Source organism: Jeotgalibacillus terrae (assembly GCF_016908195.1).
GTDB classification, from domain to species: domain Bacteria; phylum Bacillota; class Bacilli; order Bacillales; family Jeotgalibacillaceae; genus Jeotgalibacillus; species Jeotgalibacillus terrae.
The window spans coordinates 56,534-112,477 of sequence record NZ_JAFBDK010000009.1 but is presented as its reverse complement, the minus strand read 5'-3'; the positions used below and the strand labels follow the sequence as shown (position 1 = coordinate 112,477).

Here is a 55,944-nt window from a genome sequence, read left to right as displayed (position 1 = left end):
TGACCTGAACGAATCAGGAGACCGGGGGAAACTGCATGATCAGGCAACGGAGCATGCTGGACCAGTTACCGGACTCGTTAATTCAGCTGGTATATCAGGAGGCGGACCGGTTGAGGAACTTTCAGAAGAAGATATGAAAAAAGTGATGGAGCTGAACTACTTTTCAACAGTTGCACTCACACAGCTGATCTATCCTGACATGAAAAAAGCGAATAGTGGTGCAGTGGTCAATGTCTCATCATTATCAGGACTGAGGGCTACTCACGGAAACACAGCATATGCAGCGTCGAAATTTGCTGTCATTGCATTCACACAGGCATTTGCCCATGAAGCAGCAGCGCATGGTGTCAGAGTCAATGCAGTCTGCCCGGGATTTGTGGATACAGAAATGGGTCGTAATGCAATTCAGAAAAAAGCTGACCGCGCAGACCGTTCATTTGAAGAACAGATGAAAATCGTGGAAGAAGGATTACCTTCAGGAAGAATCACGCAGCCTGAAGAAGTCGCAAGAACGATCATCTTTTTACTTTCTGATGCAGCTGAAAACATCATTGGTGAATCTGTTAAAATATCAGGCGGCGCCGTCATGAGATAAGGAGGTGATCATATGGAACCGGCTCAGGTTGTTATACTTCTGCTGATCGGCTACATCATCTTTACGATCGATAAACTGACGCAAGTATTTCCCCGGCCGCCCGTTCTTGTGGGTGTAGGGATGATTCTATACTTTATTCCATTCTTTAAAGGCATTGAACTGTCTGAGGTGACGCTGTATGAAGTGATTTTGCCCGCGCTGTTATTTATTTCAGCATATAAATTTTCTGTCGGTGCTCTGAAGGCAAACAGCTGGTCAATTGTATTATTGAGTACAGCAGGTCTGATGCTCACTGTACTTGGTCTTGGCGGCGTTATTTATCTGACAGCTTCATTGTTCGTCACGCTGAGCTTTACAGAGGCACTGCTGATTGCAGCTATTCTTACACCGACTGATCCGGTTTCTGTCACATCCATTTTACATAAATCACTGGATAACGAAATGGTTGGTGATGTGGTGGAAGGAGAATCGCTGATCAATGACGGAACGAGTTATGTCATTTTTGCGACCCTGTTATCCATTCATCAGGGAAGTGAATCGTTTTCGTTCTTTTCATTCATGGGAGAATTTCTGTACGTAGCAATCGGTGGAGCGCTAATCGGTATTGTATTCGGCTGGGTTGTCAGCCGCGCAGTGCATTTTACGCATCATCAGGAATACCAGGTCATGCTGAGTATCGTCATGGCTTACGGGTTATTCCTGCTAGCAGAATCATTCGGTATTTCAGGGGTGCTCGCCACAGTGGCAGCCGGACTCATGCTGTCATGGGAATTTAACAGAATTAATAAAGAAGACCACTACAGAGAGTCTCTGGACCATTTTTGGGATGTGGTGGAGCCGACACTCTTATCGCTGGTCTTTTTGCTGATCGGTTATACGGCTGTCGAACATCTGAAATGGGAGTGGTTTGGTTTTGCAGTAGTTGTGTTTGTTCTTTCACTAGTGATCAGAACAGTAATTGTGCTGCTTACATCTCAGAGTGTGCCGCCTATCCGTAAAAGCATCTCATGGAAGGAATCACTGCTGATTTCATTCGGCGGTGTGAAAGGAACAATGTCTGTTGTGTTGCTGCTGATCCTTGAAGCTTCAGACACCGGCGGAACAGAAACCGTCATGACAGTAGCCTTTATCGCTGTATTGCTCTCATTATTTATTCAGAGTGTGGGGGTACATCCACTGGCAAAGCTGTTGAAATCGTGAATATGATTTGTCGGAAAAACTGCACATTTGTGCGGTTTTTTTGTTTTGGGAAGGGATGAGTGGTATAGGTCTTTTTACATGAAGTGTCGAACATACGGGGATGAGTGTCGAACCAACGATGTTATCTGTCGAACATCAGGTCAGATACGCCGAACACAAAAGGTTATATCGCGAACAACCTAAGTTATACCCCGAACCCGTCCCCTCCCTCACACCCTCATCAGCCCAACAATTTCCACAAACAACTATTGCCAATCATTACAAATTAGTATATAGTACATTACAACAGTAATGCACTATATCAGAACAAGGAGGTGACTGCGCACATGCTGAACCATGACAGCTCAAAACCGATCTACATACAAATCGCTGAATGGCTTGAGACAGAAATTTTACACGAAAGATTCAAACCGCATGAAAAAATGTTTTCTCAATATCAGCTTGCCGATCAATTCAATATTAATCCGGCCACAGCAGCAAAAGGACTGACCATACTCGCAGATGCCGGGATTTTATATAAGAAAAGGGGACTTGGAATGTTTGTAACTGAAGAGGCGGCTGAACAGATCCGTCACCGAAGAATCAATGAAACATTATCCGCACTCATATCAGATGTAGTAGCTGAAGCGGAACACCTCAATGTGAAAGAACAGGACCTGATCCACATGATTCAGCTTGAGCAGAGTCGCCGGAAAGGAGAATCATCATGACGGTTATTGAATGCAGTCACCTTGAAAAAAGGTACAGTGGCGGAGCGGGTGTAAAAGATGCTGATTTTACCATTCAGGAAAATACCATCACCGGCATTGTCGGGCGGAATGGTTCCGGAAAGACAACCCTGATGAAAACGATCGCAGGTTATCTGAAAGTGACTGGCGGGGAGATCAGCGTATTCGGTGAAAATCCTTTTAATAGCCTGAAGGTATCAGCGAACAGTATGTATCTTGATGAGTACACAATGTTCTCCAATGCGCTAACTACAAAAGATATCCTTCACCACCACAGCCGCTTTTATCCGAACTGGGACGCACAGCTTGCACAGCGCCTAGCTGATTACTTCAGTATTCCAATGAGGGTTGGTACTGATTATTTATCAAAAGGTCAGAAAAATACGTTTTACGGGATTCTCGGACTTGCCGCGCGGTGTCCGCTGACAATTTTTGATGAGCCGACGACAGGGATGGACGCATCAGTGAGAAAAGATTTCTACCGCGCCTTGCTGAAGGATTACCTTGCTCATCCACGAACGATTCTGATCTCAAGTCACCATCTGGATGAAATTGATGAACTGATTGAAGATCTGCTGCTGATTGATGGGGGACGGACGGTGCTGCACCTGCCAATTGAAGGGGTAAAAGAATATGCGATGGCAGTGTCAGGGCCCGCCGGAGAAGTAAAAAACTGGTCTGCGCAGCAGGATGTCATTGCTCACCTTGAAGACCAGGGCAGCATCTCCACTGTGATTGTCAAAAACCATTTTACTGCTGCTGAAAAGGCGGCTGCAGGAGGACTCAGGTTTACACCTGTCTCAGCAAGTGATCTTTGTGTGTATCTGACGAGAAGAAATATAGGGGGAATTGACGATGTCTTTAGCAACAGTCAGCACGGGTAACCTCATACGCCAGCAGATTATCTATAAGTGTTATGCGATGGCGGATTTGTGGAGAAGTCTGGTTGTGATTCAGTTAATTGCAATCTTCTTTTCAGCAATCGGGTCAGGCGGAATGAGCACATCCGATGATATGTTCTCACTCAGTATTTCATCTTTCTCCAACGATGCAGTGTTTATGTTCACTGTGTTCTGGATTTTAGTTTCATCTGCGCTGATCACCTCAAAAGGCTATCGCTATGAAGATTTTTCATATGTAACAACGAGAATGATCAGCCAGGTCTCAAATGGCATCCTCTTACTTATCACAGTGCTGACGGCTTCTTTATTCACTGTCATGAGTAACTATGTGATCTATATGGCGGTTTACTTATTCAGAGACATCGAATTTTATCCCGGACTTGCAAGTGTCGGTGCTCCGGGAGAGTTGCTGCTGACTTTTTTGGCAATGACAGGTTATTTACTGCTTGCATCAGCAGTGGGGTATTTTTTCGGCGTGCTGATCCAGATCAGTAAATACTTTATTGCAATTGTTCCGATTATGATTTTTGGACCAACGATGGTGAGGCCGCTATTTATCTATGAGTTTGGCTATGATTTTTATGCACAGGAACCTTCAGTTTTCCTGTTTTTAGTTAAAACAATTGGTACAGCACTCGTGCTATATGTGTGCGGTGTGGCACTCATGAATAGAAAAGAGGTGAGGGAAATATGATGATCCTCGCACAGTTAATTCCATTAGCACTGATCATTTTGATCATTACACTGTTTTTGAAAACTAAAAACAACAGTATTTCAGTAAAACAAAAAAAGCCGCGCAGAAAAATCGTCAGGCCTATATTCATTGGATATACAGCACTGCTGGTGATCTCTATGGCCGTGTATTATATCCTTCCTGCATCTGGGGAAGAGTTCCCCGAACCTGATGCTGAGATAATCTCTGAAAATGAAGGATGGGAAGTACATGAAAAGGCAATGCAGAACAGGTTTGATGAGATTGATCCTGCTTATCTTGAGGAACAGAAAACAGTTGAATTTCCCTACACAAGTTTAGTACTGCCGGAAGGTTTGATGGAGTACGGGGACCCTCTCATCGTTGTTACGATTGATGGACAGTTAAAAGATCAAATTCAAATGGAGGTTTATAAAACACCGTTTACACTGAGTGGTATAGATATAACAGATGAGATTGTGCGGCCGGACGTTTCATTTTCGAACAATCTGCTGACAATCAGCAATGTTTATGGACAGAACAATCTGAATTACGTGGAATATAATCCATCGCTTACTGTACAGCCGTTTCTCGGTGAAGAACGTGAGGGGCTGTCGTCAGGATTTCATTATTCATATGGCGTTCAGGTCATCCACCTCCGCGTTCCGGAAAATGTGGAAATCATTGGTGAAGTCCAGCAATTCCAGGCGCAATAAAATAAATATTCAGAAAAAGGTTGACTTCCTTTTTCAGACTCTTTATAATCCTCAACAAGAGCAAAACACAACATGTACTTACAACTTTATAACTCTTATCCAGAGTGGCGGAGGGACTAGGCCCTGCGATGCCCGGCAACCAACGGATCAATTATTTGATACGGAAAGGTGCTAATTCCTACAGATCCTGAACGGGTCTGAAAGATAAGAGGAGGATATATAACCCTCTTCTTATGAAGGGGGTTTTTTATTTTCCCCTTTCACCTTCATCCAGATAACACTTCACTGCAAACATCCATCAAACCATTAAAGGAGAGATTTACTCATGACAAACAATCAGCCGCAATACAATATCGAGACGCTTTTACTCCACGGGGCAACCGAAGCAGATCCGACAACAGGTTCACGGGCGATTCCAATTTACCAGACAACGTCTTACGTTTTTGACAGTGCTGAACATGCACAGAATTTGTTCTCACTTGCTGAAGAAGGCAATATTTATACGCGTATCGGTAATCCGACAGTTGCTGCATTTGAGAATCGTATCGCCCTTTTAGAAGGCGGGGTTGGTGCAGTCGCTACAGCATCAGGGATGGCGGCCATCACGTATGCTGTACTGAACCTTGCCGGGGCGGGAGATGAAATTGTTGCTGCTGCCAATCTGTATGGCGGAACGTATAACCTTTTTGCCCAGACACTGCCGCGCTACGGTGTGAATGTGAAATTCGTGGATGGAACGGATCCGGAGAACTTCAGAAAAGCAATCGGGCCTAAGACGAAGGCTGTATTTGCAGAAGTAATTGGAAACCCGAGCTTGCATGTACTTGACACAGAAGCTGTCTCAAAAGTTGCACATGAAGAAGGCGTGCCGCTCATTGTAGACAGCACATTTGCAACGCCTTACCTTAATAAACCGATTGAGCATGGAGCAGATATTGTGGTTCATTCTGCTACGAAATGGATTGGCGGACATGGAACAACAATCGGCGGTGTCGTCGTTGATGCAGGAACATTCAATTATGACAACGGCAGATTCCCGGATTTCACAACACCTGATCCTAGTTATAACGGACTGAGATTTGTAGACCTTGAAGCTGCGGCATTCATTGCCAAACTGAGAGTCAATCTGCTGCGTGATACAGGCGCATGCTTAAGCCCGCAAAACGCATTTTACTTACTGCAGGGACTTGAAACACTACACTTAAGAGTTGAGCGCCACGTTGAGAATGCACAAAAGGTCGCTGAATATCTCGATCAGCATCCTTCAGTTGACTGGGTACAGTACCCGGGCCTTGAAAGTCACTCATCCTATGAGGCAGCGAAGAAGTATTTACCAAAAGGCGCAGGATCGATTATCGTGTTCGGTATTAAAGGTGGCCGTGAAACAGGCAGAAAAGTGATTGACAACACGCAGCTCTGGTCACATGTAGCAAACGTAGGGGATGCAAAGTCATTAATCATTCATCCGGCATCTACAACGCACGCACAGCTGACAGGCGCTGACCTTGAAGCAGCCGGTGTAAAAGAAGAGCAGATCAGATTATCAGTCGGTGTTGAATCAGTGGATGATCTGATTCACGATCTGAATCAGGCGATTGAAAAAGCGGCAGTACCCGCGCATTCATAAGCGAGGAGGAATCAGTATGGGAGAGGCATTAACTGAGAAGGTCAGATACAGTGAAGGGACAATTGACATTGGTTCTTTGACACTCGAATCCGGAAAAGTAATTGAACATGTCTCTCTCCGCTATGAGCGGGCCGGAGATCATACGCTGCCAGTTGTTTTAATCTGCCACGCCCTGACCGGCACCCACCAGTCAGTCGGCACAGAGGAGAATCCGGGCTGGTGGAGAGGATTTGCAGCAGATCACGGCTATATTGATCTAACCAGGTTTCAGACAATTACGTTTAATGTGTTAGGGGGATGCAGCGGTTCAACCGGACCTGATTCGTATGATCGGGACCGGAAATACCGTTCAGACTTTCCTTTTATCACAGTAAAAGACATGGTGAACGCGCAGCATAAAGCACTGTTAAAGCTTAGTGTTGAAAAGCTGCACGGCGTGATCGGCGGTTCACTCGGCGGGATGCAGACACTTGAATGGTGTATCACCTATCCTGACTTTATGGAAAAAGCAGTGCTGCTTGCAGCGACACCTTCTCTAAGCGATTACGGGATCGCCTTTAACCGGATCGGCATTCATGCCATTGAAAATGACCCTGCGTGGAACCATGGTTTTTATGAACATGCAACTGATGTGAAAGGGTTCGAAGTGGCCAGAATGGTCGGGCTTGTGACGTATAGAAGCCCTCACCTTTTTACAGGCAGGTTCAATCGTGAAGAAAAAACAGCTGAAGAAAAGCAGCCGTTTTACCAGGTGGAATCTTACCTGAAATATCAGGGCGAAAAGATCACGAAACGCTTTGATCCGAACAGCTATCTGACCCTTCTGTATGCCATGAATCATCATGATATCGGAAGAGGACGCGGGGGCATTCAGGAAGCGGCCGGACAGATCAGATCAAAGCTATTGTGCATCGGCTTTAAAGGAGATTTATTATATCCGCCTGAAGACATCCAGTCATTTACCGGGGCAGTACCAGACGGCGTTTTTCACGAAGTGGATACAGCTTTTGGACACGACGGCTTTCTCGTTGAATTTGATAAATGGGGACACATTGTTAAACATCATTTTGAAACTGGACAGTAAAAGCTGTCCGTTTCTTTTCACTATAAATCTGAGTAAACAGGGAGGAATTAAGATGAATAAAGTTTCTACATTATTATTAACGACAGCAGCAATTGGGGTCCTCGCTGGATGCTCAGGAAATGCGAGTGCTGACGGACAGCCTGATAAAATCACACTTGATTATGCTTACTACTCGCCTACAAGCCTTGTGCTAAAAGAACAGGGACTTGTGGAAAAAGCTTTAGAAGATGAAGGAATTGAAGTGGAATGGGTACTCAGTCAGGGCAGTAACAAGGCACTCGAATTTCTGAACTCAAGCAGTGTAGACTTCGGATCGACGGCGGGTGCCGCTGCCCTGATTGCAAAATCAAATGGTTCACCGGTTGAATCGGTTTACTTGTATGCAAAGCCTGAGTGGACTGCCCTTGTTGCAGCAGAGGGATCTGATATTCAATCAGTAGAAGATTTAAAAGGTAAAAAGATAGCCGCTACGCTTGGCACGGATCCATACATATTCCTGCTGCGTGCACTTGAAGAAGCAGGTGTCGGTTCTGATGAAGTGGAAGTCGTGAACCTGCAGCATGCTGATGGTGCAAATGCGTTAAGTTCAGGTCAGGTGGATGCATGGGCCGGCCTTGATCCGCATATGGCCAGAGCGGAACTTGATACAGGCGCAGAACTGTTTTACCGCAATCCTGATTTCAATACTTACGGAACATTAAATGTCAGATCATCATTTGCAGAAGATTATCCTGAAATTGTGGAAGAAGTCATCGCCCAATACGAAACTGCGCGGGAGTGGACTGTGGCTAACCCTGATGAAGCAGCACAGATTCTTGCTGATGAAGCTGAAATGAATCTTGAGGTGGCAAAAGCAAGTCTTGCCCGCAACGATTTTTCAAATCCAGTCATCGGGGATGAACATACAGAAGCACTGATTGCAGCAGGTGAAGTATTGCGCCAGGAAGAAGTCATTGATGCTGATGCAGATATCGAAGCACTGGTGGACGAACTACTGAATCCTTCATTTACGGAGAATCTTGAGTAAAGGAGGAGATTGGATGAAAAATAAATTAAATCTGATTGGACTCGGACTGATCTTGCCCGTTTTATTAATCGCAATCTGGGAAGCAGCTGCACGCTTTGGATGGATTGAATCTTATCTGCTCCCGGCACCTACTACTGTAGTGGAATCTGTCATAGAGATGGCACAGGACGGATCGCTTTGGACACATGTCTCCATTACACTTTACAGGGTCGGTGCAGGATTTCTGATCGGTACAGCCGGAGCGCTTGTAGTCGGTGCTGCAGTTGGATATTTCAAGCAGGCAGAACGGCTGCTTGATCCGATTCTGCAGGCATTCAGGTCAATTCCGTCACTTGCGTGGGTACCGCTGTTTTTACTCTGGATGGGGATTGGTGAGCCGTCCAAAGTGACGCTTATCGCAGTAGGTGTATTCTTCCCTGTGTACCTGAATATTGTTTCAGGAATTCAGGGTGTAGACAGAAAACTGATTGAAGTCGGTAAAGTATATAACTTTAATTCACTGCAATTAGTAAGAAGAATCATCCTTCCAGCCTCACTGCCATCATTTTTAGTCGGAATCAGAAGTGGATTGGGACTCGGCTGGATGTTTGTGGTGGCAGCTGAACTGCTCGGTGCAAGTGAAGGACTCGGTTATTTACTTGTACTCGGACAAAACACCTCATCTCCGGAACTGATTATCGCAAGCATTATTTTATTTGCAGGGCTCGGAAAAGGGACAGATTCACTGCTGAAAGGAATTGAATCAAGATCGTTAAGATGGCAGGATAATCTGCAAAATGCTAAGTAAAGAGGTGAATGATTTGCTGACAGTCAAGAAAGCATCAAAATTGTTCAAAGACGGTACAGCCGGATTTAAGGACATTACATTTACCGTTCAAAAAGGTGAAATTATCGGGATTCTTGGTACGAGCGGCTGCGGGAAAAGCACGCTGCTGAGAGTATTATCAGGACTCGATCAGTCAGACAGCGGCACGATCCATCTGGGCGGTGAAGGGCAAAGAGGAGCAGGTGTTATCTTTCAGGAACCAAGGCTGATGCCATGGCTTTCAGTAGAAGATAACGTACTGTTCGGCATTAAAAATCCATCTAAATACCGGTCTCAAGCCACGCATTACTTATCACTTGTCGGATTAAGTGAATTCTCACGCGCCCTGCCGCGGGACCTGTCAGGCGGAATGGCTCAGCGTACTGCCATTGCACGCGCGCTCGCTGCGAAACCATCTGTCTTACTACTCGATGAACCTTTCAGCGCGCTTGATGCATTTACCAAAATGCAGCTGCAGGATCTGCTGCTTGATATCTGGCAGGAAGAAAAAACAACGATGGTCATGGTGACCCATGATATTGATGAAGCACTTCACGTGTGTGACAGAATATTAGTCATGAGCGGACAGCCGGGTGAAATTGCCGCAGAGATTAAAATCAGCCAGCCAAAGCCGCGCAGCAGAAGCGACTTAAGTCTGACTGCATATAAAGAAAAAGTTTTTTCAATTCTGCAGGACAGCAATGCCGGGCTTCAAAAGTATTCAGTACGTTAAATGTTCGATTTCCTCTGTTTAATCTTGATGTAAAAAAGGAATAACATACAAAAAGAGTAAATACGGAGGACTGGAACATGCTAATGGAACGAAAAGAAAACCATAACCAGGCCGGGTGTCAAAATGAATACGGCGCACTTGAAAGAGTACTTGTCTGTCCGCCTGCATTTATGAAAATTGAAGAAGCAATTAATGAAACACAAAAGCATTTCCTAAAAGATAATATAGATCGTGAAAAAGCAATGGAACAGCATCGCTTATTTATTCAGCTGCTTCATGAACACGGCGCAGATGTCGCACAGCTGCCCCCGCTTGCTGTTTACCCGGAGCAGGTGTTTACACGAGACATTGGTTTTACAATCGGTGATACAGTATTTATCTCGACGATGGGAACTGAAATGCGCAGCGGTGAAGACAACATCCTGAAAGAGTGGCTTCAGGAATCAAAGCTGAAATTTGAAAAGATTAAGTCGCCATCGATCGAGGGCGGAGATGTGATCGCGGATGGCAAAAGAGTATGGGTTGGGATCAGCAGCAGAACGACTGAAGAAGCAGTAGATGAATTGCGAAGCAAACTGCCGGGCCATGATATTATTTCTGTCCCATTTGACTCCCAGTACCTTCACCTGGATTGTCTATTCAATATCATTTCACCGGAGGAAGCTTTAATCTACAGACCGGCTTTTTCAGAGGAAATGATCGAAAAGTTTGAAGCGCACTATGAACTGATTGATGTGACAGATGAAGAACAGTTCACGATGGGACCAAATGTACTTGCGATTGGACAGGATAAGATCATCAGCCTGCCGGTGAATCAGGATATCAATAAGAAGCTGAGAAGAGCCGGATATGATGTCATTGAATGCGATATTTCAGAGATCATCAAATCAGGCGGTTCCTTCAGATGCTGTACACTGCCAGTGAATCGCAGTTAAAAAAACCGGATCGCCTTTTTGGGGCGATCCGGTTTTTTCAGTCTTTATCTTTATCTTTATCATCTTTTTTACGGTCTACTGTACCTTGTTCGAACATGTCCTGCATTTTTTCTTCTGCATCGTTCTTATTATTTTGTTCTTTCTTATTATCTTTATCAGCCATATCAATCATCTCCTTAGATGTGTCTATTATGTATTGTTCCCGACTGACAATGAATTAATCATTAAAGGAATTCATTATCTAACATTTAATGTCTATGTAATATTCAGTACTCAGCCCCAGGGAGCCACAAACGTTCGTCCGAGGAAACCAGGGGCGTTTTTATAAAATTATAATAAAGTACTATGATAAAATAACTGAAATTTCTGTCATTAATTGATTTACCTATTGAAAACGTATACAATACACCCATATTTAAGTTAAAACAAAGGGGATGTCAGTATGCATGTGCCATTAATTTTAACGGATTTTCTCGATAGGGCTGTCACACTTTATGGTGATAAAACAGCAGTCATTGATGGGGACCGGGAGCTGACGTATCAGGAAGTTGAAAAAAGAGTCAATCGTCTGTCCCGTGGCCTGAGGGATTCGAACATTAAAAAGGGTGATAAAGTAGCCTATTTAACGCCAAATTCGCTTGAAATGTATGAAGGATTCTATGGAATCTATCAGACAGGTGCAGTGATGACATCACTGAATACCCGCCTGAGACCGGACGATTATCTGTTTATCCTGAATCATAGTGAAAGTCAGGTGCTTTTTGTAGACGCAGAATTATATCCGCTCGTTGAACCTGTCAGAGATAAGCTTGAGACTGTTCATACAGTGATCATTCAGGGAGGTCAGGCAAAAGAATGCATAGACTATGAAGACTGGCTGATGACATTTTCAGATGAACTCTTCGACCGTGAGCCGCTTGAAGAAAATGATATTGCCTCACTTTTATACACAAGCGGTACAACCGGAGATCCAAAAGGCGTGCTGCTGTCACACAGGTCCAACTATCTTCATGCACTCGCCACGATGCATCATTTACGGGTGAGTGACCGGGATACTCTGCTTCACGTCCTGCCTATGTTTCATGTGAACGGGTGGGGATCCCCTTTTTACTACACAGCGAACGGGGCAACCCAGGTCATGCAGCGTAAAGTGGATCCGAAGCAGATGCTTGAACGGATTGAAAAATACCAGATTACGATCATGCATATGGCACCAACTGTACTGAACATGGTCCTGCAGGAAGCGCAGCACACAAAATCAGTATTTGACCATCCACTCAGAATTGTTGTGGCCGGATCGGCACCACCGCCTGCATTTATCAGAAAAGTAGAGGAAGAGCTGGGATGGGAGTTCATTCATGTCTATGGCATGACAGAAATCTCACCGCTCGTCACAACTTCCCAACCACGCGAAAATACTCCGGTAGAAGATGAGGGTGCGTTTGCAAGACTGAAGGCTAAAACAGGATATGAGCTGATCGGTACGAAGGTACGCGTCTTTGATGAAAGTGGTGAAGAAGTGCCGCACGATGGAAAAACGATTGGTGAAATTGCCGTGCGGTCTAACAATGTGATGGAAGGCTACTATAAAAATCCTGAAGCAACTTCCGCAACTATTCGTGATGGATGGCTCTATACAGGGGATATGGCAGTCATTGACGAGCAGGGTTATATGGAGATCGTCGACCGCAAAAAAGATGTCATTATCAGCGGCGGTGAAAATATTTCTTCTATAGAAGTGGAAGCTGCACTGTATGATCATCCTGATATCATGGAAGCCGCGGTCATTGCAGTTCCTCACGAGAAATGGGGAGAAGTACCTCATGCGGTTATTGTGAAGCGGGCAGATGCGGATCTGACAGAGGAAGATATCGTTGCTTTTGCAAGTGAAAAACTTGCACGATTCAAAATTCCAAAAAGCTTCAGTTTTGCAGACGAACTGCCGAAGACGGCATCAGGGAAGATTCAGAAGGTTGTCTTGAGGAAGGAATTCTGGAAGGGTAATGAAGGGAAGATGATTAACTAGATTGGAGAACAGTTGGAGTCCGGGTTTCGGCAGTATTTTGCGTGTGTGATTTGATTGGAGCGATTGGTGAATTCGGGTCACTACGGATTTTCACTTACGCCGCTACGATTGTGCGAGGGTTTATTCTCTCATCAATGAAGATAATACTATTAGCAATCTGGTTAATTCTATCACCTTTTTAATTATTCTATCGCAAGGGGACATGAGCAACATAATTAAATCACCTATCGTAATGATTCTATCACCTTTTCATTTATTCACTCACCTTTATCATTATTCAGCTGGAATCCGAAACTGACTCATGTTCAGCCCCGGGCGCTGGCTCCCAAACTACCGTCAATACAGGACAAACCCGCTGAGCTATTGCCACAGCGGGTTTTCTTTATATCAGCTCCAGCAGGCAGGTCCTCGAGTCATAAGCCGACTTGAGAAAATGGGGAAGGTCACCCATTTCTCTCAAGGCGTCTTATGCTTGTCGGACCTAAACGCCTGCTTCCGCTTTTCTATTGATCCAGCTCCAGGCGCTAGCCCCTCGGGTCATAAGCTACGAATCGGCAAACGGGAAAAGGCACCCGTTTTCCGCTCCGCATCTTATGCCTGTCGGAGCTGACCGAGCGCCTTCCGCTTTTCTATGCTTCCTGTGCCTGAATCTGCAGGTTGATTTTAATATCTTCGCCTACAAGTACGCCGCCTGTTTCAAGTGTCTGGTTCCATGTCAGGCCGTAGTTTTTACGGTTGATTTTGCCGTCTGCTGTAAAGCCGACTTTCTGGTTGCCCCATGGATCCTGGCCTGAACCTTCGTATTCCACTTTAAAAGTTTCCTGACGTGTAACATCCTTGATTGTTACGTCACCAGTCATTTCATACTCATCTTCACCAGTTTTCTTGATATCAGTAGAGCGGAATGTGATTTCCGGATACTTCTCAACTTCAAAGAAGTCGGCTGAACGTAAGTGGTTGTCGCGGTCCTGGCTGCGCGTGTCAATGCTGTCTACTTTGATTGAGAAGCTGATGTCTGCACCAGTCAGGTCCTGTGGATCCGCTGCTACATCTGCATTAAATTCATGGAATGAACCTTTTACTTTTGAAATCATCATATGCTTCACCGAAAAATCCACGCTTGAGTGTGCTGTGTCTACTGCCCATTTTTTTGCTGTACTGTTTGTCATAATAAATTTCCTCCTATTAGAGTTACTTTTTGTAACTCGGTTGTTATTTGTAATTATAATATCTCGAATTCGAGATAAAGTCAACAATAAAAATAAAAATCTTTTCTGCATTTTTTGCAACTGAAACAAATTTAAGTTATTCCTCCACAGGTGAAACAATGATGGGACCCAATTCGTCTGTATTTCGACAAGGAACTTTAACAAAATGTCTCATTTAGAGTGAAATTAGGGAAAAAAGGGTAGTACAATAGATAAGGAAAGGGGAATGCATCGATGACATCTAATGAGTCTGATAAAAAAACATCGTCCAAATCTCCTTCTAAAGATTTCAGTGATCCAAAAAAACGAATCATGACACCACTCAGATTTCTGACCATCATGATCGTTATTAGCGTATTATCTCTGGGAACAGTGTATGGATATGAATCCTGGACGAATCAAAAAGTAATAGAGTGGAAATCTGCAGGTGAAAATGCAGCTTTTTATAAAAACTGGAACGAAGCTGAACAACGTCTTGCGAGAGCAGCCAATGCCCGTCCTGAATACGATTCTTTGCGTGAAAGTTTAAGGGCAGTCAGACAGGCTGAAGGTTTTCAAAATGAACTATCGAGACTTGAAGAAAAGCTTAAAGATGGAGAATATACAAACATTCAGGAAAAAATAGAAGAATTAACAGTAAAAATGAAAGAAGCACAGAATGAATTGTTGTTTGCTGAAAAACAGCGGATGATTGATATAAAAGAAAAGGCATTACTGCTTTCGATTAGAAATGATTTGAATGAAGAATTATCAATTCAGTCGCTTGCAGGTAAATTGCTTGAAGTATCAGAGATTGACGAGGAAGGTGCCTCTGAACTTGAAAAGCAGATTACAGACCGGATTGCAGGGATGTCGATTAAACGTGCTGCCGGTGAGCTTGAGTTATACCATTTTTCTGAGGCCCTTAATCTGATTGAAATTGGTCTTGGGTATGCACCTGGTAATGAACAGCTGCAAACTTTCGAAGAAGAGATCAAAGCTCAGAGAAATGCTTATCAGGAAGAAGAATATTCACGTCTTGCAGAAGCCATGAAAGAAGCGGAGAGACAGGATCGTTTTAACAGAACGGAAGCTGTTTCGGTTGAAGACTGGGAAGTAACAGCTGAAGAGGATATCATCAAGCTGACTGGAGAAGTTAAAAATAATGGCTCACGCCCGATCAGTTGGATTGAGATATCCTGGGGTGTCTTTGATGAGAACGGTGAGATGATCGCTGACAGTCTGACAGTGGCAGATCCTGAATATCTGCTTCCTGATGGGACAGGTACATTCAAGGATGAAATTGTGATGAGTCGTCCCTTTGAAAGGGTTGAAGTTGAATCGATAACCTGGTATTTGGAATAGAGGTGAAGTATGAATAAAAAATGGGCGGCAGTTCTTGTGCTGTCAGGATTAATAGTAGGCCTGACAATATGGGGTGGAGTCGCAATTAAACAATATATGGCTGATGCTTTACCAAAAGAACCGTCATACCTCATTAGCAGTGAAGTGAATGAACAGGAGCAGAACTTTCTTGATGAGCTGTCTATGACCAGGGAAGAGGCACTGTTTGAAGCTCAGCAGAAAGTCATTCAGATTGAAACACCAATCGGCTCGATCGGGTCAGGTTTTATTTATAATACTGAAGGTGCAATTGTGACAAATGCCCATGTCGTAGCTAACGCATCAGAAGTAACGGTGATTACAGCAGACTCGGCACGTTACACCGGTTATGTCACAGGAATCAGTACGGAAATGGATGTGGCAGTGGTTCAGGTGGACGAACTTACCGGACGTGAGCCTATGGAGCTTGAACTTGAGAAGGAAGCCCAGCTGCTTGATCAGGTGCTGGCCCTTGGCAGTCCGCTTGGATTTCAGAACACTGTTACTACAGGTGTCATTGATGGTATTGACCGGTCATTTGCCATTGAGCCGTTCAAATATGAAAATATTGATCAATTTACGGCAGCCATCTCTCCCGGAAATAGTGGGGGGCCGCTGCTGAATGCAGATTCGATGAAGGTAATCGGCATTAATTCCGCTGAAGAACCGGATCAGAATCTTGGATACAGTATCCCGATTGCAGATGTTACAGGAATGATTGATGAATGGATTAACGCGCCGATGGAAGAACTGCCTGCTTTTGAACAATATGCAGATCAGACGGCGGATGCAGTTGCTCCGACAGTTGAAGAACAGGCGTTGTATATTGCCCAGTATTATCTTTCCAGTATCGAATTCGGGGATTACGTGACAGCATACTCACTATTAAGTGTTTCTATGCAGGAAGAATATACATTTACAGAATTCAAAAATGAATTTCAAAACCTGCTGTCCATTTCGCTCAAATCATCAGATTCATTCGTGGTATCTGATGAAGTAGAGGTTCGGGCATCAGTCGAAAAAGAAGAACTCGTTAACAACCAGCCCGAGTCAAACCTATTTAACTACCGCTTCCTGATCACGCAGGAAAACGGACAATTTAAAATTAAGAAACTGGAGTACTCAGAAGATCAATCATAAAATGATTGTCTTTTGAGTGTGCATCCTGTTAACTAACTGTTTCCTCAAGAAAAAAATTAAGGTGAACGGAGCAGAAGATGGTGACTCCAGCAGGCTCAAGCACACGCCCTGCGGAAAGCACCGCCTGCAGCGAAGTGAGCCGGTTCCACAAGCAAAGGCTGAGACAATTTGTCCCAGCCTTTTTCCTATTTCATCATCCATTTATCTGCCCAGCTCTGAATTCCATCTAAAATGGGGGTCAGTGACTCACCCATATCAGAGAGTCTATATTCAATCCGTACAGGCGTCTCCGGAAAGACTTCCCGGATCACAAGTCCGTGTTCCTCAAGTTCCTTCAGTCGTTCAGTCAGAATTTTATTACTGATCTGAGGGATCGGCTCTGCAATTTCTGAAAAGCGCTTTGGACCATCTGCCAACACACGAATGATCACGCCATTCCAGCGTTTGCCCAGGATTTGAAAGGCCTGTTCGAACTTCGGACACAGTGACATCGCAGCCATATTGCTCCCTCCTTTACATACATTGGTTCATCTATTATACAGCAGGAGGGGCATGTGGTCACTTGTCAGCGTTTAAGCTTTCATAAATCTTCACGTGTGCATAGGCAGCTTGAAGAATAGGTGTCTCGATTCTTTCTGCCTGTCCTTTTTCAAGCAGCCATCCCTGCAGGTGTTCAGTTTCAGTATGCATGCCTTTTTCCATATCACGCAGCATAGATGATTTCATCGCTTCATTCATTTCTTCCATTCTTAACATTTGAGCTTCAGGCAGGTTATCTGCAATAGGCGCCTGGATGGCTTTCATCACAGATGATATTTCCTGCAGCAGACGTTCTAATGTTTGACGTGCAGCCGGAATTTGTACAGCCGGTCCAACAGGAGATCTCATTAACGTTGTTATGCCGGACATTGCTGTAATAAATGAATATTTATGCCACATATCCTGCATAATATTTTCGCTCAGCCTGAAGCCTGCATTTGCCCCTTCAAAAGCCTTTTCCAGTGCTGTTATTCTCTCAGTTTTCCGTCCGTCCCTTTCCCCGTATACAAGGTCATGCACCGGACTGGACTGAACGATGTGGCCTTCTTCGTCAAGCGTTGTCTCAATAAAACAAAGTCCGCCGATTACCCGGTCCCCGAATGCATCCACCAGCGGGTCAAGGTGTGCAATTCCGTTCAGCAGCGGCAGAATCAGAGTTGATTCATTTACGAAAGGCTTGATATCTTTGACGACCTGATCAAGATGATAAGCCTTGGTCGTAATGAAGATGACATCATAAGTCTGACCATGATCATCTTTTGTGATCAATTGTGGTTTTCCTGTGAAATCCCCATGGTGACTCTTGATAACGAGTCCGGTTTTCTGAAGCTGTTCTTTGCGGTTCTCTCTGACAAGAAAGGTAACCTTCTGTCCTTTTTCCATTAAACGTCCACCAAAGTAGCCGCCGATTCCCCCAGCGCCTGCAATTAAAATATTCACATTAAAAGCCTCCTTATGATTATCTATTCATTATCATACGACATTTTTGAACAGGTTACGAAAAGAGTACTCAAACTATACTGAATATTGTAAAAAATTTCTTTTCATTTAGTAATATTATCACTATAATGATGTTGTCAGTTTATATACGACCGGGGGGTCAATAGAGCGAAGGGGATAGGGAAAATATGAAAACAGAGAAAAAGCTTTCAGGCCTACTAAGCCGTATTTTTTTGATTTCGGCAGCGTTAATGTTGGTAAATATGGTCGCGCAGGTAGCTATGTATGGGGTGCCGGAATTTACATTGATGAATGTGCTGTATAATACGCAATTTTTACTGCTGGTTTTTCCAGCGCTTTATTTTAAGTTCTCAAAACAGGCAGTATATTTTAAAGAACTGTCTGTGTTATCTACTTTACTTCTTGCATTTATATTTTACTCGAACGCCTGGGTGAACGTACCGTACTTCTGGTTCGTGCCGCTGGGGATTGCAGCGGTATATGCCGATGCTAAACTGATGAAGCGATCACTGATTGCGACAGCATTTCTTCTTGGTGCAGCGCAGTTTGTACATCTTTATTTTGCAGAGCCGATGGTAGTGGAAACCTCTCTTGAATATTCGATTCTCACAGGTGCTTATCATATCGTTCAATATGTGCCGATTGCAGTGGTCCTGTTATACGCGGTTAAAAGAGCGAGTCAGAAGAATCATGAAAGCATGGAATTACAAACAAAGCTGAAACAGATGCTGACGAACGTTGAAACAACAGCAGGCCGCCTTGAAAACATGGTGGAAGAACTGACCGGACAGCTGGCAGATTCATCCGGCTCTGTTTCTGCAGTCAGCAGACAGCTCGAGAAGATGGAACAGTCATCCGCACATTACAGGCAATCTTCAGCAGCAGCTGAGGACAATGTTTCAGGGATTGTTTCGAGCGTGTCAGATGTTTCAAGAAGGTCTGAAGAGATGAATATACTGACAGACAAAGTGATTTTGTCAGCAAAAGAAAACAAAGAAAATCTGAAGGGTACAATCGAACAGATGGAGGAAGTGCAGCAGCAGTCCGGTCATTCATCTGAAACTGTCCAGGTGCTCGATGAGAAGACACAGGAAATTGACGCTGCACTGAATCAGATCGCAGGTATTGCTGAACAGACTAACCTGCTTGCGCTCAATGCTTCTATAGAAGCAGCACGTGCAGGTGAACACGGGAAAGGCTTTGCGATTGTAGCTGAGGAAGTCAGGAAGCTGGCTGAACAGTCATCAGCGGTGTCAGTTAATATCAGAGCAGTCGTTGCAGAAATTTCTGCTGCAAAAGAACAGGTAGCCGGTTCACTTGGGGAAACAAGAAATAAGATTAATCACAGTATGAACTCCATCCACCAGACTTCAGATGCATTTGAAGAATTAATCAGCAAACAGGAAGAATTAAAATCACAATTCAGCCTGATCTTTGATGCTTCAAGACTTTCAGCGGAAAGTGGAGCGTCTGTCCAGCAGTCGATGCAGACGATGCAGGAGCACGCGTCTGATAATGACCAGGGAATTGAAGAGATTGTTCACACCGTACATGAACTTGAAACCGCATTTGATGAAATCGCCCGTTTTGCGTATGCTGTAAAAGAACAGGCAGCACACCTGACGGGAGATCTGAAAAAAACATCATGAAACCTTTTGGGTATGCTATACGTCTATTAGCAGCAGAGGAAAATGCTGCCTAACTGAAAACCAAAGGAGAATGCAAATGATGAAACGTATAATCACAGCTCTTTTAACAATGGCTTTAATCATTCCGGCATTTCAAACAGCGAGTGCTTCCGTTAATCCTACTGATCAGGGAATCGATGAAAGATTCGGTTTGCCGATCCTCGTGCTCGGTGGAAATCTGAATGATGCCCAAAAGCAGGAAGTAAGAGAGATGCTTGGTGCCAGTGACCCTGAAACTGTGGAAGAAGTGATCGTTACAGGAGAGGACCTTGTCCGTTATATTGAAGGAGAAGACAGCAGTGCGAGCATGTATTCTTCAGCAAAAATAACACGTGAAGAATCGGGCCACGGCCTGGTTATTGAAAGAGTGACTCCTGAAAATATCACACAGGTAACCGATACAATGTATGCAAATGCGCTGCTGACAGCAGGAATTGAAAATGCCACTGTAGAAATCGCTTCTCCTTTAAAAGTGAGCGGTCACTCTGCACTGACAGGCATTTATAAAGCCTATGAAGTGAGTGGGGAACAGCTGGATACAGCCCGTCTTGAAGTAGCCAATGACGAATTAAATCTGGCAACAGACCTTGCTGAAGAAGAAGGGATCGATCAGGAAAAAGTGAGTGAATTGCTTGCAGAAATCAAACAGGCAATTGCTGAACAAAACCCTGCAACCCGTGAAGATATCGAACAGATTATTAATGAGCAGCTGTCTAATCTTGAAATTAACTTAAGTGAAGAAGACAGACAGCGTTTAACGGATCTGTTTGATCAAATGCGAAATCTTAACATTAACTTTGATAACGTATCTGAACAATTGAATGATCTATCCACTGCCATACAGGATCGTTTGAGTGATGTAGTTAATGATGAAGGATTCTGGCAGAGTGTCAGAGATTTCTTCCAGGGGCTGATCGATGCGATTTCAAACCTGTTTGGAGGTAGTGAAGAAGAAACAATTAATGAATCATAAAGTATTTTAAAGGATAGTCTCAGCTGAAACCTGAGGCTATCCTTTTTTGTATAGACAGGAAATTAATAAATATTCTACAGGGTAAATAATTATAATGTTATTTAAATAAAATATAAGTCGCAATGTGAAATGTTTCACTCTTGTAAAATTGCAGGAAACAGGTTTAAAAACCTTATCACATCAAGGTTAATGTGAATTCCTATAAAAACAATAGGAATGAAGTTTGTCTAAGGCTGATAATGCAAATTTATTCAATTTGTCAAAAAAGTGACGAATAGCTATTGAAATATTACTGTAACATCGTATAATAAGATTTATCAAAATTCAGAAAACTAAATATATTAGAAAAATAAAAAGAACGTGCAATATTGAGGGGGATCACAATGAAGACACAGGAGAAAGTGCTGGATGTAAAAGGTCTCCGCGTTTCATTCTTTACGGATGAAGGAGAAGTGCCTGCGGTAGATGATATTGATTTTTACGTCCGGGAAGGTGAAGTGCTTGGCATCGTAGGAGAGTCGGGTTGCGGTAAGAGTGTTACTTCACTTTCAGTGATGGGACTTATTCCAAGCCCGCCAGGCAAAATAATTGGCGGAGAAATTAAATTAAACGGCGAAGAACTGACAACAGCTTCTGAAAAGAGAATGAGACAGATTCGCGGTAATGATGTTGCGATGATTTTTCAGGAACCGATGACATCACTGAATCCGCTGTTTACGATCGGTAACCAGCTGATGGATGCCATGCTTATACATAAAATGGGGAACAAAAAACAGGCGAAGCAGCGATCGATTGAAATGTTGAAACTTGTCGGTCTGCCAAGAGCTGAGGAACTAATGAATGACTACCCGCACCAATTATCGGGCGGGATGCGTCAGCGTGTGATGATCGCCATGGCGATGGTCTGTAACCCAAGACTGCTGATTGCAGATGAACCGACCACAGCACTTGATGTAACGATTCAGGCACAGATTCTGAAACTGATGAAAGATCTGAATACGAAAATGAACACAGCCATTATGATGATTACCCATGATTTGGGTGTCGTTGCTGAAACGTGTGAACGCATTGTCGTTATGTACGCAGGGAAGGTCGTGGAAACAGGCCCTGCCGTTGAGATATTTAAAGATCCACAGCATCCGTATACGAGAGGGCTGATTCAGTCAGTTCCTGATATGCGTTATAAAAAGCAGCGCCTGTATTCAATTCCGGGTAATGTACCAAAACCCGGATCTATTAAACAGGGATGCCGTTTTGCAGACCGCTGTGAATTTGCTTTTGACCGCTGCAGACAGGAAGATCCTCCTTTATACCAGACAGCGGAGGGACATTCGACAAGATGTTTCCTATTTGACGAAAAGGAGGAAACTGCACATGACAACAGAAACACTGTTAAAAGTTGAAAACCTGAAAAAACATTTCCCGATCCGCGGCGGCATACTCGGTAAAGAAGTAGGATCCGTAAAAGCAGTCGAAGGTGTTTCCTTTGAAGTGAAAAAAGGTGAAACGCTTGGGATTGTAGGGGAGTCGGGGTGCGGAAAATCAACGACCGGACGAATGCTGCTGAGACTGATCGAACCGACGGAAGGTAAAGTGTACTTTGAAGGTCAGGATGTGACAAAACTCAGCACAGGGGATATGAGAAAGCTGAGAAGGGACATGCAGATGGTCTTTCAGGATCCATTTGCTTCTTTAAACCCGCGTCATACAGTAGAAAAAATTCTTGAAGAGCCGATGAAGGTCCATGGAATCGGCACATCGAAAGAACGTAAACAAAAAGTACGCGAGCTTTTGGAAATTGTGGGACTGAGCAGTTATCATGCAAAACGTTACCCGCACCAGTTCAGTGGCGGTCAGCGTCAGAGAATCGGGATTGCGCGCGCACTGATGACGCAGCCAAAATTAATTATCGCAGATGAGCCGGTTTCAGCGCTCGATGTATCCATCCAGTCTCAGGTGCTGAACCTGATGCAGGATCTCCAAAAGGAATTTCAGCTTACGTATATCGTGATCGCACATGATCTCGGTGTCGTTCGCCATATAAGTGACCGTGTAGGGGTGATGTATCTTGGCCGGATGGCTGAGCTGACAGACAGTGAAAAACTGTATGACAAGCCGCTTCATCCATATACACAGGCACTATTATCAGCGGTTCCAATTCCGGATCCACTGTATGAAAAAGATGCAGTCGTACTCGAAGGCGATATTCCGAGTCCGTCGAACCCGCCATCAGGGTGCGCATTCCACACCAGATGTCCGTTTAAAATGGATGTCTGCTCACAAAAAGTTCCTGAACTGAGGGAACATGAACCCGGACACTACGTTGCCTGCCATTTATATACAGAAGAAGGCAGTGCAGCGGGTCAAAATAAACAACCACTTGAGGAGGGAAAGTATGAATAAGAAAGCTTGGTTATTGTTTTTTGTTTTATTACTTACAGTATCAACAGCTCTGTTTGGCTGCTCGAGCGATGACAGCTCATCGGATGACGGCGGTTCTACAGGCAATGACGGCGGCGGTGACGCAGCTGAAGAAACAGATGGGGAAACTCAGGACACACTGGTATTTGGACGCGGGGGCGACTCAGTTGCGCTTGATCCGATTACTGTAACAGATGGGGAATCATTCAAAGTAACAAAGAATATCTTCGAAACACTAGTTGAATTTGGAGAGCAGGATACTGATATTAACCCTGGTCTTGCAGAAGAATGGGAAGTTTCAGAAGATGGTCTGACTTACACATTTATGCTGCGTGATGGCGTTACTTTCCATGACGGAGAAGCTTTCAATGCTGATGCGGTTGTTGCAAACTTTGACCGCTGGGCTAATGGTACAGAAGACAAGTTCTACTACTATAAGTCAATGTTTGGCGGATTTGGTGATGAAGAAGGACATGTAATCGAGTCAGTTACAGCAGTTGACGAGTCAACAGTTGAAATCAAACTGAAGCGCCCGCAGGCACCATTCCTAAAGAATATTGCAATGAGTCCATTCGCAATCGTTTCACCTAAAGCACTTTCTGAAATGAGTGAAGATGAGCTTGCTGAAAACCCGGTAGGTACTGGACCATTCAAGTTTGTTGAGTGGAGAAGAAACGAGCGTATCGTACTTGAAAAGAACGAAGACTACTGGAATTCTGAATATCCAAAAGTAAATCAGGTTATTTTCCGTTCAATTCCTGAAAACTCAGCACGTCTGAATGCACTGATGAGCGGTGAGATTGACCTTGCAGACGGTATTAACCCAAGTGATGCTCCACAAATCGAAGGAGATGACAGCCTTCAGCTGTTCGAACGTCCTTCAATGAACGTTGGATACCTGGGTCTTACAGTAACACGTGAACCATTTAATGATCCTAAAGTACGTCAGGCGATGAATCATGCAATTGACCGTCAGGCAATTGTTGATGCATTCTTCGAAGGACGCGCTGAAGTAGCGAAAAACCCAATGCCTCCAGTTATTGCTGGATATAATGATGACATTGAAGGCTATGAGTATGACCCTGAGAAAGCAAAAGCACTTCTTGAAGAAGCAGGTCTTGGTGATGGATTTGATATGGAACTTTGGGCAATGCCAGTTCCACGTCCATATATGCCGGATGGCCAGAAGGTAGCTGAAGCTATTCAGAGTAACCTTGCTGATGTAGGTATCAATGCTGAGATCGTTACTTACGAGTGGGCAACTTATCTTGAAAAAGCACGTATGGGAGAAGCAGATGCATTCCTTCTTGGATGGACTGGAGATAACGGAGATGCTGACAACTTCCTTTATGTACTGCTTGATCAGGATAACATTGGAAGTAACAACTATACGTACTATGAAAATCAGGAAGTACATGATCTGTTAATTCAGGCACAGTCTGAAACAGATGAAGATACACGTAATCAGCTTTATATGGAAGCACAAGAACTGATTCATCAGGATGCACCATGGGTACCACTTGCACACTCCACGCCTCTATTAGCAGGAAGTGCAAACCTTCAAGGCTTTATGCCTCACCCGACTGGTTCTGACTGGTTACACACAGTTTATTTCGAATAATTCAGTAAGACCTTTTTTCGGGGGAAGGTGAACATTCGCCTTTCCCTTTCTTTATGTCTATGTACTACATATTAAATAGTTTTGGTAAAGTCTGTTGTTGTTTGTATCCAGCTGGTGATTGTAGCGGAAGGGGACGACTCCAGCAGGAGAAATCGGACAGGTGAGACCCCGCAGCGCGAAGCGCGAGGAGGCTCAACGCCGATCCTGTGGAAAGCGTTCCCCTGAAGCGGAAATCACCAGCCAACTTCAACAGAACCTATTAAATACATCATGTTGAACTTTGAGGGGTGAATGAACATGCTCCAGTATATTATCAGACGATTACTGCAGCTGATTCCTGTATTGCTGGGAATGACTTTTATCGTATTCCTGATTATCCGTGCAATTCCCGGGGACCCTGCACTTGTGATTCTAGGGCAGCAGGCAACTGAAGATGCAGTCGCAGCGCTCAGAGAATCGCTTGGCCTGGATGAACCGTGGTATGTACAGTATTTTCAGTATCTGGGGAACCTGCTGACTGGGGACCTGGGTGAATCAATCCGGACAAGAACACCGGTTAATGAAGAAATCTGGCCTTATCTGGCTACTACGTTTGAACTCTCTATTTTTGCGATTGTGATCGCAGTCATTGTGGGTGTAAATGCAGGTATTATCTCTGCCTGGTTCCAGAACTCATGGTTCGATTACACAGCAATGGTCCTTGCACTTGTCGGTGTATCTATGCCAATCTTCTGGCTTGGACTGATGATGCAGTATCAATTTTCACTTCAGTGGGACTGGTTCCCGACAACCGGACGTGAAAATGTACGTGATCCTGTTAATGCCATTACAAATCTGTATTTAATCGATACATTGATTCAGGGACGCTTCGATCAGTTTGTCGTTGTGCTGAAACATCTCGTTATGCCGGGTATTGCACTTGCAACGATCCCGATGGCAATTATTGCACGTATGACACGATCAAGCATGCTTGAAGTCATGAAGTCTGATTACATTCGTACAGCACGTGCCAAGGGTGAAAAAATGTTTTGGGTTGTCTATAAGCACTCTTTAAAAAATGCAATTATTCCTGTACTTACAGTCATTGGTCTGCAGACGGGTCTATTACTTGGAGGGGCAATTCTGACTGAGACAATCTTCGGTCTTCCGGGGGTTGGGCGTTACATCTATGAAGGAATTTCATCACGTGATTATCCTGTTATTCAGTCAGGGATTTTAATCGTAGCCTTTATCTTCGTTATGATCAATCTGATTGTTGATATTCTGTATTCAGTCATTGATCCGCGGATCCGTTATAACTAAAGACATGAAAGTAAGAGAGGAGTGACTTGCAATGGGTGAGCCAGCTCAAAGACTGGAACCGGCTAATAAGCCGCCTCAGGAAGAAACGATTTCCCCATGGAAAGAGGCATGGAGGAAATTCAGAAAGAACAAAATTGCACTCGTTGGAACAAGTATTGTTTTCTTCTTTATTTTAGTGGCAATATTTGCACCTCTGATTGCACCGCAGGGTATAAATGAACAGGATCTGCCAAACAGACTCCAGCCGCCATCTGCGGATTTCTGGTTTGGCACAGATGACTTTGGACGGGATATCTTCTCCCGTGTGGTTTTTGGGGCAAGACTATCGTTAACGGTAGGATTTCTTGCAGTAGTCGGCTCTGCCATTGTCGGCAGTATGCTCGGGATTATTGCAGGATACTATGGAAAATGGGTGGATACAATTATCTCCCGTATTTTCGATATCATGCTTGCTTTTCCAAGTATCCTTCTGGCGATTGCTGTCGTCTCGATTCTTGGACCATCACTTCGTAATGCACTGATTGCGATTGCCATTATTAATATTCCGAACTTTGGACGTTTGATCAGATCCCGGGTATTGAGTGTAAAGGAAGAGGAATATATTATGGCTGCAAAAGCGATAGGTATGAGCGACAGCAGAATTCTGTTTTCGCATGTGCTGCCGAACTCAATGACGCCGATCATTGTACAGGGCTCACTTGCGATTGCAACAGCTATTCTAGAAGCCGCAGCGCTTGGATTCCTTGGACTTGGCGCGCAGATTCCTGAACCTGAGTGGGGTGCAATGCTTGCTGCCTCGAGAGCACTGCTCGTACAGGCACCATGGACGTTATTCTTCCCTGGACTTGCGATTATGCTCGCTGTACTTGGATTTAACTTAATGGGTGACGGGTTGCGGGATGCACTCGATCCAAAAATGAAAACATAAAAAATCCGCCGGAGACCCCGGCGGATTTTTACATTCAGACTCTTTCTTTTTTTAGTAAATCCCTGATTTCAGTCAGCAGTTCAGTCTGAGGATCAACCACAGGTGCTGCTGCTTCCTCTTTCGCTTCTTCTTTGCGCTTAAAGCGATTAATCAGTTTGACGAAAAGAAAGATGGCAAACGCCACAATAATAAAGTCAATAATGGCCTGAATAAAGATTCCATATGTAACCTCGGCATTTCCAACTGTCAGGGCAAGTCCTGAGAAGTTAATTCCTCCAAGAATGATACCAACAAGCGGTGTAATAATATTAGTAACAAGTGCAGTCACAATTTTTCCAAATGCAGCACCAAGTACAACAGCAATTGCAAGCTCAAGTACATTACCACGCATCGCAAACTCCCTGAATTCCTTCAGCATATATTCCCACCATCCTTTTTTGATTATTATATACTAATTGACTAATAGTTTGGCTATGTTAAAGCCCAATATTGTTTTAGCACAGCTGGTGATTGAAGCGGAAGGGGGACGACTCCAGCAGGATAAGCGTGACAGGTGAGACCCCGCAGAAGCTTAGCTTCGAGGAGGCTCACCGCACGCCCTGCGGAAAGCGTTCCCCCTGTAGCGGAAATCAACAGCCACCTTTAACAGAGCTAATAGTTTAATAGACAAAGAAAAAACCGGCTGCAGGTCAGCCGGTTATAGAGAAAATCTCTTCCTGTTGCTTAATATATTCAATCGTGCGGTCATTAAATTCCTGCGGCTGGTCAATATTGCAGACATGACCTGATTTTCGGATAGTGACATAACTTAGAGACGGATCACGCTTTACAAGCTCCTCAACAGGTGCTCTGAAAAGGTAATCCTCCTGTCCCATGACAAAGAATGTCGGAACACCTTTATGATCAAGCTGAAGCTTTGCAAGATAAGGATTAATCATTTTGGTCAGCGAGAACCATTTGATAAATTCTTTCTGGCACATTTTCTTCGCAGAATTCACAAAGGCAAGTCTCGATTCCTCGTGACGTCTGTTTGGCATAATGATCCATGCAAACAGTTTATATAACAGCATATAAGGGATAAAGCGCTTTGTTGTACGTCCGACCCATAATAAAAACTTTGTGCGGATATCAAGCTGAATGATTGCGCCACACAATGTCTGCGAGCGGACATATCGCGTATACTCACTTGTTATCGTCTGAACGACAATTGTCCCGAGTGAAATCCCGATAAAATGTGAATGGGTTATTTTTTCAGCATCAAGTACGTCGATGACTTCTTTTGCAATTTCTCTGAACGTGTCACCTTTTCTCCAGCGGCCGCGCTCGGATTGACCGTGTCCTCGGAGATCGATCACAAGTACATTAAAATGTTTTCTATATTCTTTAATCTGTTTGAACCATATGCTCGAACTGCCTCCCGCTCCGTGAATGAATGTCACCCAGGGGAGGGACTGCTGTCTGAAATACGTACGATAATGAAGCAAAGGGGCAACTCCTTTACAAACTTTTTCTTCTACTATCTAAACACACTATGAAGCTCTTAATCAACTGTTAGTGGGTTTCGAAGTAAAGGTGTTTATGCAGACTGCAGCCGGGATTAAAGGCTGCTTTGCATGATGGGCAAGTTGAATTTGACTGCAAATATTCGTCAATCGTCAACTCGGTTCCACATTTTCCGCAGAGAATTGCTTTTTCGCTAAAATGTTCAGCAGGCCACACCTGTCTGTTGCCGCAGCCGCTTTCCTCGTGACAGCTGACACAGGGAAAGTATTGTCTGCAGCAATAAAATTTGATTGCAATAATATCCTTTTCACTGTGATAGTGACCACATCTTGTTTCAGAATCGGTAACAGCACCGTACACATAATGCCCGTGAATAATTTGTGTCGATTTCATTTTTTCACCTCTTATATACAAGATTACCACAATGAAAATCCGGCTTCTCCATTTTACATAAAAGGTGTATGATAGCGTTAACAAAAAATCAGAAGGTGATCATATGCTTATACTTGCCATGATTGAACGTCTCGGCATTATCGTCACAGTTGCCTTTCTGTTAACGAGATTACCGTTTTTCAGAAGACTGTTCGATTCACAATCTAAAATTGATAATAAACAGCGGATTCTGCTGGTGATTGTCTTTGGCTGCTTTGGCATTATCGGCACGTATACCGGTATTATTGTCAATCCGATTGAAGATTCAATGGACCGGTGGACAAGAGTGCTGAATGATGATGAAGCAATTGCGAACTCAAGAGTGCTTGGCGTCGTTGTAGCAGGGCTGCTCGGCGGCTGGCGCATTGGTGTTGGTGCAGGCCTGATTGCCGGGGTCCACCGGATGACACTTGGCGGCTTTACCGGCATTGCATGCGGAATTGCCACGATTATTGCCGGGATCCTTGCAGGCGTGATTTCAAAAAAGCAGAAGAAGAACAGAATTATTTCAACACAGGCTGCTTTTGTTGTAGGTGCTTCTGCTGAAGCGGTACAAATGTTGATCATTCTGGGAGTGGCACGGCCTTTTGAAAGGTCTGTTGCACTCGTAGAGGAGATTGGCCTTCCGATGATCCTTGCAAATGGAATCGGTACAGCCCTATTCGTATTGATTATCAAAAGCGTTATTCAGGAAGAGGAGCGTATGGGGGCTGTTCAATCCCAGAAAGCGCTGCGGATCGCCAACCTGACACTTACGCATATGAGAAAAGGTTTAACACCTGTATCTGCAGCAGAAGTATGCGCGATACTATATAAAGAAATTCCATCTTTAGCGGTCGCGATTACAGACCGTAAAAAGATTCTGTCTCATATCGGCAGCGGTCTTGATCACCACGGGGCAGGAGAAGAAATACGGACTGAAGCCACAAGGTACGTGATTGAATCCGGACAGGGCGTGACAGTAGGTAAAGACTCTATTCAGTGTATGGACCCTGACTGCATGCTTCAGGCGGCAGTTATTGCGCCTCTTAAAAGAAAAGACCAGACAATCGGCACGTTAAAAGTATATTTTTCATCAGAACGTTCCATCTCGCCTATCATGCTTGAATTGATCACCGGGCTGACAACATTATTAAGTCATCAGCTTGAAATTGCAGATGGAGAAAAACACCGTGAGCTTGCCAGAGAATCTGAGATTAAAATGCTTCAGGCGCAGGTAAGTCCTCACTTTCTATTTAACGCGCTGAACACAATTGTATCGCTGATCAGAACGAATCCTGATCATGCGAGGAAATTGCTGATTTCTTTGTCAGCGTTCTTCAGGCAGAATCTGGCCGGTACCACAAGAAAAGTCTCTACACTGAGCGAAGAGATTGAACATGTGAAATCATACTTATCAATCGAAGAAGCCAGGTTTTTTGACCGGCTGGATGTATTTTATGAAATTGAGGATACGGCGCTCTCAGCATCTGTTCCGCCGCTCACCCTGCAACCACTCGTTGAAAACGCAGTAAAGCACGGACTGAAAGGGAAAAGTGAAGAAGGCAGATTAATTGTAAGAGCCTTTAAAGATGGGGACAGAATCAGAATCGAAGTTGAAGACAATGGAGAAGGAATTGAAAAAACCCGGATCGAATCACTCCTTGAAACTACAGTCACATCTGAAAAAGGAACCGGGATTGGTCTCTACAACCTGAATGAACGCCTGATCAAAATCATCGGCGAGCAGTCAAAGCTGTCTATTCAATCAGCAGAAATGAAGGGAACGATCGTCAGCTTCTCTGTTCCCTGTCCAAATGAAGAATTTGCTAAAGGAGTTATGTAGCCATGGAAATACGGGCAGTGATCATTGATGACGAACCGCTCAGCAGGCAGGAACTGCTTCACCTTTTGAAAGTCCATTCAGATATATTGGTGATCGGTGAAGCGCCGTCTGCAGAAAAAGGAATGGAAATGGTGCTTACCGAAGAACCGGATGTACTGTTTCTCGATATAGAAATGACCGGTATGAATGGAGTGGAGCTGGCTGAAGCACTCCAGAAAATGAAAAAACCGCCGGCCATTATTTTTGCAACGGCTTATCCAGACTATGCTGTAAAAGCCTTCAGGGTGGAGGCAGTTGACTATCTACTGAAACCTTTCGATGAAAATCAGCTCGATCAGGCCATCAGCCGGTTGAAATTAAGAATACAGCCCAAGGAAGTAAAGCTGCCTTCAGCCGGAAGACTGGCAGTGCAGAGTGAAGACAGAATCATTTATCTTGAGCCGGGTGAATTACTATATGTATACAGAGAAGGGCGCGATACGTTTCTTGTCAGTGAAAAAGGAACGTATCCGACTAAATCCTCTTTAAAGGATCTTGAAAACAAGCTCAAACCATTTTCATTTTTCCGGGTCCATAAAGGATACCTGGTGAACATTAAAAAAGTGGAAGAACTCGTCTCCTGGAGTACCAATGTATTTGAACTGAAAGTGAGAAATAGTGAGAAGCTGATTCCAGTCAGCAGAAATTATGTAAAAGATTTACGTGAAACGCTTGAACTGTGAAGATTTTCTTCATACAGTTCAGGCGTTTATTTTTACTTTTCAAACCGGATTTGTATCACGTTGTCCGTATTTTGTCCAAAAAATGAACAGAGCAGATAAAATGAAAGCGGATACAAAAATGATGAGGGGGAAAGATAAATGGTTACATTTCTCGTCGCAATTGCTCTATTAATTGTTGGGTATTTTACGTATGGTAAGTTTGTAGAGAAAATATTCGGGGTGAAGGAAGAACGTATGACGCCGGCTTATGCCAATGCTGACGGTGTGGATTACGTGCCGATGGATACAAAAAGAAATTCAATGATTCAACTGCTCAATATCGCAGGGGTCGGTCCGATCTTTGGTCCAATTATGGGGGCACTATACGGGCCGGTTGCATTTTTATGGATCGTATTCGGCTGTATTTTTGCCGGAGCCGTTCATGATTACTTAACAGGCATGATCTCAATCAGAAACAGAGGGGCTCACCTCCCAGAACTTGCAGGAAAGTTCCTTGGAAAAGCCTTCAGACATGTTGTAAATGCATTCTCAATTCTGTTGCTGGTACTTGTAGGAACAGTATTTGTCACTGCACCTGCTGCCCTGATCGCAGATATTTCACCTGCATGGGTAACAATGGGTGCAATCGTTGTAGCAATCTTCCTGTATTACATTGTGGCAACATTACTTCCGGTCGATAAAGTCATTGGCCGTCTATATCCAATCTTCGGTGCACTGCTTGTCATCAGTGCAATTGGAGTTGGCGGTGCGTTGATCGTTCAGGGACATCCGATTCCTGAGATGACATTTGAAAATATGCATCCGGGTGGACTCGCGGTGTTCCCGCTATTGTTCCTGACCATTTCATGTGGTGCACTATCAGGGTTCCATGCAACACAGTCACCGATCATTTCAAGAACGACTCAAAAAGAAAGCCAGGGAAGAAAAATCTTCTACGGCATGATGATCTTAGAGGGAATCATTGCAATGATCTGGGCAGCAGCCGGTATGGCACTGTTCAGTGGTGAGGGTCTGAATGAAGTACTTGCTGCAGGCGGACCGGCAGCAGTTGTAAGAGAAGTGTCGATTACAACACTAGGTGCAATTGGCGGTACACTTGCGATTCTTGGTGTGATCGTTCTGCCGATTACATCAGGGGATACTGCATTCAGAAGTGCGCGTATGATTATTGCTGATTATATTAAAGTGGGTCAAAAGAAAATATCAAACCGTCTCTGGATTGCACTGCCGCTGTTTGTTATCTCAGTCGTGTTGACACAGGTAGACTTTAACCTGCTTTGGAGATACTTCTCCTGGGCGAATCAGTCAACCGCTATGATCGCCTTATGGGTTGGTGCAATGTACCTCGCACTCCAGCGGAAAAACTTCTGGATTGCAGCAGTTCCGGCTGCATTTATTACGATGGCCACATTCACTTATATCCTGAATGCAGAAATCGGCTTCAGACTGCCGATTGAAATTGCATATGCAGGAGCTGCGCTGATCACAGCTGCATCAATTGCTGCATTCTTCTATACTGTCAAAGTGCGTCTTGCCGCAAGCGACTCAGGTCTGCGTCCGATTGTCGTAGATGAAGAACTTGATCGTTCTGCCTGATTTGTAAAATACAAATCCTGGCGGATGTGACCGGTAATTTGGATGATGTGACCCGTAAAACTCAATTAATGACCTATATAATTGCAGGTGTGACCTGTAAAAGCTCTATCGGGAGTATTGTGACCCGTAAAAAGCATATTGTGACCGGTAAATCATCACATGTGACCCGTAATCCGGCTTATATGACCCGAAAGGTTTTACCCGTCCCTACCCATGGACACTGTTCAGAGTCTCCCTGAAGCTCAACTCAGCAGTCAGCTTTAATTGAGCTTTTCATAAATAGATGTAAGAAAACCTTCTTTTCAACATAAGAAGGTTTTTTTACGCTTGAAATAGGAAATAACAGCAGTATACGCGCTTCTTATTCATTGTTTTAAGTCTGAAAATTCTATATATTTAAAGAAAGCGGAAGGAGCAGCCAATGTCTGTAGCTGAATGGATATTTATCGTTGTCAGTATTGCATGGATTGGGGAATTTATATTCTTCCGTAATCGGGGTACCGGTGAGGGAGACCCTTTGGAACAGAAATCATTTTACTATATTCTGATGAGTCTGTTAGCGATGATTCTGCTGTCTCTTGTGCTTCAGGAACTGAGAGGGACTGCAGCAGGTGAAGCGCTGGTATGGATCGGATTACTTCTTTTCGCGCTGGGTGTGTTCTTAAGGTACTGGGGAATCCTTCATCTGAAAGCCCAGTTCACCCGTCACGTAACAGTAAGAGAAGGGGATCAGATTGTCAGTACAGGTCCTTACCGTAAGCTGCGTCACCCGTTATACACAGGTCTTTTTTTTATTGGTACAGGGATGACACTTTTCTTTACAAGCGTCATTGCAACAGTACTTGGTGCAGTAGCTCTGACCTTTACACTCTTGATCAGAATCCGTTATGAAGAGAAGCTGCTTATGTCAAAGTTCGGCCCGGAATATGAACAATGGATGAAGCACAGATACAGGCTGATTCCATTTATATACTGATAAAAAGGGAGTGGGAGTATGAAGAAAAAAGCAATCGTAGTTGGAGCAGGACTGGCGGGAATGTCAGCTGCAATCCGCCTTGCAGGAGACGGGTATGATGTGAAAATCATTGAAAAGAACAGTAATGTAGGTGGAAAGTTAAATAAAAGAGAAGGTAAAGGATTCAGCTTTGATACAGGTCCATCTATCCTGACAATGCCATGGGTACTTGAGCAGTTGTTCTCAAGCGTTCACAGACGCGTTGAAGATTACATAACGATTGAAAGAGTAGAGCCTCAATGGCGGACTTTCTTCGAAGACGGGACTAAGATTGATGTCACCAGCGATCTGCCGGATATGCTTGAAGAAATGAAGAAAGTATCAGGTGACACTTCTGCAAAGCTCACAGAACTGATTCACTATGCTGAAAATATGTACGAGCTCTGCATGAAGAGCTTCTATAAATACAGCCTTGCTGATCTGAAGGATCTGAAGCAGCATCATACGCTGAAAGAACTGATGGCGATGGATCCGTTAAGTACCGTGGCTGATGGAACGAAAAAGCGTCTGAATAATAAGTACCTTGAACAGATGTTTAATTTCTTTGTCATGTATGTAGGATCGAACCCTTATCAGGCACCAGCCATTTTAAATCAGCTGATCTATGTACAGCTTGGTCTTGGCATTCATTATGTGAAAGGCGGAATGTATAACATCGCTGAAGGCATGAAGCAATTGCTGAATGAACTGCGCGTGGATATTCAGCTGAACACGCCTGTTGATCACCTCGTGATTGAAGGGAAAGAAGTAAAAGGGATCCGCACAGCAGACGGCACACTGCATGAAGCAGATATTGTCGTATCCAACCTTGAGGCAATCCCTGCCTACCGCAGCCTTGTACCGCATAAGGAAGGTAAGAAGGAAGCGAAGAAGCTGAACAAAAAGTTTGTGCCAAGTGTATCAGGGCTTGTCTTACTGCTTGGAGTTGACCGTCAGTTTGACGATCTGAAGCACCATAACTTCTTTTTCTCTGAAAACCCGGAGAAAGAATTCCATGATATCTTTGAAAAAGGTATCCCGTCAGATGATCCGACAGTCTATATCGGCATCTCCGCACGATCTGATGATTCGCAGGCACCTAAAGGAAAAGATAATCTGTTTGTCCTGACTCACGTGCCACCTTTAAAAGAAGGAGATCACGGTAAGTATGACTGGGCAGAGTACCGCGAGCTTGTCCTTGATAAGCTTGAACGCAATGGAATGAAAGGACTCAGAGATTCAATTGAATTTGAATACCGCTTCACGCCTGAAGACCTTGAAGAATTATATGGACCAAACGGCGGTTCAATCTACGGCGTCGCTTCAGATAAGAAAAAGAACGGCGGATTTAAAATTCCAGCCAAGAGTGAACTCTACGACAACCTGTACTTTGTAGGAGGTTCAACTCATCCAGGCGGAGGCGTTCCAATGGTTACGCTATCGGGTCAGCTGACAGCAGACCTGATCAAAGAACATGAAACACAAAAACAGCCCTCATAAATAATCTTGAGCAACTGTCCGGCACATCAGCCATTATTGATGTGCCGGATAGTTTTTTTATATGGCGAAAAATTAATTTCATTGTAAACAGGATTTTCCAAAAATCTGAAGAATATAAAAAGAAATGATTGCAGAGGATGGGCTTACAATGAAATTAAAAAAATCTGCCAGGAACGGACTGATTGTTATTGCACTCTCCACAGCAGTTATCACTGTTGTGAATCTGATGGTCTCAGTGCCGTCATACAACGGTGACAACGCATCGGCCTATTTAGAAAAAGAAGTAGCTTTTACAAATAATCAGGGGGAAGTAACCGATTCTTTTAAAGTATACGGTGGTAATGAAGATGAATTGTATATCTGGTACGCTTTTGATGAGTTTCTCGCAGCAGAAAATGAAACAGGCTCAAGCGCGTCACTTGCCGTCAAGCTGCTAATTGAAAACGGAAAAGTGGTGGGACATGAAGTACCCGGCGATGGAGAATTGTATGTGGACAGTATGAAGGAATTATTCCCCTGGCACGTCAGATGGCGCATGCCTCGGGGGGAGGTGCCTTTATCAATAGAAAGAGAGATAGAGATGGAACAGGCGCGTATTTTAGCAGAAATAAAAGAAATGAAGAGTAAGCAAGAGAATTAAAAACTGCCGGGGGGATAGCCTCCGGCAGTTTTCGTATTATTTCTTTTCGTTTGCTTTTCTTTCCGCTTTCAATTGTTTTGCTGTTTTTAACTTTGGCCGCGGAAATTCTTTTCGCAGCAGGTTAAACAGCGTAAATATCATTAAGAGTAAGATAATCGTAAATGGCAGTGCAGATACAAGCGAGGCCGTCTGCAAGCCTTCAAGGCCGCTGGCTACAAGCAGTACGGCGGCGATCGAACCAAGCAATACGCCCCATACGATACGTACAACTAACGGTGGATTCAGTCCGCCGCTCGTTGTCATACTACTGATAATATAAGTAGCCGAGTCTGCTGAAGTGATCAGGAATGTTAAAATCAGCAGAATTGATAGCACTGACAATACAGTTGAGAACGGTAATTGATCAAATGTTGAGAACAATGCACTTGTTATATCATTGTTAACAGCTTCAGCAATAGAAGTGCCCTGGAATAAATCAAGGTGCAATGCAGTACCACCGAATACAGCAATCCACAATATTGCAATTGCCGGAGGAACGATCAGGACACCGACTACAAATTCACGGATTGTACGTCCTTTTGAGACACGTGCAATAAATGCGCCGACAAACGGTGACCAGGCAATTGCCCATGCCCAGTAGAAGATCGTCCAGTCACGCACCCATGTACCTTCAACGTATGGCTGCAAACGGAGGCTGTAACGCACAAAGTTTGTAATGTAATCTCCAAGCCCCAGTACGAATGTTTCCAGAATAAAGACAGTTGGTCCAACAAAGAATACAAATATCATCAGTACAAGTGCTGCGCCAAGGTTGATATTACTCAGCCATTTGATTCCTTTATCAATACCAGTGGTTGTTGAAAGCAGGAACAGGGCAGTTAATACTAACGTGATCATCACCTGTACAAACGCGTTATTTGGAATATTTAATACACTGTTCAGACCACCGTTGATTTGTAAAATACCAAGCCCAAGTGAAGTCGCAACACCCATAACAGTTGCAATAACTGCAAGAATATCAATTGTCTGGTTAATTGGCTGTTTCATCTTTCCTTCTTTAATCAATGGTGAAAGGCTGGTTGAAATTAAACCATTTGTCTTTCTGCGGAACTGAAAGTATGCAATGATTAACCCGACAATGGCGAACGTAGCCCACTGACTGACTCCCCAGTGGAAAAACGAATAGGCCATAGAAAGTCTTGCACCTTCTTCAGTTAATGGTTCAACTCCGGCTTCCGGTGAAGTGTAAAAATGACTCATTGGCTCTGCGATTCCCCAGAATACAAGACTTACACCGAATCCTGCTGAGAATAACATTCCGATCCATGTGAAAACCGGATAATCGGGACGTTCATCATCCCCACCAAGTCTTACACGTCCATATCTGCTTAATGCAATAAAAATTAAAAATAATACAAAGAAGAATACAGATAGCAGGTAAAGCCACCCAAATGATTGGGTTGTGAATCCGAACGCAGCATTCGCACCCGTTGCAAACTGGTTAGGTAAGAATGCTCCAATCAGCACAAGTGCAGCAATGATTGCAGCGGATATGTAAAATACCCTTCCAAGCGGTTTTTTCTCTTTGTTCATAACGTCTCCTTTCTGATTACCTGTGTTATTTGCACCACCTTAGTACTTAGTTCCCTATCTATAAATGACTAAACAGCTTATTGAGAAGTTTAAAATGATGTTATTCAGTATAAAGTATTTATACTAAACGAATGAGGCAGGTGCGGAAAATGTCAGTTCCATTTTTTAAGCAGTTCAGCCACCCGGAGGGAAAAGCAGGAAAAGTGGCTGGTTTCATTATGTCGAAAGAGAATAGAAAACTCAACCGCTGGGCATCCGGCTGTCTTGATCTGCACCCGGGAGAACATGTCCTTGAAATCGGTTTTGGCTCCGGTGCATGTATAGAAAAGTTATTGAAAAAAGGTGTTACTGTAGATGGACTCGATGCCTCTGCCTCAATGGCGGAGAGTGCGGAAAAAAGGTTAACGCCGATGATCGAAAGCGGCCGTGTGAGAATCATGCAGGGGAAAGCGGAACATATTCATCTGCCTGAAAATTATTATGATAAAATTCTTTCAGTCAATAATTTTCCGATATGGGGAGAGCCCGACCAGGCACTTGAACGATTATACAGCTCCCTGAAATCAGACGGACGGATTGTCATAACCGTTCAGCCAAGGGAAGACAATGCAAGCCCGAACCTGACAAGGATGGTAGGAAACGATCTTTATCATCGCCTTGAAAAAGCAGGGTTTGCACATATCACCCTGACTTACCGTTACTTCTGGCCGCATATGGCCGTCACGGCAGTAGGATTTAAAGAGAAGAGAGGCTCCTAAGCCATTTTTCAGCAGCAGCAGGGGATTTGAGCATCACAATGTTTTCAATCTGTGAGCTGCGCAGCTTTTCAATGACCTGAGGCGCATGACGGTCATTATAAAAATAGATCCACTTCAAAAATTCGAGATCAAGCTTTTCATCACAGCCTTCCGTCATATCCGGACGGCTTTTTCCATGATACATGACCCGCCGCTTGAGCGCTCTCCTGAGACAGACCCATCTCGAATAGTGAAGAAATATCACTGTGTCACACTTCTGAAGACGGCTATCTAAAGTACCGCCGAAGTTTCCATCCATAATCCACTCATCTGATTCCATTAATTCTTCAATCTCTTCACGAAAAGCACTTTTATCAGATTGGACCCATCCAGGTTTCCAAAATAGTGTATCCAAGTGAAATACCGGCAGAGACAACTTTTTCCCAAGCTGTCTGGAAAACGTGGATTTACCAGCACCGCCTGACCCGATGACCAGTATTTTCTTCATATATAGACCTCCAATTCAAAAAAAGGAATTAATTTTAATTGCTATGTTAAAGACCATTGCTGTTTTAGCACAGCTGGTGATTGTAGCGGAAGGGGGACGACTCCAGCAGGAGAAGCGTGACAGGTGAGACCCCGCAGCGCGAAGCGCGAGGAGGCTCACCGCACGCCCTGCGGAAAGCGTTCCCCCTGGAGCGAGAATCAACAGCCCACTTTAACAGAGCTATTTTAAAAAATCGCTAGTCAATCATAACGCTTTCATTTATAATGAACAAGAAGTAAATGGAAAGGGTGTGATGTGTGATGAGAAACCGTTCAGAGAAGATCATTGTTTCAATTGTACACAACCCGTATGCCCATTTAGAGGCGTCCATCTAAAGGATAGGATCTTTCTGTTTTCAACATCAGAAGTCCGCGGGTTTGTGTACACACAAATCAGCGGACTTTTTTATTTAAAACTTTGTTAAAGTCCATTTTTATTTCAATACAGCTGAGATCAACAGCCAGCTTTAACAAAGTCGATTTGAAAACAGGAGGAAACAACATTGAATACATTAATGAAACTTGGATGGAATAAAGAATGGCAGGAGAAGGCAGGTTCATCTGACCTCACACCTGCAAGAATCATCGCAGAATACAAAAACCTTTATAAGATACAGACAGACACATCAATTTATATAGCGGAAGTGACAGGAAAATTCCGTCACCAGGCTGAAGTAAGAGAAGACTATCCGGCGGTCGGTGACTGGGTCATGGTCTCAACGCCTGCCGGAGAAGGGCATGCCATGATTCATCAGATCCTTGAAAGAACATCAAAATTTTCAAGAAAAGCAGCCGGGGATTTGACGAATGAACAAATCGTCGCTGCGAATATTGATATTGCCTTTCTTGTCATGTCATTGAATCATGACTTTAATCTGAGAAGGCTGGAACGTTATCTGATTGCAGCGTGGGAAAGCGGTGCGAATCCGGTTGTGGTGCTTTCAAAAGCAGATCTCTGTGACAACAGTGATGAAAAAGCGGAAGAAGCAGGCGCGGCTGCAATGGGTGTGCCGGTGCTGGTCACCAGTGCTTACAATGGTACCGGGCTTGATGAATTAAAAAGTCACATTGCTGAAGGAATGACAGTCGCTGTCATGGGTTCATCAGGAGTAGGAAAGTCTTCAATTATCAACGCACTGATTGGAGAGAATAAGATGCTCGTTAATGATATTCGTGAAGATGACAGCAAAGGAAAGCACACCACGACTCACAGAGAACTGATCATGCTGCCTGATAAAGGCGTGATCATTGATACACCGGGTATGAGGGAGCTCCAATTATGGGAATCTGACAGCGGGCTCACACAGGGGTTTCAGGATGTTGAAGCACTTGCAGAACACTGTCAGTTCAGAGACTGTCAGCATGAAACAGAACCTGGCTGCGCGATCCGTCATGCGATTGAAGACGGGGAACTCGAACTGGAACGCTATAGCAGTTACGTAAAGCTGCAGAAGGAACTTGCTTATATTGAGAGAAAAACTGATAAGCGTGAACAGCTGTTAGAAAAGAAGAAGTGGAAAAAGATCTCACAGCTTCAGAAATCCCACTATAAGTAATATTCGGAAGTTGAAGCCGGGCAGCTGTGTCCCGGCTTTTTCTGTATTCATTGTTTTGAGTGGGGTCGCTTCGCACGACCTATCCATAGAGGACTCAGAAAACGATCGTGATATAATAGATCTATCATGCAAGCTCAAAGGAGGCGCGAGCAAATGAAGTCAATGTTCCAAAAAGCAATGGGAGAAGAATTCACAAAGCTCCATCCACAGCTGCAAAAAAAGTATGCTTTGAACAGTTCATCTGATTATAAAGTCATCACAAAAGGAACGATGCATGAGATAAAAGGCGGATCCAGGCTTGTCCGCAAAGTCTCGCATTTAGGCGTGAAAATGAATTTTGCATTTCCGGAACGTGGAGATGAGATTCCTTTTTATATGGAAAACGCCGGTTATCGTGACAGGCATGGCCGTGAAGCGATGTCCTGGAGACGCAGCTTTACGTTCCCTGATGCAGTCAGATGCTTCTACGATAAAATGAAAGAAGGAGAGCAGCCGAATACCGTCGATAACTTTACAGATCTGTGGGGGATTGCGCGTCTGCCGCTTCATCTGAATGCGACCCGGACAGGCGGTATGCTGTTAACCTCGCGTGACATGACGCTGCATATCGGTAACAAGTATATGAAGATTCCAAGGATCCTTGGCGTCAGGGCCACTGTGCTGGAGGAATATAATAAGAGAACTGAGATGTTTGATGTTCATATTCACATATACCAGCCGCTGTTTGGCACGATTTTATCTTATAAAGGGTCAGTGGAGATGACATTCCCACATAAAAATACCGGAAAGTGATTGAGCTTTCCGGTATTTTTATGTGGATAAGCTGTGGAGGAGCGGGGGTAGGTCTTTATACACGATTTCATGAACATGGGCTGAAATTTCATGAATGGCGAGCGATATTTCATGAACCATCTTGGTTATTTCATGAACATACCATCTAATGTCATGAACACCCCATATTATTTCATGAACCACTGCCAAATTTCTTCCCGCAACAACCAAAAAACCCGGAAAGCCTCCGCTTCCCGGGTTTCACAAACACTATTTACCTCGCACCTGCAGTTGCAGCAAGTGATGTGGTAATCGGACCGTTCCACTCACTCATACCAGGCGTCACACGGATAAGATTCTCGCGGCCGTTCGCTCTGATATTGTCACAGGCTGCCTGGCTGCGTTTACCTGACTTGCACAGCACATAGACAGTTTCTTCTTCAGGAAGTGCTGCAATATAATTCTCAACCTGGGCGAGCGGTACAGAATGCGCACCAGGGATGTGACCGCCGGCATATTCTTCAGGCTCACGTACATCCAGAATGACGGCAGGTTTTTCAGCGATAATCGCTTCAAGCTCTTCATTTGAAATAGACTTCAGTTCTGTTTTCGGTACATACTGTTTCTTTTCAACACGCTTAATATAGTGGACCTGCACATTTCCTTCTTCAGTGCCTGACAGGTATTCGTTACCTGTAGACTTGCACCATGCTTTCATATCTGCAAGGGAACCTTTATCAGTTGTGGTGATTTCAAGCACTTCACCTTCCTGAAGGTTCGCCATTGATTTCTTCGTACGTACGATTGGCATTGGGCAAGCCATGCCTTTAGCGTCTAACTTGTGATCTGCATGCATAAAATATAAACACTCCTCGGTTAAAGTTGGTTCATTCCGCCGCGGACATTCGCAACGTTTTTAAACCCTTTTTTCTTTAAAATTTTGGCTGCCTGTGCACTGCGCATTCCACTTTGGCACAGAACGATTGTTTCTTTTTCAGGGTCCAGCTTATCAGTCTGATTAGGCAGGCTGCCAAGTGGAATATTGTCAAACCCTCTCATATTGCGTGCTTTGAATTCTCCAGGTGTTCTCACATCGATCCACTGGGAATCCTTTGTTTTTTTCATCGACTTCAATTCATCCGGGGAAATGGTGCGTATCCCCTTCGCCGGCATCATGCGCCAGACGAAGAAGAGTACAACTGCACCGATTAAAATCCATTCCATTGAGCTGTCCCCTTTCTTAGTTGGTTACAACTTCTTTAGGACGGTTATTAGACCATGCATTGAATCCGCCGTTCAGGTGTGTCACATCCTCAAAACCGAGTGCAAGCATCACACTTGCAGCAATTGCAGAACGTGCACCTGACTGACAGTGAATCAATACAGGCTTATCCTTATCAAGCTCTTTTCCCTCTTCCCGAAGGTGTCCAAGCATTTTGTGTTCAGTGCCTTCAATGCGACCGCTGTTCCACTCAGAATCGTTACGTACATCAATGACCTGATAGTCAGTCTGATCTTTCTGTTTTGCAAACTCTTCTGTATCAACAGACTGATACGTTTCAGTCGCAACAGGTTCAATCAGTGAAGGCTCAGCAAGCTTCACTACATTATCTAAATGAATAGAACGCAGAATTTTCATTGCTTCCTCAGCCTGATCCTTTTCAACAATCAGTGCTATATTTTCATCATAATCTACAAGCCAGCCAGCCCAGTTCGGCAGCATTTTGCCAAATGGAATATTAATTGAACCCGGAACAAGCCCTTTTTCAGCTTCTTTAGAAGCGCGTGTATCAATCAGAATATTCCCATCCTGCTTACTGAATTCAACAACGTCTTCAGCATGCTCGAACCATTCAGCTGATGGATCTTCAACAATTGCAGGTCCAAGCTTATTTACTTTCTTCATCTGAGCAAAATACTTAGGCGCTTCAGGCTGATCCTTCAGCAGCTCATCAATGAACTTCTGCTCATCCTGCTCATTCAGTGCCCAGTTGAATTGCTTTTCATAACCTACAGTTGACTGAGGGACAGCGCCAAGTGATTTGCCACATGCACTTCCTGCGCCGTGACCAGGCCACACCATCATGTGATCAGGCAGCTCTTTGAAGCGCTGAAGTGATTGGAACATTGACTTTGCACCAGTTTCAGCAGTACCTGCAGCACCTGCAGCTTTTTCGAGTAAGTCAGGACGTCCGATATCACCAACGAATACAAAGTCTCCAGTGAAGATACCCATTGGCTTATCAGCACCGCCGCCAAGGTCAGTTAATACAAATGAGATACTCTCAGGGGTATGACCTGGTGTGTGCATCACTTCAAATTTAATATTACCGATCTTGAATTCATCGCCATCAGTTAAAGGCTGTACATCAAGATTGTCTGTGTATTGATATTTCCAGTCGTTATCACCTTCATCTGAAAGATAAAGCTTTACACCGTGCTTTTCAGCAAGCTGGCGTGCACCGGAAACAAAGTCTGCATGAATGTGTGTTTCAGTAGCAGCAGATACATGTAATCCTTCTTTCTTTGCATCCGCTAAAATAGGTTCCACATTACGCGGCGGATCAATCAGAATAGCTTCGCCTGTACGCTGGCATCCTACTAGATATGAATATTGAGCTAATTTGTCATCAAAATAAGAACGGAATAACATTGGTTAAACTCCTCCTTGATCGTTTCACAGAGATTTTATTAATACCCTGTGGGGTATATTTGTATTAAATCATCTCCTGAAAATAAATGCAACCCCTAAGCTCAAAAAACTTTGGTGTTTACAATTTACCCGATCCGTCGTACAATCATGCTTATGACATAATCCCGATAAGAATAGGTGGTTTTAGAGATGAAGAAAACGTTAGCAGCATCATTACTATTAACAGGGGTCCTTGCAGGATGCGGATCTTCAGAAGAAAGCAGTGACAGCAGCAATGCTTCAGAGGACATGAACCTGCTTGAATCCATTCAGGAAGAAGGCGTCATCACAGTTGGAACAGAAGGAACGTATGCCCCATTTACATTCCATGATGAATCAGACGCACTGACTGGTTATGATGTTGAAGTTATGAATGAAATTGCAGAACGCATGGGCGTTGAGGTCGAATATAACGAAACGCAGTGGGATTCAATGTTTGAAGGGCTGAACTCTGAGCGTTTTGATGTGATTGCCAACCAGGTGGGTATTAATGATGAACGTCTTGAGACATATGATTTCTCTGAGCCATATACACTTTCATCAGCGGTCGTAGTCGTGCCTGAAGATAATAGTGAAGTTTCTTCATTCGAAGATATAGAAGGTAAAAAGTCAGCACAGTCACTGACAAGTAACTATGCGGATATTGCAACTGAGTACGGTGCAGAGCTTGTTCAGGTTGAAGGACTTGCACAGGCAATTGAACTGATTAAAACAGGTCGTGCGGAAGTGACTGTAAATGATAAGCTTGCCATTCTGGATTTCCAGAAGCAGCAGCCTGATGCAGGTATTAAAATCGCAGCAGAAGAAAGTGACGTATCAGAAAGTGCATTTATGTTCCGTCAGGGTCACGAGGAGCTTGTAGAAGAATTCAATAAGCACCTTGCAGATATGAGGGAAGACGGTACACTGGCAGAAATCTCTGAAGAATGGTTTGGCGAAGATGTTTCTCAGTAATTTTATATTAGGAGCAGCTGATCCACTGGTGGACTGGGAGCTGTTTTGGTCTTCAATTGGACCAATGGTAGAGGGCGGAATCAAAAATACGATTCCGCTTACTCTTTTATCTTTTACTTTTGGTCTGATACTCGCACTCCTAACAGCATTAGCCAGACTCTCAGGCAACAAAGTCTTCTCAGGCATTGCAAGAGTCTATGTCTCAGCAATCCGCGGAACACCATTACTCGTTCAATTGTTTATCGTATTCTTTGGCTTGCCGGACCTCGGCGTCACGCTTGACCCGTTCCCAAGTGCAGTCATTGCCTTCTCTCTAAATGTAGGGGCATATGCATCTGAAATTGTTCGTGCGTCAATCCTTTCAGTACCTAAAGGTCAGTGGGAGGCGGGGTATACAATCGGTATGACCTACCCGCAGACACTGCGCAGAATTATTTTACCGCAGGCAACGCGTGTCTCAATTCCACCGCTGTCAAATTCATTTATCAGCCTGGTAAAAGATACATCACTTGCCTCACAGATTTTAGTGGTTGAACTCTTCCGGAAATCACAGGAAATCGCAGCCAGGACCTATGATTTCCTCCAATTGTATATTACAGCAGCCATTCTCTACTGGATTGTCTGCTTTATCCTGTCACTCGTACAGGGCCGGATTGAGAAAAAACTGGATCGCTACGTCGCGAAATAAGGAGGAGATCACATGCAGATTCATGTACAAAACCTTCATAAGTCATTTGGAGAACTGAACGTCCTGCGCGGCATTGACCTTGAAGTACCTAAAGGAAACGTTGTGGCAATTATCGGACCATCCGGTTCAGGCAAAACAACCTTTTTGCGCTGTCTGAACGCACTTGAAATGCCGAATCAGGGGTTATTTGAATTCTCTGATGGATTCAGTCTCGATTTTTCTAAGTATCCGAAAAAGAATGAAATCCTGAAGCTCCGCCGCAAATCCGGCATGGTGTTCCAGTCCTATAACCTTTTTCCACATAAAACTGCTCTGGAAAATGTAATGGAAGGGCCGGTTATTGTGCAGAAGTTGAATAAAGAAGAAGTACGGGCGAGGGCTGTGTCACTGCTTGAGAAAGTGGGACTCGGAGAAAAAATGGATCTTTATCCGCATCAGCTCTCAGGCGGGCAGCAGCAGCGCGTTGGTATAGCCCGCGCACTTGCGATCGAACCTGAACTCATGCTGTTTGATGAGCCGACTTCAGCGCTCGACCCTGAGCTGGTTGGTGAAGTACTGAGCGTCATGAAAGAGCTTGCCCGGGAAGGACAGACAATGGTTGTCGTGACGCACGAGCTAAAGTTCGCTGAAGACGTTGCAGATCACGTCATGTTCATCGACGGCGGCGTTGTCGTGGAGCAGGGTCCGCCAAAAGAAATATTGAAAGCACCGAAAGAAGCGCGTACGAAGCAGTTTCTCGATCGTGTGCTGAATCCATCATAGACCTCCGCAGGTGCGGGGGTTTTATTTTGGATTGTGGCATGTGTTCGCGGCAGATGCGGTGGGGGAGGGGGCTAGGTCAAATTACACTTTTTCCTGAACGATGCGTATAATCTCCTGAACCACCGCTATCATGTTCTGAACATCAATGGGAATCTCAGGAACAACTCATATAATTTCCGGAACCACCCCCGTAATCTCCTGGACACACCCCATTCACCTCCCTAACTCCCCATTGCTTTATCCACCGAATTTTGTGACAATATTAAAATCTAACAGAACAGGAGCTGATCACATGCCATCTGCAATTTTCTTTGATCTTGATGACACACTTTTGTGGGATAAAAAAAGTATTGAAACCGCATTGTCCAAAACGGCAGAAGATGCAAAAAGGTTATATGGAACAGACCCGGAAGCAATGCTTGCTGAAGTCAAAAAAGCGGCACCGGAGATTTATCAGGAATACGCTTTCTATGACTTTACGAAGATGATCGGTATTAACCCGTTTGAAGGCCTGTGGGGCGCTTTTGGAGACCCGGTACACTATCAGTTCAGATTGATGGGTCAACAGATAGAATCCTATCAGCAGCGCGTCTGGCAGGCTGCCCTGAAAGTATGTGGGACAGACGTGGATGGATCCGTGTTAAGAAAGCATTTTATCACCCATAGAAAAGCGTCTCCTTTTTTATATGAGGAAACGATAGAGGTATTAAGTGATCTTAAAGCGGCCGGCTATAAGCTGGTCATTGTGACTAACGGAGCACCGTCACTACAACTTGAAAAACTCCGGATTACACCGGAAATCGTTCCATACTTTGATCATATAATTATTTCAGGGAATGTGGGTGAAGGGAAGCCGGGAAGAGCTATTTTCGATCAGGCGCTCCGTCTCGCGGAAGTGTCAGCTGATGATGCGTGGATGGTCGGCGATAATCTGAAAACGGATATACTTGGTGCTAACCGGGCAGGCATTCACAGCATATGGATCCAGCATCATGATGATACTGTGCCGGGTGAAGCTGATGGACAGCCTGACCAGACAATCCGCCGTTTGAAAGAAATAAAAACTCTGCTGTGAAATTTTGAAACCTTTAGGTGTATCATTCCGTAAATGAGGGGATAAGGAAATCATACATATTTATAATTGGGAGGTAATCAGATGAAAAGAACAGCAGAAGGTGTATTAACGATTATTGGAATTGTAGTAAATGTGCTGATGATTGCAGGGGCATTATTTTTAGGTGCACTATTTGAGGACCCGGCAGTGCAGCAAGAAATGGAAATGGAGTTCCAAAATGACCCGGCATTTGCAGATGCAGGAGTCGACCCGGCCGTGGTTACAGATTTGTTCGCAAGTCTGGGCTTGTTTTTCAATGTAGTTGTTATTATAAGTACGGTTTTAAGTATTATCGCCCTGTTCGCTATGAAGCGTAATAAAAAACCGAAACTTGCAGGCGGCTTACTGATCGCAAGTACACTGGTTGTAGCAGTTGGGACGGTCCTTTTAGGGTGGCTGCCGGCACTATTATTCCTGATCGCAGCGATTATGTGCTTCGTACGTAAACCGAAAGTAGTGGAAGATCCATATACTCATTCAGATGATGAGATGAGACCACTTTAATAGAAAAAGCCGCTGTTTCGATTGTGGAACAGCGGCTTTTTTTGCCCGTGAAAATCAATCCTTCACCAGACAGCACGTCCGGCAATTCTTCTTGCCGGGCAGCATGTATTTATAACAGCATGTGCTTCTGACGCGCGCATCTTCCAGCTGTCGTTTGGCTTTGAATTGATCGAGGTGGGTGAAGGGGTTTGGTTCTTCTTCCCCGAAAAAGTCTTCCGAGACAATATGCTCCCAGTGTGATTCCCAGTCGAGCTGATCGAGTCCTTTTAATTCAGGAGCGAGACTTTTATAGAACCATCGCAGATAGATATAAAAATTTTCCCATAAGACGATCTGTTTTACTTTGCCGGCTTTTTCAACTGAGAGGATCAGCGGTTTCACCCAGTCAAAATAAAGGTTGCGCAGCAGGTCATCCCAACTGAGCTCACGGTCATAAGATTGTATTCCACTCAAGTGTACACCAAGCTGAAAAGGAGCTTCAGGGTCATGCACAAGTCTCACATCCGAGGAAGACAGATCCCATGCCTGTCCGCTTTTATAATGGGCAAGCAGTACGCTGACAAGTGTAAAAGCCGTGCGTTTCATAGACAGCGATCCTGCGACCATAAGTTTTGGTGCTTCCTGAATCCGCTGGATATACGCGAGATCTTCTGCTGCTGTATCCTGATCAAGCCAATCTGACAAGTTCCATTCTGTACCGAGTTCAGTTTCACTGAATCTTACCGGAAAAGCGTCTTCTATATATGAAAAAAGTTCCTGCTGGTTCACGATTTTTTACCCCTTTCTTTAAATAAAAGATAGATAAAGTAAGGTGCGCCAATCGCTGCAGTAAATACGCCTGCAGGGATCTCGAGCGGCGCGGCAATCAGCCGTCCCATCAGATCGGCGAGCATGACAAGTCCTGCACCAATCAATGCTGACATTGGAATAAGTGATCCGAAAGATGATCCGATTAATTTTCTCGCCAGGTGCGGTGCCATCAATCCGACAAAACCGATTCCGCCAGCGAAAGCAACAGATCCCCCGACGAGACCTGTACTAATCAGGAGAATCAGAATCCGCTGCTTAGAGACAATTGATCCCATTGACGTGCTGATATCATCTCCAAGTTCAAGCAGGTTCAGGTGACGTGCCATGAGAAGTGCTGCTAAGAATAACAGACTGACCCATGGAAGTAAAATCCACACCTGGCTCCACGTTGATCCGTTGACTGACCCTGTGATCCAGATATTTGCCTGGCTCGCACGATAGATCGGGCCGATGAGCATGAGCATTGTTGTGACAGCATTTGCAAAAAGTGATAGGCCGATTCCGATCAGCACAAGCCGGATCGGTGACAATCCATTTTTCCATGAAAAAATATAGACCAGCACAGCAGCGATTAATGCGCCAAGAAAAGCTGCAACCGGCAGCCACTGGATGGATACACTCAGTGCGCCGTTGGAATCGCTGAACAGGACAAGAAAACCGACGACGAACACACTGGCTCCACCTGAGATGCCGATGACATCCGGTGAGGCGAGAGGGTTTCTGACCATCCCCTGAAGCAGTGCACCCGCAACTGCAAGCGCGACCCCGACAAGCAGTGCGATTAAAACCCGCGGCAATCTGAATTCTCTGATGACAAGTTCATTCAGAGGTTCGCCCATTCCTAAAAATACTTTCACGATATCAAGTGGAGATACCCATACTTCACCTAATCCAAGGCTGATAAGGAATGCTGCAATGACAATGATCAAAGCAACACCTATACTGATCGCAGTACGGATATCAAATAAAAATGAAGGTCCCTTTTGACCGAAGCGGACAGGTTTAAAGCGGCTCATTGTGAAGACCCCACCTTTCTTGCGATATAAATGAAGATTGGTGTACCAATGATCGCAGTCATGACGCCGACAGGAATTTCCTGTGGCATAATCACATATCTTGCTGCAATATCAGCTGCAAGCAGCAGGTTTGCCCCAAGCAGTGCAGCCATCGGAATCAGTACCCGGTGGTCAATACCAATCCATTTTCTCGCTAAATGTGGAATCATAATGCCGATAAAGCCGATTGGTCCGGCAACTGAAACGGCACCGCCAGCGAGTAAAACAACGATGATCCCAATCCATATTTTCAGTGGAGCAGTTTTCACGCCAAGACCGTTTGCCACGTCATCACCCATGGCCAATATATTAAAGGACCGTGAGAAAAAGATCGCAATGATGAATCCGGCTGCCAGATAGGGAAGGGCTGTCTGTAACAGTGCAAGATCCCGCCCCTGGACAGACCCTGCAAGCCAGAACATCACGGATTCAAGCGCTGATTCATTTAAAACTAAAAGCCCTTGCGTAACTGATCCGAAAAGAGCGGATAATGCCGCCCCGGCAAGCGTCAGCTGAAGTGGTGACAAGCCTCTCTGATCAAGCGAACCGAGGGCAAAAACGGCTGTGATCGCAACTGCCGCCCCGATAAATGCAAGGATCGCAAAAGCGTGAAGAGAGCTGACATTCAGTATCGTTACCCCGATGACAACCGCCAGTCCCGCGCCAGCGTTAACTCCAAAAATACTGGGGGAAGCCAGTGGATTTTTGGTCAGCGTCTGCATCAGGACACCAGATACGGCCAGTGCAGCTCCAACTGCTGCTGCAATCAGCGCTCTAGGGATTCTGACACTTTGTATAATTAAGTGGGCATTTGACCCGTCAAAAGCAGTAAACGACCGGATAATCTGCTGAAATGAGGTTTGCTGATAACCGAATCGCACACTGGCAAATAAGAGAAGGAGCATACATAATAATGCGCCTGAAATTGAAAGCCATGTAAATGATTTTGAAGATTTCATCGTAAAAGATCCTTCCTTCACACAAGTAGGTCTATTATAACGAAAAATCAGCTTAATGAAAACGGTTTTCATTTAGCGGTTGACACCAGCGTTGCTCTTGATTATTCTTGAATAGTTATGAGAATCATTATCAATATTAAGAGGTAAGGAGAGAAAAAAATGAAAAAGTTCAATTTGCTACTTTTATTAATGAGCATAACAGCACTTGTTCTTGCAGCCTGCGGCGGATCTGATGAAACTTCAGAAGATGAGTCAGCTGACAGCGGTGAGGAAACTGCTGAAACATACACAGTTGAACACGCGATGGGTACAGCTGAAATCGAAGGAACACCTGAAAAAGTGGTGATTCTGACAAATGAAGGTACTGAAGCATTATTATCAATGGGTGTAACCCCTGTTGGCGCAGTTCAATCATGGACAGGTGATCCATGGTATGACCACATTTCTGACCAGATGGAAGGTGTAGAAGTGGTTGGGACTGAAAGTGAAGTAAACGTAGAAGCGATTGCTGCACTTGACCCGGATTTAATCATTGGTACAAAACTGCGACAGGAAGCTGTATATGAGCAGCTTGAAGCGATTGCTCCAACAGTGATGTCAGAAACGCTGAAGGGTGACTGGCAGGAAAATTTTGAGCTTTATGCTGAAGCCTTGAATAAATCTGAAGAAGGCGAGCAGGTCATGGCTGATTACGAGACCCGCGTTGATGAATTAAGCGGTCAGCTTGAAGAAGGCGGTCACCTTGAAAAGGAAATTTCAATGGTCCGTTTCCTTGCCGGAGATACACGTATTTATCATAAAGATTCATTCTCTGGCATTATTTTAGATCAGCTTGGTTTTGCGCGTCCACCAGAACAGGATGTAGATGACTTCGCAGAAAAAGGTGTGACGAAAGAGCGTGTCGAAGCAATGGAAGGTGACGTGCTGTTTTACTTCACATACGAAACAGGAGATGGAGAAGCGAACCAGAATGCTGAAGACTGGCTGAATGATCCGCTATTCCAAAACCTTGAAGTTGTGCAGGAAGGCAACATTAAAGAAGTAAGCGACACAATCTGGAACACAGCAGGTGGTGTCCTTGCGGCAAACGTTATGCTTGATGATATTGAAAACTATTTTTTAACTGAATAAACAATGAAACGCTCTGCTGGTGCAGGGCGTTTTTTAGGGTGGCGCACCAGGGACGGAGCTTGCTGTGCCGATATTGAAATCATTCTAAAAACAGTACACTAAGCCCCGTTTCTCCCTGTGCCCCCAAATAAAACCGACCCAAATGTTTTCTAATCCCATAATCGTGGAAATACTAATACCATGACCAGAAAAAAGGAGTGGAAGACAAATGAATCAGAAAGAATTAAAGGACCATATTTTAAATGTGCTTGAAAATAATAAAACAGGTACGCTTGCGACGGTGAAGGATGGCCGACCGCATTCGCGTTATATGACTTTCTTTAACGAAGGATATGTACTGCACACGCCAACAAGCAGTGATACACATAAGGCTGATGAGGTAGATGAGAATCCTTTTGTACATGTACTGCTTGGATATGAAGGTGACGGCTACGCGGACTCTTATGTAGAAGTGGAAGGTACTGCTGTGATCCGTGACTCCAAAGAACTGAAGGAAAAACTTTGGAATGAACGTTTTTCAAACTGGTTTGAAGGGCCGGATGATCCGAAATATGTGGTGCTCGAAATTGAACCGACTTCAATCCGTCTGATGAACTCAGGCGAGAAACCACAGTCTCTGGATTTGGATAAGTAAGATCATACTCTAATCGTCTTTACGGCGGTTAGGGTTCTTTTTTTGTAACAGAAGCATGAGGATGATCCCACATCCAATAATGAATAATAATCCGATGCCATATAACACCTGAAAGACCCAGTCGAGTGCGCTGTCCAAATCAATTCCTCCATTCATGTGAAATTCACTTCTCATTCTATTATAATGAAGTCAGATGTAAAAGCAGAACGGAGGTACATAATGGAGTGGGTATTAAAAAGTTTTGAGGAACTATCTGCACTGGAGCTGCATGACATTTTAAGAGCCAGGGTGGACGTATTTGTAGTAGAACAGGATTGTGCTTATCATGAGGTGGATGGATACGACACGGAATCATGGCACCTTCAGCTGAAGATCGATGGCAAGCTTGCTGCATATGCAAGGCTGATGAAGGCTGGAACTAAGTATAATAAAGCGTCAATCGGCAGAATCATTGTGATTGAAGAATTCAGAAACCGACAGATTGGCCGTGCGCTTGTTGAAAAATCAATCGATGTCATGAAAGATTGGGGTACCGGGGAAATCATGCTGCAGGGTCAGACCTACCTGCGAACATTTTACGGTTCATTCGGCTTTGAAGAAATCTCAGCAGAGTATCTCGATGACGGCATTCCACACGTGGATATGCTACTGACAATAGATACAAAAGAAAAGAGTTGAATAAAATGAATGGTAAAAAAAGTGTCATTGCCATTGTGGCCATTGTCGTGATTATGATTATTTTAATCTTTATACTGATGCTTAACTTTGATCCTGAGCAATATAAGTCAGCAGCCGTGCTGACTGAGATCACAGAAAGTAAAAATCTCCTGTCAGCGTGACAGGAGATTTTTTAAAACAGGCAGCGCACTGCCATATGAATATTAAGCATTTTCTATCACTTTATAATTTTCATGTGAAACGACAGTGAAGTTCGTTCCATAATCCAAAAGCAATGCGTCTTCTTCTGATATACTTACAATCACAGATCGTTCCAGAATTTTAGTCACTTCACCAGTGATATCAAACCCGTGACGTGTAAATTTAACTTTCTGTCCTACATTAGCCTGTGTCATATCAGCACCCCATATTCTTAAAAAAGTAATTTGTAACGGACTGTTCTTCATTATACATGAGAGAAGCCGTTTCTTTAAATACTAGCCATGTTTACTAGATATATACCCCATTAGTACTTATGTATTCTACTATAAATAGACTTGAATAGGGGAAAAATTCTGTAATTTTGCAAAAAAATCAGTTTCGCTTACAGGACATATGGTACTCTGTTAGAATGGAGTTTAGCTGAATTTGAGCGGAGGCATGATGAAATTGCAAAGCAAACAGACTTTATGGTTAACAGCCACCGGATACGGCATTATGGTTTTATTGATTACACTTGCAATAACATTAAGTGTATATCCAGGCGGTTATGATTATATGTATGACGAAAGTTCGCAGCAGATCACGCTTGAGCGGGGCATGTTTGTTAAAGAAGATGTCACGATAGAAGTAACTGATAATCCCTCGTTACAATTTGTCCTTTATGAGACAGAAGTCAACCAGGCAATCCAGTCATGGGTCATGTTATTAACGCTGGGGATTCTGGCAGTCTACTTACTGCAGCGGATCATACCTGCTTATCGGAAACGAAAAGAAGAAGGCTTCAAGGGAAAAAATGTCCTGCATGCAGTTCTGCTAGGGATTTCAATCTTTATGATGATTTACTATCTTACTTCCCTGACCGGCAGCATTCAGTACATGGAACAGGTATTTAACACAGCGCTGGATTGAAAAGACTGAGGCCTGAATATAGCTATTATTTATTAAAGAAAGACGATGCTTTTTATATAGTATTGTCTTTCTTTTTTTACAAAAAATATTTTTTGAAAAAGATATGTGCATTGTGCGTAAGGCGGTGACTCCGGGACGATCAGCGACCGCCGTCCGGAAAGCCTCCGCCTGGAGCGGAAATCAACAGCCAACTTTAACAACGCTATGATAAAAGAAATGAATTTTCTGAAAAATTATGATAGGATATAACTATCTTGTACAGTGAAGCAGGTGAATAAATGCGTAAAAAAAGAAGCAGATCTTCAGGAGAAGGAATGATTAGCCTTATATTCACAATCATCTACATAGGTTACTGGTGGTTTGTACTACAGGAAATTTTTCAGGGAGCGTCTCATTTTATTTACATAAGCATTATTCCATTTATCGGGCTGATGTTCCTTCACTCGCTTGCCTCGAAATGGCAGGAGCGGCGCAGGGAAAAACAGCTTGTCATGAGTGTGGAGAAGAGCATTGCAAGATACAGAGACCGGATCAAAACCGGAGCATAGGACTGCAGAAAGCGCTGCAGTTCATTGAAAAAGCTGCCCGTTAAGGACAGCTTTTTTGATTATCTTGATTTAACAAGCAATTGTACGGCTTCATTAATATAATCTGATGAATCCTCATCTTTTTCTGCATTACGCAGACATTCCTCAAGGTTGCGTGCAACGATCAGGCCGATTGTACGGTCAAGTGCAGTACGTGTAGCCGAGAGCTGCGTCACAACGTCCCGGCAGTCCTTACCTTCTTCCATCATCCGCAAAATGCCTTTAATCTGACCCTCAGCACGCTTCAGACGGTTAATTTGCTGCTTATCATATTCCATAGGATAAACTCCTTTAATTTTAATTTTGAGCTACTTATATCGTATAAGGATACTCGGGTTTTGTAAAGAAGTTAGCAGCGTGGAGAACCGGTTACAGAAAAAGGCTGAGACACAACTGTCTCAGCCATTCAATATTAATTCTTATTCATATATCGTTGCATATCCTTCTTATGCTTCTCGTCTCTGACAACGATCACAGCGTGGATCAATCCCGGGATATAGCCGAGAATGGTCAGCAGGATATTCAGCAGAAACGAACCGAATCTGCCTGTAAATAATACCGCTAAGGGCGGCAGGAATATAGCTAAAATATATAGCATTCAATCATCAACCCTTCTCCTGTCAGTTAATAGATTTATTC

The 55,944-nt window shown here is 44.1% G+C and carries 62 protein-coding genes and 1 riboswitch (2 of these 63 only partly in view); of the genes, 42 read left to right on the top strand and 20 right to left on the bottom strand.

Annotated features, from left to right (window positions below; all coding sequences use genetic code 11):
- The 12 genes from JOD21_RS11010 to JOD21_RS10955 form a co-directional block, all read left to right on the top strand.
- Positions 1-595 carry the 3' portion of an SDR family NAD(P)-dependent oxidoreductase gene (locus JOD21_RS11010; protein WP_204729664.1) on the top strand. It extends 203 nt beyond the left edge of the window, so only the last 595 of its 798 coding nucleotides appear in the window; its start codon lies beyond the left edge, outside the window; its stop codon occupies positions 593-595.
- A gap of 12 nt (positions 596-607) precedes the next feature.
- Positions 608-1,795, top strand: coding sequence for a cation:proton antiporter (locus tag JOD21_RS11005; protein ID WP_204729663.1), 1,188 nt, complete (start codon positions 608-610; stop codon positions 1,793-1,795).
- A gap of 326 nt (positions 1,796-2,121) precedes the next feature.
- Positions 2,122-2,505, top strand: coding sequence for a GntR family transcriptional regulator (locus JOD21_RS11000; protein ID WP_204729662.1), 384 nt, complete (start codon positions 2,122-2,124; stop codon positions 2,503-2,505).
- The gene (locus JOD21_RS10995; RefSeq protein ID WP_204729661.1) at positions 2,502-3,407 is read left to right on the top strand and encodes an ATP-binding cassette domain-containing protein; all 906 of its coding nucleotides are present in this window, start codon (positions 2,502-2,504) and stop codon (positions 3,405-3,407) included. The genes JOD21_RS11000 and JOD21_RS10995 overlap by 4 nt, the downstream gene beginning before the upstream one ends.
- The gene (locus JOD21_RS10990) at positions 3,379-4,119 is read left to right on the top strand and encodes a hypothetical protein (RefSeq protein ID WP_204729660.1); all 741 of its coding nucleotides are present in this window, start codon (positions 3,379-3,381) and stop codon (positions 4,117-4,119) included. Before JOD21_RS10995 ends, JOD21_RS10990 begins: the two co-directional genes overlap by 29 nt.
- Complete coding sequence (locus JOD21_RS10985; protein ID WP_204729659.1) at positions 4,116-4,832, top strand: hypothetical protein; 717 nt, start codon at positions 4,116-4,118, stop codon at positions 4,830-4,832. The genes JOD21_RS10990 and JOD21_RS10985 overlap by 4 nt, the downstream gene beginning before the upstream one ends.
- 92 nt (positions 4,833-4,924) lie before the next feature.
- A riboswitch (SAM riboswitch) is annotated at positions 4,925-5,043 on the top strand.
- Positions 5,044-5,157: 114 nt separating this feature from the next.
- Positions 5,158-6,459: an O-acetylhomoserine aminocarboxypropyltransferase/cysteine synthase family protein gene (locus JOD21_RS10980; protein WP_204729658.1), complete on the top strand. Its 1,302-nt coding sequence runs from the start codon at positions 5,158-5,160 to the stop codon at positions 6,457-6,459.
- Positions 6,460-6,475: 16 nt separating this feature from the next.
- A complete protein-coding gene (gene metX, locus JOD21_RS10975; RefSeq protein ID WP_204729657.1) occupies positions 6,476-7,543 on the top strand; it encodes a homoserine O-acetyltransferase MetX in 1,068 nt (355 codons plus the stop codon).
- 52 nt (positions 7,544-7,595) lie between these two features.
- The gene (locus JOD21_RS10970) at positions 7,596-8,570 is read left to right on the top strand and encodes an aliphatic sulfonate ABC transporter substrate-binding protein (protein ID WP_204729656.1); all 975 of its coding nucleotides are present in this window, start codon (positions 7,596-7,598) and stop codon (positions 8,568-8,570) included.
- Between the two features lie 13 nt (positions 8,571-8,583).
- Positions 8,584-9,357 carry an ABC transporter permease gene (locus JOD21_RS10965; protein WP_204729655.1) on the top strand — a complete coding sequence of 258 codons (774 nt, stop codon included), beginning with the start codon at positions 8,584-8,586 and terminating at the stop codon, positions 9,355-9,357.
- The gene (locus tag JOD21_RS10960; RefSeq protein ID WP_239581546.1) at positions 9,347-10,108 is read left to right on the top strand and encodes an ABC transporter ATP-binding protein; all 762 of its coding nucleotides are present in this window, start codon (positions 9,347-9,349) and stop codon (positions 10,106-10,108) included. The genes JOD21_RS10965 and JOD21_RS10960 overlap by 11 nt, the downstream gene beginning before the upstream one ends.
- Positions 10,109-10,185: 77 nt before the next feature.
- Positions 10,186-11,043 (top strand): dimethylarginine dimethylaminohydrolase family protein, encoded by an 858-nt coding sequence (locus tag JOD21_RS10955; protein ID WP_204729654.1) that lies wholly within the window; start codon positions 10,186-10,188, stop codon positions 11,041-11,043.
- A gap of 37 nt (positions 11,044-11,080) precedes the next feature.
- Here the strand turns inward: JOD21_RS10955 and JOD21_RS19480 are convergent, their stop codons facing one another.
- The gene (locus tag JOD21_RS19480; RefSeq protein WP_275579595.1) at positions 11,081-11,206 is read right to left on the bottom strand and encodes a hypothetical protein; all 126 of its coding nucleotides are present in this window, start codon (positions 11,204-11,206) and stop codon (positions 11,081-11,083) included.
- A gap of 279 nt (positions 11,207-11,485) precedes the next feature.
- Here JOD21_RS19480 and JOD21_RS10950 point away from each other — a divergent pair, with 279 nt between their 5' ends.
- Positions 11,486-13,069, top strand: coding sequence for a long-chain-fatty-acid--CoA ligase (locus JOD21_RS10950; protein WP_204729653.1), 1,584 nt, complete (start codon positions 11,486-11,488; stop codon positions 13,067-13,069).
- Between the two features lie 629 nt (positions 13,070-13,698).
- Here JOD21_RS10950 and JOD21_RS10945 read toward each other — a convergent pair.
- Positions 13,699-14,238, bottom strand: a complete 540-nt coding sequence (locus tag JOD21_RS10945; RefSeq protein ID WP_204729652.1) for a YceI family protein — start codon at positions 14,236-14,238, stop codon at positions 13,699-13,701.
- 273 nt (positions 14,239-14,511) lie between these two features.
- Between JOD21_RS10945 and JOD21_RS10940 the strand changes: the two genes are divergently transcribed.
- Both JOD21_RS10940 and JOD21_RS10935 read left to right on the top strand, forming a co-directional pair.
- Positions 14,512-15,621 carry an FxLYD domain-containing protein gene (locus JOD21_RS10940; protein ID WP_204729651.1) on the top strand — a complete coding sequence of 370 codons (1,110 nt, stop codon included), beginning with the start codon at positions 14,512-14,514 and terminating at the stop codon, positions 15,619-15,621.
- A 9-nt stretch (positions 15,622-15,630) separates the two neighbouring features.
- A complete protein-coding gene (locus JOD21_RS10935) occupies positions 15,631-16,779 on the top strand; it encodes a S1C family serine protease (RefSeq protein ID WP_204729650.1) in 1,149 nt (382 codons plus the stop codon).
- Between the two features lie 185 nt (positions 16,780-16,964).
- Here JOD21_RS10935 and JOD21_RS10930 read toward each other — a convergent pair whose 3' ends face one another.
- Complete coding sequence (locus tag JOD21_RS10930) at positions 16,965-17,279, bottom strand: winged helix-turn-helix transcriptional regulator (RefSeq protein WP_204729649.1); 315 nt, start codon at positions 17,277-17,279, stop codon at positions 16,965-16,967.
- A gap of 58 nt (positions 17,280-17,337) precedes the next feature.
- On the bottom strand, positions 17,338-18,258 hold the full coding sequence (locus tag JOD21_RS10925) for a 2-dehydropantoate 2-reductase (RefSeq protein ID WP_204729648.1): 921 nt from the start codon (positions 18,256-18,258) through the stop codon (positions 17,338-17,340).
- 188 nt (positions 18,259-18,446) lie between these two features.
- Between JOD21_RS10925 and JOD21_RS10920 the strand changes: the two genes are divergently transcribed.
- The 7 genes from JOD21_RS10920 to JOD21_RS10890 all read left to right on the top strand — a co-directional run bounded on the left by JOD21_RS10920 (position 18,447) and on the right by JOD21_RS10890 (position 27,212).
- Entirely contained in the window at positions 18,447-19,928 is a 1,482-nt protein-coding gene (locus tag JOD21_RS10920; RefSeq protein WP_204729647.1) for a methyl-accepting chemotaxis protein, read from the top strand.
- Between the two features lie 76 nt (positions 19,929-20,004).
- Complete coding sequence (locus tag JOD21_RS10915) at positions 20,005-20,940, top strand: DUF1002 domain-containing protein (protein ID WP_204729646.1); 936 nt, start codon at positions 20,005-20,007, stop codon at positions 20,938-20,940.
- Between the two features lie 383 nt (positions 20,941-21,323).
- Complete coding sequence (locus JOD21_RS10910; RefSeq protein WP_041121273.1) at positions 21,324-22,343, top strand: ABC transporter ATP-binding protein; 1,020 nt, start codon at positions 21,324-21,326, stop codon at positions 22,341-22,343.
- Entirely contained in the window at positions 22,315-23,343 is a 1,029-nt protein-coding gene (locus tag JOD21_RS10905; protein WP_204729645.1) for an ABC transporter ATP-binding protein, read from the top strand. Before JOD21_RS10910 ends, JOD21_RS10905 begins: the two co-directional genes overlap by 29 nt.
- Positions 23,336-24,982, top strand: a complete 1,647-nt coding sequence (locus JOD21_RS10900) for an ABC transporter substrate-binding protein (RefSeq protein ID WP_204729644.1) — start codon at positions 23,336-23,338, stop codon at positions 24,980-24,982. Before JOD21_RS10905 ends, JOD21_RS10900 begins: the two co-directional genes overlap by 8 nt.
- A gap of 297 nt (positions 24,983-25,279) precedes the next feature.
- Entirely contained in the window at positions 25,280-26,284 is a 1,005-nt protein-coding gene (locus tag JOD21_RS10895) for an ABC transporter permease (protein WP_204729643.1), read from the top strand.
- A gap of 31 nt (positions 26,285-26,315) precedes the next feature.
- Positions 26,316-27,212, top strand: coding sequence for an ABC transporter permease (locus JOD21_RS10890; protein ID WP_204729642.1), 897 nt, complete (start codon positions 26,316-26,318; stop codon positions 27,210-27,212).
- 34 nt (positions 27,213-27,246) lie between these two features.
- On the opposite strand, the gene mscL is transcribed toward JOD21_RS10890, so the two are convergent.
- From mscL to JOD21_RS10875, 3 genes are all read right to left on the bottom strand, one after another.
- Positions 27,247-27,630 carry a large conductance mechanosensitive channel protein MscL gene (mscL, locus tag JOD21_RS10885; protein ID WP_204729641.1) on the bottom strand — a complete coding sequence of 128 codons (384 nt, stop codon included), beginning with the start codon at positions 27,628-27,630 and terminating at the stop codon, positions 27,247-27,249.
- 271 nt (positions 27,631-27,901) lie between these two features.
- Complete coding sequence (locus JOD21_RS10880) at positions 27,902-28,696, bottom strand: alpha/beta fold hydrolase (RefSeq protein WP_204729640.1); 795 nt, start codon at positions 28,694-28,696, stop codon at positions 27,902-27,904.
- 67 nt (positions 28,697-28,763) lie between these two features.
- Positions 28,764-29,108, bottom strand: a complete 345-nt coding sequence (locus tag JOD21_RS10875; protein WP_204729639.1) for a CHY zinc finger protein — start codon at positions 29,106-29,108, stop codon at positions 28,764-28,766.
- Positions 29,109-29,211: 103 nt separating this feature from the next.
- Between JOD21_RS10875 and JOD21_RS10870 the strand changes: the two genes are divergently transcribed.
- From JOD21_RS10870 to JOD21_RS10845, 6 genes are all read left to right on the top strand, one after another.
- Positions 29,212-30,972, top strand: a complete 1,761-nt coding sequence (locus JOD21_RS10870; protein WP_204729638.1) for a sensor histidine kinase — start codon at positions 29,212-29,214, stop codon at positions 30,970-30,972.
- A gap of 2 nt (positions 30,973-30,974) precedes the next feature.
- Complete coding sequence (locus tag JOD21_RS10865; RefSeq protein ID WP_204729637.1) at positions 30,975-31,694, top strand: LytR/AlgR family response regulator transcription factor; 720 nt, start codon at positions 30,975-30,977, stop codon at positions 31,692-31,694.
- Positions 31,695-31,832: 138 nt separating this feature from the next.
- Entirely contained in the window at positions 31,833-33,290 is a 1,458-nt protein-coding gene (locus tag JOD21_RS10860) for a carbon starvation CstA family protein (RefSeq protein ID WP_204729636.1), read from the top strand.
- Between the two features lie 421 nt (positions 33,291-33,711).
- The gene (locus tag JOD21_RS10855; RefSeq protein ID WP_204729635.1) at positions 33,712-34,266 is read left to right on the top strand and encodes a methyltransferase family protein; all 555 of its coding nucleotides are present in this window, start codon (positions 33,712-33,714) and stop codon (positions 34,264-34,266) included.
- A gap of 18 nt (positions 34,267-34,284) precedes the next feature.
- Positions 34,285-35,784: a phytoene desaturase family protein gene (locus tag JOD21_RS10850; protein ID WP_204729634.1), complete on the top strand. Its 1,500-nt coding sequence runs from the start codon at positions 34,285-34,287 to the stop codon at positions 35,782-35,784.
- A gap of 148 nt (positions 35,785-35,932) precedes the next feature.
- Positions 35,933-36,424, top strand: a complete 492-nt coding sequence (locus JOD21_RS10845) for a hypothetical protein (RefSeq protein ID WP_204729633.1) — start codon at positions 35,933-35,935, stop codon at positions 36,422-36,424.
- 36 nt (positions 36,425-36,460) lie between these two features.
- Here the strand turns inward: JOD21_RS10845 and JOD21_RS10840 are convergent, their stop codons facing one another.
- Complete coding sequence (locus JOD21_RS10840) at positions 36,461-38,017, bottom strand: BCCT family transporter (protein ID WP_204729632.1); 1,557 nt, start codon at positions 38,015-38,017, stop codon at positions 36,461-36,463.
- Positions 38,018-38,166: 149 nt separating this feature from the next.
- Between JOD21_RS10840 and JOD21_RS10835 the strand changes: the two genes are divergently transcribed.
- On the top strand, positions 38,167-38,775 hold the full coding sequence (locus JOD21_RS10835) for a class I SAM-dependent methyltransferase (protein WP_204729631.1): 609 nt from the start codon (positions 38,167-38,169) through the stop codon (positions 38,773-38,775).
- Here JOD21_RS10835 and JOD21_RS10830 read toward each other — a convergent pair.
- Entirely contained in the window at positions 38,753-39,262 is a 510-nt protein-coding gene (locus JOD21_RS10830; RefSeq protein WP_204729630.1) for a DNA topology modulation protein, read from the bottom strand. The two genes, JOD21_RS10835 and JOD21_RS10830, sit on opposite strands and share 23 nt — an antisense overlap.
- A gap of 553 nt (positions 39,263-39,815) precedes the next feature.
- Between JOD21_RS10830 and rsgA the strand changes: the two genes are divergently transcribed.
- Positions 39,816-40,856, top strand: a complete 1,041-nt coding sequence (gene rsgA / locus JOD21_RS10825; protein WP_204729719.1) for a ribosome small subunit-dependent GTPase A — start codon at positions 39,816-39,818, stop codon at positions 40,854-40,856.
- Positions 40,857-41,009: 153 nt separating this feature from the next.
- The gene (locus tag JOD21_RS10820) at positions 41,010-41,648 is read left to right on the top strand and encodes a DUF4166 domain-containing protein (RefSeq protein ID WP_204729629.1); all 639 of its coding nucleotides are present in this window, start codon (positions 41,010-41,012) and stop codon (positions 41,646-41,648) included.
- A 253-nt stretch (positions 41,649-41,901) separates the two neighbouring features.
- Here JOD21_RS10820 and JOD21_RS10815 read toward each other — a convergent pair whose 3' ends face one another.
- The 3 genes from JOD21_RS10815 to JOD21_RS10805 are packed head-to-tail and all read right to left on the bottom strand — an operon-like array spanning position 41,902 to position 44,280.
- Positions 41,902-42,483, bottom strand: coding sequence for a sulfurtransferase TusA family protein (locus tag JOD21_RS10815; protein ID WP_204729628.1), 582 nt, complete (start codon positions 42,481-42,483; stop codon positions 41,902-41,904).
- 20 nt (positions 42,484-42,503) lie between these two features.
- Positions 42,504-42,851, bottom strand: coding sequence for a rhodanese-like domain-containing protein (locus JOD21_RS10810; RefSeq protein WP_204729627.1), 348 nt, complete (start codon positions 42,849-42,851; stop codon positions 42,504-42,506).
- 16 nt (positions 42,852-42,867) lie between these two features.
- Complete coding sequence (locus JOD21_RS10805) at positions 42,868-44,280, bottom strand: MBL fold metallo-hydrolase (protein ID WP_204729626.1); 1,413 nt, start codon at positions 44,278-44,280, stop codon at positions 42,868-42,870.
- A 189-nt stretch (positions 44,281-44,469) separates the two neighbouring features.
- On the opposite strand from JOD21_RS10805, the gene JOD21_RS10800 reads away from it, so the two are divergent.
- The 5 genes from JOD21_RS10800 to JOD21_RS10780 all read left to right on the top strand — a co-directional run bounded on the left by JOD21_RS10800 (position 44,470) and on the right by JOD21_RS10780 (position 48,341).
- Positions 44,470-45,273, top strand: coding sequence for an amino acid ABC transporter substrate-binding protein (locus tag JOD21_RS10800; protein WP_204729625.1), 804 nt, complete (start codon positions 44,470-44,472; stop codon positions 45,271-45,273).
- Complete coding sequence (locus JOD21_RS10795; protein WP_204729718.1) at positions 45,260-45,961, top strand: amino acid ABC transporter permease; 702 nt, start codon at positions 45,260-45,262, stop codon at positions 45,959-45,961. The genes JOD21_RS10800 and JOD21_RS10795 overlap by 14 nt, the downstream gene beginning before the upstream one ends.
- Before the next feature lie 12 nt (positions 45,962-45,973).
- Positions 45,974-46,723: an amino acid ABC transporter ATP-binding protein gene (locus JOD21_RS10790; RefSeq protein ID WP_204729624.1), complete on the top strand. Its 750-nt coding sequence runs from the start codon at positions 45,974-45,976 to the stop codon at positions 46,721-46,723.
- 292 nt (positions 46,724-47,015) lie between these two features.
- Positions 47,016-47,798, top strand: coding sequence for an HAD family hydrolase (locus tag JOD21_RS10785; RefSeq protein ID WP_204729623.1), 783 nt, complete (start codon positions 47,016-47,018; stop codon positions 47,796-47,798).
- Between the two features lie 81 nt (positions 47,799-47,879).
- Positions 47,880-48,341 carry a DUF4064 domain-containing protein gene (locus JOD21_RS10780; RefSeq protein ID WP_204729622.1) on the top strand — a complete coding sequence of 154 codons (462 nt, stop codon included), beginning with the start codon at positions 47,880-47,882 and terminating at the stop codon, positions 48,339-48,341.
- A 54-nt stretch (positions 48,342-48,395) separates the two neighbouring features.
- Here JOD21_RS10780 and JOD21_RS10775 read toward each other — a convergent pair whose 3' ends face one another.
- The 3 genes from JOD21_RS10775 to JOD21_RS10765 are packed head-to-tail and all read right to left on the bottom strand — an operon-like array spanning position 48,396 to position 51,165.
- On the bottom strand, positions 48,396-49,109 hold the full coding sequence (locus tag JOD21_RS10775) for a hypothetical protein (RefSeq protein WP_204729621.1): 714 nt from the start codon (positions 49,107-49,109) through the stop codon (positions 48,396-48,398).
- A complete protein-coding gene (locus JOD21_RS10770; protein ID WP_204729620.1) occupies positions 49,106-50,167 on the bottom strand; it encodes a FecCD family ABC transporter permease in 1,062 nt (353 codons plus the stop codon). Before JOD21_RS10770 ends, JOD21_RS10775 begins: the two co-directional genes overlap by 4 nt.
- Positions 50,164-51,165, bottom strand: coding sequence for a FecCD family ABC transporter permease (locus tag JOD21_RS10765; RefSeq protein WP_204729619.1), 1,002 nt, complete (start codon positions 51,163-51,165; stop codon positions 50,164-50,166). Before JOD21_RS10765 ends, JOD21_RS10770 begins: the two co-directional genes overlap by 4 nt.
- 159 nt (positions 51,166-51,324) lie before the next feature.
- Between JOD21_RS10765 and JOD21_RS10760 the strand changes: the two genes are divergently transcribed.
- Together JOD21_RS10760 and JOD21_RS10755 are read left to right on the top strand one after the other, a co-directional pair.
- A complete protein-coding gene (locus JOD21_RS10760) occupies positions 51,325-52,296 on the top strand; it encodes an ABC transporter substrate-binding protein (protein ID WP_204729618.1) in 972 nt (323 codons plus the stop codon).
- A 208-nt stretch (positions 52,297-52,504) separates the two neighbouring features.
- Positions 52,505-52,930, top strand: a complete 426-nt coding sequence (locus JOD21_RS10755; RefSeq protein ID WP_204729617.1) for a pyridoxamine 5'-phosphate oxidase family protein — start codon at positions 52,505-52,507, stop codon at positions 52,928-52,930.
- A 9-nt stretch (positions 52,931-52,939) separates the two neighbouring features.
- Here the strand turns inward: JOD21_RS10755 and JOD21_RS10750 are convergent, their stop codons facing one another.
- The gene (locus tag JOD21_RS10750; protein WP_160289495.1) at positions 52,940-53,086 is read right to left on the bottom strand and encodes a hypothetical protein; all 147 of its coding nucleotides are present in this window, start codon (positions 53,084-53,086) and stop codon (positions 52,940-52,942) included.
- A gap of 63 nt (positions 53,087-53,149) precedes the next feature.
- Here JOD21_RS10750 and JOD21_RS10745 point away from each other — a divergent pair, with 63 nt between their 5' ends.
- Together JOD21_RS10745 and JOD21_RS10740 are read left to right on the top strand one after the other, a co-directional pair.
- On the top strand, positions 53,150-53,608 hold the full coding sequence (locus tag JOD21_RS10745; RefSeq protein WP_204729616.1) for a GNAT family N-acetyltransferase: 459 nt from the start codon (positions 53,150-53,152) through the stop codon (positions 53,606-53,608).
- A 5-nt stretch (positions 53,609-53,613) separates the two neighbouring features.
- Complete coding sequence (locus JOD21_RS10740; RefSeq protein WP_160289496.1) at positions 53,614-53,769, top strand: hypothetical protein; 156 nt, start codon at positions 53,614-53,616, stop codon at positions 53,767-53,769.
- 42 nt (positions 53,770-53,811) lie between these two features.
- Here JOD21_RS10740 and JOD21_RS10735 read toward each other — a convergent pair whose 3' ends face one another.
- Entirely contained in the window at positions 53,812-54,003 is a 192-nt protein-coding gene (locus tag JOD21_RS10735) for a DUF2187 family protein (protein ID WP_052473932.1), read from the bottom strand.
- Between the two features lie 244 nt (positions 54,004-54,247).
- Here JOD21_RS10735 and JOD21_RS10730 point away from each other — a divergent pair, with 244 nt between their 5' ends.
- Positions 54,248-54,718 (top strand): hypothetical protein, encoded by a 471-nt coding sequence (locus tag JOD21_RS10730; RefSeq protein ID WP_204729615.1) that lies wholly within the window; start codon positions 54,248-54,250, stop codon positions 54,716-54,718.
- Positions 54,719-54,996: 278 nt separating this feature from the next.
- Entirely contained in the window at positions 54,997-55,266 is a 270-nt protein-coding gene (locus JOD21_RS10725; RefSeq protein WP_204729614.1) for a hypothetical protein, read from the top strand.
- Between the two features lie 59 nt (positions 55,267-55,325).
- Here the strand turns inward: JOD21_RS10725 and JOD21_RS10720 are convergent, their stop codons facing one another.
- The 3 genes from JOD21_RS10720 to pulA all read right to left on the bottom strand — a co-directional run.
- The gene (locus JOD21_RS10720) at positions 55,326-55,583 is read right to left on the bottom strand and encodes a metal-sensitive transcriptional regulator (RefSeq protein ID WP_041121307.1); all 258 of its coding nucleotides are present in this window, start codon (positions 55,581-55,583) and stop codon (positions 55,326-55,328) included.
- A gap of 134 nt (positions 55,584-55,717) precedes the next feature.
- Positions 55,718-55,903 carry a YqaE/Pmp3 family membrane protein gene (locus JOD21_RS10715; RefSeq protein ID WP_204729613.1) on the bottom strand — a complete coding sequence of 62 codons (186 nt, stop codon included), beginning with the start codon at positions 55,901-55,903 and terminating at the stop codon, positions 55,718-55,720.
- Positions 55,904-55,938: 35 nt separating this feature from the next.
- Positions 55,939-55,944 carry the 3' end of a type I pullulanase gene (gene pulA, locus JOD21_RS10710; RefSeq protein ID WP_204729612.1) on the bottom strand. It continues 2,529 nt past the right edge of the window, so only the last 6 of its 2,535 coding nucleotides appear in the window; its start codon lies beyond the right edge, outside the window; its stop codon occupies positions 55,939-55,941.

What these genes read in the sequence shown, in the direction of transcription:
- JOD21_RS10780 (WP_204729622.1), top strand. Translation starts at nt 47,880, where the DNA reads ATGAAAAGAACAGCAGAAGGTGTATTAACGATTATTGGAATTGTAGTA.
- JOD21_RS10850 (WP_204729634.1), top strand. Translation starts at nt 34,285, where the DNA reads ATGAAGAAAAAAGCAATCGTAGTTGGAGCAGGACTGGCGGGAATGTCA.
- JOD21_RS10795 (WP_204729718.1), top strand. Translation starts at nt 45,260, where the DNA reads ATGTTTCTCAGTAATTTTATATTAGGAGCAGCTGATCCACTGGTGGAC.
- JOD21_RS10865 (WP_204729637.1), top strand. Translation starts at nt 30,975, where the DNA reads ATGGAAATACGGGCAGTGATCATTGATGACGAACCGCTCAGCAGGCAG.
- JOD21_RS10750 (WP_160289495.1), bottom strand. Translation starts at nt 53,086, where the DNA reads ATGAATGGAGGAATTGATTTGGACAGCGCACTCGACTGGGTCTTTCAG.
- mscL (WP_204729641.1), bottom strand. Translation starts at nt 27,630, where the DNA reads ATGCTGAAGGAATTCAGGGAGTTTGCGATGCGTGGTAATGTACTTGAG.
- JOD21_RS11000 (WP_204729662.1), top strand. Translation starts at nt 2,122, where the DNA reads ATGCTGAACCATGACAGCTCAAAACCGATCTACATACAAATCGCTGAA.
- JOD21_RS10785 (WP_204729623.1), top strand. Translation starts at nt 47,016, where the DNA reads ATGCCATCTGCAATTTTCTTTGATCTTGATGACACACTTTTGTGGGAT.
- JOD21_RS10920 (WP_204729647.1), top strand. Translation starts at nt 18,447, where the DNA reads ATGAAAACAGAGAAAAAGCTTTCAGGCCTACTAAGCCGTATTTTTTTG.
- JOD21_RS10940 (WP_204729651.1), top strand. Translation starts at nt 14,512, where the DNA reads ATGACATCTAATGAGTCTGATAAAAAAACATCGTCCAAATCTCCTTCT.
- JOD21_RS10770 (WP_204729620.1), bottom strand. Translation starts at nt 50,167, where the DNA reads ATGAGCCGCTTTAAACCTGTCCGCTTCGGTCAAAAGGGACCTTCATTT.
- JOD21_RS10720 (WP_041121307.1), bottom strand. Translation starts at nt 55,583, where the DNA reads ATGGAATATGATAAGCAGCAAATTAACCGTCTGAAGCGTGCTGAGGGT.
- JOD21_RS10955 (WP_204729654.1), top strand. Translation starts at nt 10,186, where the DNA reads ATGCTAATGGAACGAAAAGAAAACCATAACCAGGCCGGGTGTCAAAAT.
- JOD21_RS10730 (WP_204729615.1), top strand. Translation starts at nt 54,248, where the DNA reads ATGATGAAATTGCAAAGCAAACAGACTTTATGGTTAACAGCCACCGGA.
- JOD21_RS10755 (WP_204729617.1), top strand. Translation starts at nt 52,505, where the DNA reads ATGAATCAGAAAGAATTAAAGGACCATATTTTAAATGTGCTTGAAAAT.
- JOD21_RS10800 (WP_204729625.1), top strand. Translation starts at nt 44,470, where the DNA reads ATGAAGAAAACGTTAGCAGCATCATTACTATTAACAGGGGTCCTTGCA.
- JOD21_RS10860 (WP_204729636.1), top strand. Translation starts at nt 31,833, where the DNA reads ATGGTTACATTTCTCGTCGCAATTGCTCTATTAATTGTTGGGTATTTT.
- JOD21_RS10905 (WP_204729645.1), top strand. Translation starts at nt 22,315, where the DNA reads ATGACAACAGAAACACTGTTAAAAGTTGAAAACCTGAAAAAACATTTC.
- JOD21_RS10715 (WP_204729613.1), bottom strand. Translation starts at nt 55,903, where the DNA reads ATGCTATATATTTTAGCTATATTCCTGCCGCCCTTAGCGGTATTATTT.
- JOD21_RS10950 (WP_204729653.1), top strand. Translation starts at nt 11,486, where the DNA reads ATGCATGTGCCATTAATTTTAACGGATTTTCTCGATAGGGCTGTCACA.
- JOD21_RS10990 (WP_204729660.1), top strand. Translation starts at nt 3,379, where the DNA reads ATGTCTTTAGCAACAGTCAGCACGGGTAACCTCATACGCCAGCAGATT.
- JOD21_RS10945 (WP_204729652.1), bottom strand. Translation starts at nt 14,238, where the DNA reads ATGACAAACAGTACAGCAAAAAAATGGGCAGTAGACACAGCACACTCA.
- JOD21_RS10930 (WP_204729649.1), bottom strand. Translation starts at nt 17,279, where the DNA reads ATGGCTGCGATGTCACTGTGTCCGAAGTTCGAACAGGCCTTTCAAATC.
- JOD21_RS10830 (WP_204729630.1), bottom strand. Translation starts at nt 39,262, where the DNA reads ATGAAGAAAATACTGGTCATCGGGTCAGGCGGTGCTGGTAAATCCACG.
- JOD21_RS10895 (WP_204729643.1), top strand. Translation starts at nt 25,280, where the DNA reads ATGCTCCAGTATATTATCAGACGATTACTGCAGCTGATTCCTGTATTG.
- JOD21_RS10985 (WP_204729659.1), top strand. Translation starts at nt 4,116, where the DNA reads ATGATGATCCTCGCACAGTTAATTCCATTAGCACTGATCATTTTGATC.
- JOD21_RS10835 (WP_204729631.1), top strand. Translation starts at nt 38,167, where the DNA reads ATGTCAGTTCCATTTTTTAAGCAGTTCAGCCACCCGGAGGGAAAAGCA.
- JOD21_RS11005 (WP_204729663.1), top strand. Translation starts at nt 608, where the DNA reads ATGGAACCGGCTCAGGTTGTTATACTTCTGCTGATCGGCTACATCATC.
- JOD21_RS10870 (WP_204729638.1), top strand. Translation starts at nt 29,212, where the DNA reads ATGCTTATACTTGCCATGATTGAACGTCTCGGCATTATCGTCACAGTT.
- JOD21_RS10820 (WP_204729629.1), top strand. Translation starts at nt 41,010, where the DNA reads ATGAAGTCAATGTTCCAAAAAGCAATGGGAGAAGAATTCACAAAGCTC.
- metX (WP_204729657.1), top strand. Translation starts at nt 6,476, where the DNA reads ATGGGAGAGGCATTAACTGAGAAGGTCAGATACAGTGAAGGGACAATT.
- JOD21_RS10805 (WP_204729626.1), bottom strand. Translation starts at nt 44,280, where the DNA reads ATGTTATTCCGTTCTTATTTTGATGACAAATTAGCTCAATATTCATAT.
- JOD21_RS10810 (WP_204729627.1), bottom strand. Translation starts at nt 42,851, where the DNA reads ATGGAATGGATTTTAATCGGTGCAGTTGTACTCTTCTTCGTCTGGCGC.
- JOD21_RS10845 (WP_204729633.1), top strand. Translation starts at nt 35,933, where the DNA reads ATGAAATTAAAAAAATCTGCCAGGAACGGACTGATTGTTATTGCACTC.
- JOD21_RS10965 (WP_204729655.1), top strand. Translation starts at nt 8,584, where the DNA reads ATGAAAAATAAATTAAATCTGATTGGACTCGGACTGATCTTGCCCGTT.
- JOD21_RS10970 (WP_204729656.1), top strand. Translation starts at nt 7,596, where the DNA reads ATGAATAAAGTTTCTACATTATTATTAACGACAGCAGCAATTGGGGTC.
- JOD21_RS10995 (WP_204729661.1), top strand. Translation starts at nt 2,502, where the DNA reads ATGACGGTTATTGAATGCAGTCACCTTGAAAAAAGGTACAGTGGCGGA.
- JOD21_RS10910 (WP_041121273.1), top strand. Translation starts at nt 21,324, where the DNA reads ATGAAGACACAGGAGAAAGTGCTGGATGTAAAAGGTCTCCGCGTTTCA.
- rsgA (WP_204729719.1), top strand. Translation starts at nt 39,816, where the DNA reads ATGAAACTTGGATGGAATAAAGAATGGCAGGAGAAGGCAGGTTCATCT.
- JOD21_RS10790 (WP_204729624.1), top strand. Translation starts at nt 45,974, where the DNA reads ATGCAGATTCATGTACAAAACCTTCATAAGTCATTTGGAGAACTGAAC.
- JOD21_RS10840 (WP_204729632.1), bottom strand. Translation starts at nt 38,017, where the DNA reads ATGAACAAAGAGAAAAAACCGCTTGGAAGGGTATTTTACATATCCGCT.
- JOD21_RS19480 (WP_275579595.1), bottom strand. Translation starts at nt 11,206, where the DNA reads ATGGCTGATAAAGATAATAAGAAAGAACAAAATAATAAGAACGATGCA.
- JOD21_RS10915 (WP_204729646.1), top strand. Translation starts at nt 20,005, where the DNA reads ATGATGAAACGTATAATCACAGCTCTTTTAACAATGGCTTTAATCATT.
- JOD21_RS10900 (WP_204729644.1), top strand. Translation starts at nt 23,336, where the DNA reads ATGAATAAGAAAGCTTGGTTATTGTTTTTTGTTTTATTACTTACAGTA.
- JOD21_RS10815 (WP_204729628.1), bottom strand. Translation starts at nt 42,483, where the DNA reads ATGCATGCAGATCACAAGTTAGACGCTAAAGGCATGGCTTGCCCAATG.
- JOD21_RS10760 (WP_204729618.1), top strand. Translation starts at nt 51,325, where the DNA reads ATGAAAAAGTTCAATTTGCTACTTTTATTAATGAGCATAACAGCACTT.
- JOD21_RS10745 (WP_204729616.1), top strand. Translation starts at nt 53,150, where the DNA reads ATGGAGTGGGTATTAAAAAGTTTTGAGGAACTATCTGCACTGGAGCTG.
- JOD21_RS10890 (WP_204729642.1), top strand. Translation starts at nt 26,316, where the DNA reads ATGGGTGAGCCAGCTCAAAGACTGGAACCGGCTAATAAGCCGCCTCAG.
- JOD21_RS10960 (WP_239581546.1), top strand. Translation starts at nt 9,347, where the DNA reads ATGCTAAGTAAAGAGGTGAATGATTTGCTGACAGTCAAGAAAGCATCA.
- JOD21_RS10855 (WP_204729635.1), top strand. Translation starts at nt 33,712, where the DNA reads ATGTCTGTAGCTGAATGGATATTTATCGTTGTCAGTATTGCATGGATT.
- JOD21_RS10735 (WP_052473932.1), bottom strand. Translation starts at nt 54,003, where the DNA reads ATGACACAGGCTAATGTAGGACAGAAAGTTAAATTTACACGTCACGGG.
- JOD21_RS10875 (WP_204729639.1), bottom strand. Translation starts at nt 29,108, where the DNA reads ATGAAATCGACACAAATTATTCACGGGCATTATGTGTACGGTGCTGTT.
- JOD21_RS10740 (WP_160289496.1), top strand. Translation starts at nt 53,614, where the DNA reads ATGAATGGTAAAAAAAGTGTCATTGCCATTGTGGCCATTGTCGTGATT.
- JOD21_RS10980 (WP_204729658.1), top strand. Translation starts at nt 5,158, where the DNA reads ATGACAAACAATCAGCCGCAATACAATATCGAGACGCTTTTACTCCAC.
- JOD21_RS10765 (WP_204729619.1), bottom strand. Translation starts at nt 51,165, where the DNA reads ATGAAATCTTCAAAATCATTTACATGGCTTTCAATTTCAGGCGCATTA.
- JOD21_RS10935 (WP_204729650.1), top strand. Translation starts at nt 15,631, where the DNA reads ATGAATAAAAAATGGGCGGCAGTTCTTGTGCTGTCAGGATTAATAGTA.
- JOD21_RS10725 (WP_204729614.1), top strand. Translation starts at nt 54,997, where the DNA reads ATGCGTAAAAAAAGAAGCAGATCTTCAGGAGAAGGAATGATTAGCCTT.